This is a genomic window from Actinoplanes nipponensis (assembly GCF_016862275.1).
In the GTDB taxonomy this organism is placed as follows: Bacteria; Actinomycetota; Actinomycetes; order Mycobacteriales; family Micromonosporaceae; genus Actinoplanes; species Actinoplanes nipponensis.
The window spans coordinates 54,819-109,875 of the sequence record NZ_BOMQ01000018.1; the positions used below are offsets into that span (position 1 = coordinate 54,819).

53 protein-coding genes and 1 tRNA gene (2 of these 54 only partly in view) are annotated in these 55,057 nt (G+C 73.2%); 26 read left to right on the forward strand and 28 right to left on the reverse strand.

The annotated features are described in order from the left end of the window. Window positions 1-862: the 3' portion of an FAD/NAD(P)-binding protein gene (locus tag Ani05nite_RS07450; RefSeq protein WP_203766280.1), read on the forward strand. Its footprint begins 395 nt before the window's first position; the window shows 862 of its 1,257 coding nt (coding positions 396-1,257); the start codon falls outside the window, past its left edge; its stop codon occupies window positions 860-862. Between the two features lie 440 nt (window positions 863-1,302). On the opposite strand, the gene Ani05nite_RS41780 is transcribed toward Ani05nite_RS07450, so the two are convergent. Then, window positions 1,303-1,428, reverse strand: a complete 126-nt coding sequence (locus tag Ani05nite_RS41780; protein WP_275410518.1) for a hypothetical protein — start codon at window positions 1,426-1,428, stop codon at window positions 1,303-1,305. Between the two features lie 285 nt (window positions 1,429-1,713). On the opposite strand from Ani05nite_RS41780, the gene Ani05nite_RS07460 reads away from it, so the two are divergent. The 4 genes from Ani05nite_RS07460 to Ani05nite_RS07475 all read left to right on the forward strand — a co-directional run bounded on the left by Ani05nite_RS07460 (window position 1,714) and on the right by Ani05nite_RS07475 (window position 5,708). After that, window positions 1,714-2,760, forward strand: coding sequence for a S1 family peptidase (locus Ani05nite_RS07460; RefSeq protein ID WP_203766282.1), 1,047 nt, complete (start codon window positions 1,714-1,716; stop codon window positions 2,758-2,760). Between the two features lie 94 nt (window positions 2,761-2,854). After that, window positions 2,855-4,039: a cytochrome P450 gene (locus Ani05nite_RS07465; protein WP_203766284.1), complete on the forward strand. Its 1,185-nt coding sequence runs from the start codon at window positions 2,855-2,857 to the stop codon at window positions 4,037-4,039. 78 nt (window positions 4,040-4,117) lie between these two features. Then, entirely contained in the window at window positions 4,118-5,284 is a 1,167-nt protein-coding gene (locus Ani05nite_RS07470; RefSeq protein ID WP_203766286.1) for an outer membrane protein assembly factor BamB family protein, read from the forward strand. Window positions 5,285-5,333: 49 nt separating this feature from the next. Then, window positions 5,334-5,708, forward strand: a complete 375-nt coding sequence (locus Ani05nite_RS07475; RefSeq protein ID WP_203766288.1) for a hypothetical protein — start codon at window positions 5,334-5,336, stop codon at window positions 5,706-5,708. Here Ani05nite_RS07475 and Ani05nite_RS07480 read toward each other — a convergent pair. From Ani05nite_RS07480 to Ani05nite_RS07490, 3 genes are read right to left on the reverse strand one after another with little or no spacing between them, the layout of a single operon-like run. Next, a complete protein-coding gene (locus tag Ani05nite_RS07480; protein ID WP_203766290.1) occupies window positions 5,705-6,277 on the reverse strand; it encodes a TIGR03086 family metal-binding protein in 573 nt (190 codons plus the stop codon). The genes Ani05nite_RS07475 and Ani05nite_RS07480 overlap by 4 nt on opposite strands. After that, window positions 6,264-6,746 (reverse strand): SRPBCC family protein, encoded by a 483-nt coding sequence (locus tag Ani05nite_RS07485; RefSeq protein WP_239129449.1) that lies wholly within the window; start codon window positions 6,744-6,746, stop codon window positions 6,264-6,266. Before Ani05nite_RS07485 ends, Ani05nite_RS07480 begins: the two co-directional genes overlap by 14 nt. Beyond that, window positions 6,679-7,074: an ArsR/SmtB family transcription factor gene (locus tag Ani05nite_RS07490; protein WP_203766292.1), complete on the reverse strand. Its 396-nt coding sequence runs from the start codon at window positions 7,072-7,074 to the stop codon at window positions 6,679-6,681. The genes Ani05nite_RS07485 and Ani05nite_RS07490 overlap by 68 nt, the downstream gene beginning before the upstream one ends. Window positions 7,075-7,180: 106 nt before the next feature. Here Ani05nite_RS07490 and Ani05nite_RS07495 point away from each other — a divergent pair, with 106 nt between their 5' ends. Both Ani05nite_RS07495 and Ani05nite_RS07500 read left to right on the forward strand, forming a co-directional pair. After that, window positions 7,181-7,909, forward strand: a complete 729-nt coding sequence (locus Ani05nite_RS07495) for a hypothetical protein (RefSeq protein WP_203766294.1) — start codon at window positions 7,181-7,183, stop codon at window positions 7,907-7,909. Continuing rightward, on the forward strand, window positions 7,906-8,235 hold the full coding sequence (locus Ani05nite_RS07500) for a winged helix-turn-helix domain-containing protein (RefSeq protein ID WP_239129452.1): 330 nt from the start codon (window positions 7,906-7,908) through the stop codon (window positions 8,233-8,235). The genes Ani05nite_RS07495 and Ani05nite_RS07500 overlap by 4 nt, the downstream gene beginning before the upstream one ends. Here Ani05nite_RS07500 and Ani05nite_RS07505 read toward each other — a convergent pair. Then, window positions 8,232-8,990: a hypothetical protein gene (locus Ani05nite_RS07505; RefSeq protein ID WP_203766295.1), complete on the reverse strand. Its 759-nt coding sequence runs from the start codon at window positions 8,988-8,990 to the stop codon at window positions 8,232-8,234. The two genes, Ani05nite_RS07500 and Ani05nite_RS07505, sit on opposite strands and share 4 nt — an antisense overlap. Before the next feature lie 101 nt (window positions 8,991-9,091). On the opposite strand from Ani05nite_RS07505, the gene Ani05nite_RS07510 reads away from it, so the two are divergent. Both Ani05nite_RS07510 and Ani05nite_RS07515 read left to right on the forward strand, forming a co-directional pair. Then, window positions 9,092-10,021, forward strand: coding sequence for a serine hydrolase (locus Ani05nite_RS07510; RefSeq protein ID WP_239129454.1), 930 nt, complete (start codon window positions 9,092-9,094; stop codon window positions 10,019-10,021). A 62-nt stretch (window positions 10,022-10,083) separates the two neighbouring features. Next, the gene (locus Ani05nite_RS07515) at window positions 10,084-11,241 is read left to right on the forward strand and encodes a hypothetical protein (RefSeq protein ID WP_203766296.1); all 1,158 of its coding nucleotides are present in this window, start codon (window positions 10,084-10,086) and stop codon (window positions 11,239-11,241) included. A gap of 5 nt (window positions 11,242-11,246) precedes the next feature. Here the strand turns inward: Ani05nite_RS07515 and Ani05nite_RS07520 are convergent, their stop codons facing one another. From Ani05nite_RS07520 to Ani05nite_RS07535, 4 genes are read right to left on the reverse strand one after another with little or no spacing between them, the layout of a single operon-like run. After that, entirely contained in the window at window positions 11,247-11,831 is a 585-nt protein-coding gene (locus Ani05nite_RS07520; RefSeq protein ID WP_203766297.1) for a DedA family protein, read from the reverse strand. Further along, on the reverse strand, window positions 11,831-12,607 hold the full coding sequence (locus Ani05nite_RS07525) for an MBL fold metallo-hydrolase (RefSeq protein WP_203766298.1): 777 nt from the start codon (window positions 12,605-12,607) through the stop codon (window positions 11,831-11,833). Before Ani05nite_RS07525 ends, Ani05nite_RS07520 begins: the two co-directional genes overlap by 1 nt. Beyond that, on the reverse strand, window positions 12,604-13,110 hold the full coding sequence (locus Ani05nite_RS07530; protein WP_203766299.1) for a DUF1990 domain-containing protein: 507 nt from the start codon (window positions 13,108-13,110) through the stop codon (window positions 12,604-12,606). Before Ani05nite_RS07530 ends, Ani05nite_RS07525 begins: the two co-directional genes overlap by 4 nt. 17 nt (window positions 13,111-13,127) lie before the next feature. Further along, window positions 13,128-13,955, reverse strand: coding sequence for a YndJ family protein (locus Ani05nite_RS07535; RefSeq protein WP_203766301.1), 828 nt, complete (start codon window positions 13,953-13,955; stop codon window positions 13,128-13,130). An 82-nt stretch (window positions 13,956-14,037) separates the two neighbouring features. On the opposite strand from Ani05nite_RS07535, the gene Ani05nite_RS07540 reads away from it, so the two are divergent. From Ani05nite_RS07540 to Ani05nite_RS07555, 4 genes are read left to right on the forward strand one after another with little or no spacing between them, the layout of a single operon-like run. Continuing rightward, entirely contained in the window at window positions 14,038-15,033 is a 996-nt protein-coding gene (locus Ani05nite_RS07540) for a diacylglycerol/lipid kinase family protein (protein ID WP_203766302.1), read from the forward strand. Beyond that, on the forward strand, window positions 15,030-16,091 hold the full coding sequence (locus Ani05nite_RS07545; protein ID WP_203766303.1) for a YihY/virulence factor BrkB family protein: 1,062 nt from the start codon (window positions 15,030-15,032) through the stop codon (window positions 16,089-16,091). The genes Ani05nite_RS07540 and Ani05nite_RS07545 overlap by 4 nt, the downstream gene beginning before the upstream one ends. 46 nt (window positions 16,092-16,137) lie before the next feature. Next, complete coding sequence (locus Ani05nite_RS07550) at window positions 16,138-17,694, forward strand: phosphatase PAP2 family protein (protein WP_203766304.1); 1,557 nt, start codon at window positions 16,138-16,140, stop codon at window positions 17,692-17,694. Then, window positions 17,691-18,470 (forward strand): endonuclease/exonuclease/phosphatase family protein, encoded by a 780-nt coding sequence (locus tag Ani05nite_RS07555; RefSeq protein ID WP_203766305.1) that lies wholly within the window; start codon window positions 17,691-17,693, stop codon window positions 18,468-18,470. Before Ani05nite_RS07550 ends, Ani05nite_RS07555 begins: the two co-directional genes overlap by 4 nt. On the opposite strand, the gene Ani05nite_RS07560 is transcribed toward Ani05nite_RS07555, so the two are convergent. Together Ani05nite_RS07560 and Ani05nite_RS07565 are read right to left on the reverse strand one after the other, a co-directional pair. Further along, entirely contained in the window at window positions 18,465-20,051 is a 1,587-nt protein-coding gene (locus Ani05nite_RS07560) for a GGDEF domain-containing protein (RefSeq protein ID WP_203766306.1), read from the reverse strand. The two genes, Ani05nite_RS07555 and Ani05nite_RS07560, sit on opposite strands and share 6 nt — an antisense overlap. 104 nt (window positions 20,052-20,155) lie before the next feature. Next, window positions 20,156-22,054 carry a fibronectin type III domain-containing protein gene (locus Ani05nite_RS07565; protein WP_203766307.1) on the reverse strand — a complete coding sequence of 633 codons (1,899 nt, stop codon included), beginning with the start codon at window positions 22,052-22,054 and terminating at the stop codon, window positions 20,156-20,158. A 98-nt stretch (window positions 22,055-22,152) separates the two neighbouring features. On the opposite strand from Ani05nite_RS07565, the gene Ani05nite_RS07570 reads away from it, so the two are divergent. Then, window positions 22,153-23,073 carry a hypothetical protein gene (locus Ani05nite_RS07570; protein WP_203766308.1) on the forward strand — a complete coding sequence of 307 codons (921 nt, stop codon included), beginning with the start codon at window positions 22,153-22,155 and terminating at the stop codon, window positions 23,071-23,073. A 1-nt stretch (window position 23,074) separates the two neighbouring features. Here the strand turns inward: Ani05nite_RS07570 and Ani05nite_RS07575 are convergent, their stop codons facing one another. The 4 genes from Ani05nite_RS07575 to Ani05nite_RS07590 all read right to left on the reverse strand — a co-directional run bounded on the left by Ani05nite_RS07575 (window position 23,075) and on the right by Ani05nite_RS07590 (window position 25,448). Further along, window positions 23,075-23,248, reverse strand: coding sequence for a DUF4236 domain-containing protein (locus Ani05nite_RS07575; protein WP_203766309.1), 174 nt, complete (start codon window positions 23,246-23,248; stop codon window positions 23,075-23,077). A 67-nt stretch (window positions 23,249-23,315) separates the two neighbouring features. After that, window positions 23,316-23,771 (reverse strand): RrF2 family transcriptional regulator, encoded by a 456-nt coding sequence (locus Ani05nite_RS07580; protein ID WP_203766310.1) that lies wholly within the window; start codon window positions 23,769-23,771, stop codon window positions 23,316-23,318. Between the two features lie 72 nt (window positions 23,772-23,843). Beyond that, complete coding sequence (locus Ani05nite_RS07585; RefSeq protein ID WP_203766311.1) at window positions 23,844-24,776, reverse strand: AraC family transcriptional regulator; 933 nt, start codon at window positions 24,774-24,776, stop codon at window positions 23,844-23,846. 240 nt (window positions 24,777-25,016) lie between these two features. After that, window positions 25,017-25,448: an SsgA family sporulation/cell division regulator gene (locus Ani05nite_RS07590; protein ID WP_020514863.1), complete on the reverse strand. Its 432-nt coding sequence runs from the start codon at window positions 25,446-25,448 to the stop codon at window positions 25,017-25,019. A 317-nt stretch (window positions 25,449-25,765) separates the two neighbouring features. Here Ani05nite_RS07590 and Ani05nite_RS07595 point away from each other — a divergent pair, with 317 nt between their 5' ends. Further along, window positions 25,766-26,179, forward strand: coding sequence for a TIGR02611 family protein (locus Ani05nite_RS07595; protein WP_203766312.1), 414 nt, complete (start codon window positions 25,766-25,768; stop codon window positions 26,177-26,179). A 60-nt stretch (window positions 26,180-26,239) separates the two neighbouring features. Then, window positions 26,240-26,311: transfer RNA gene (locus Ani05nite_RS07600), tRNA-Val, on the forward strand. Window positions 26,312-26,579: 268 nt separating this feature from the next. Here Ani05nite_RS07600 and Ani05nite_RS07605 read toward each other — a convergent pair. The 3 genes from Ani05nite_RS07605 to Ani05nite_RS07615 all read right to left on the reverse strand — a co-directional run bounded on the left by Ani05nite_RS07605 (window position 26,580) and on the right by Ani05nite_RS07615 (window position 29,463). Further along, a complete protein-coding gene (locus Ani05nite_RS07605) occupies window positions 26,580-27,677 on the reverse strand; it encodes a tyrosine-type recombinase/integrase (protein ID WP_203766313.1) in 1,098 nt (365 codons plus the stop codon). A 518-nt stretch (window positions 27,678-28,195) separates the two neighbouring features. Continuing rightward, on the reverse strand, window positions 28,196-28,960 hold the full coding sequence (locus tag Ani05nite_RS07610; RefSeq protein ID WP_203766314.1) for a hypothetical protein: 765 nt from the start codon (window positions 28,958-28,960) through the stop codon (window positions 28,196-28,198). Then, on the reverse strand, window positions 28,957-29,463 hold the full coding sequence (locus tag Ani05nite_RS07615; protein ID WP_203766315.1) for a SigE family RNA polymerase sigma factor: 507 nt from the start codon (window positions 29,461-29,463) through the stop codon (window positions 28,957-28,959). Before Ani05nite_RS07615 ends, Ani05nite_RS07610 begins: the two co-directional genes overlap by 4 nt. A gap of 336 nt (window positions 29,464-29,799) precedes the next feature. Between Ani05nite_RS07615 and Ani05nite_RS07620 the strand changes: the two genes are divergently transcribed. After that, on the forward strand, window positions 29,800-30,345 hold the full coding sequence (locus Ani05nite_RS07620) for a hypothetical protein (protein ID WP_203766316.1): 546 nt from the start codon (window positions 29,800-29,802) through the stop codon (window positions 30,343-30,345). 638 nt (window positions 30,346-30,983) lie between these two features. Here the strand turns inward: Ani05nite_RS07620 and Ani05nite_RS07625 are convergent. Beyond that, window positions 30,984-33,581: a glycoside hydrolase family 32 protein gene (locus Ani05nite_RS07625; RefSeq protein WP_203766317.1), complete on the reverse strand. Its 2,598-nt coding sequence runs from the start codon at window positions 33,579-33,581 to the stop codon at window positions 30,984-30,986. 433 nt (window positions 33,582-34,014) lie between these two features. On the opposite strand from Ani05nite_RS07625, the gene Ani05nite_RS07630 reads away from it, so the two are divergent. Beyond that, entirely contained in the window at window positions 34,015-35,019 is a 1,005-nt protein-coding gene (locus Ani05nite_RS07630) for a cellulose binding domain-containing protein (RefSeq protein ID WP_203766319.1), read from the forward strand. 59 nt (window positions 35,020-35,078) lie between these two features. Here the strand turns inward: Ani05nite_RS07630 and Ani05nite_RS07635 are convergent, their stop codons facing one another. Both Ani05nite_RS07635 and Ani05nite_RS07640 read right to left on the reverse strand, forming a co-directional pair. Continuing rightward, entirely contained in the window at window positions 35,079-36,014 is a 936-nt protein-coding gene (locus Ani05nite_RS07635) for a hypothetical protein (protein ID WP_203766321.1), read from the reverse strand. Window positions 36,015-36,041: 27 nt separating this feature from the next. Then, window positions 36,042-39,092, reverse strand: coding sequence for an AfsR/SARP family transcriptional regulator (locus tag Ani05nite_RS07640; protein ID WP_203766323.1), 3,051 nt, complete (start codon window positions 39,090-39,092; stop codon window positions 36,042-36,044). Window positions 39,093-39,331: 239 nt separating this feature from the next. Between Ani05nite_RS07640 and Ani05nite_RS07645 the strand changes: the two genes are divergently transcribed. After that, window positions 39,332-40,522 carry a pectate lyase gene (locus Ani05nite_RS07645; RefSeq protein WP_239129457.1) on the forward strand — a complete coding sequence of 397 codons (1,191 nt, stop codon included), beginning with the start codon at window positions 39,332-39,334 and terminating at the stop codon, window positions 40,520-40,522. A gap of 48 nt (window positions 40,523-40,570) precedes the next feature. Here Ani05nite_RS07645 and Ani05nite_RS07650 read toward each other — a convergent pair whose 3' ends face one another. Then, window positions 40,571-43,162, reverse strand: coding sequence for a tetratricopeptide repeat protein (locus tag Ani05nite_RS07650; RefSeq protein WP_203766327.1), 2,592 nt, complete (start codon window positions 43,160-43,162; stop codon window positions 40,571-40,573). 117 nt (window positions 43,163-43,279) lie between these two features. On the opposite strand from Ani05nite_RS07650, the gene Ani05nite_RS07655 reads away from it, so the two are divergent. Beyond that, window positions 43,280-43,435: a hypothetical protein gene (locus Ani05nite_RS07655; RefSeq protein ID WP_203766329.1), complete on the forward strand. Its 156-nt coding sequence runs from the start codon at window positions 43,280-43,282 to the stop codon at window positions 43,433-43,435. A 15-nt stretch (window positions 43,436-43,450) separates the two neighbouring features. On the opposite strand, the gene Ani05nite_RS07660 is transcribed toward Ani05nite_RS07655, so the two are convergent. Beyond that, window positions 43,451-44,389: a CE1 family esterase gene (locus Ani05nite_RS07660; RefSeq protein WP_203766330.1), complete on the reverse strand. Its 939-nt coding sequence runs from the start codon at window positions 44,387-44,389 to the stop codon at window positions 43,451-43,453. A 93-nt stretch (window positions 44,390-44,482) separates the two neighbouring features. On the opposite strand from Ani05nite_RS07660, the gene Ani05nite_RS07665 reads away from it, so the two are divergent. Further along, entirely contained in the window at window positions 44,483-45,709 is a 1,227-nt protein-coding gene (locus tag Ani05nite_RS07665; RefSeq protein ID WP_203766331.1) for an amidohydrolase, read from the forward strand. On the opposite strand, the gene Ani05nite_RS07670 is transcribed toward Ani05nite_RS07665, so the two are convergent. From Ani05nite_RS07670 to Ani05nite_RS07680, 3 genes are all read right to left on the reverse strand, one after another. After that, on the reverse strand, window positions 45,696-46,937 hold the full coding sequence (locus Ani05nite_RS07670) for a glycosyltransferase (protein WP_203766332.1): 1,242 nt from the start codon (window positions 46,935-46,937) through the stop codon (window positions 45,696-45,698). The two genes, Ani05nite_RS07665 and Ani05nite_RS07670, sit on opposite strands and share 14 nt — an antisense overlap. Before the next feature lie 92 nt (window positions 46,938-47,029). After that, window positions 47,030-47,314, reverse strand: a complete 285-nt coding sequence (locus Ani05nite_RS07675) for a hypothetical protein (protein WP_203766333.1) — start codon at window positions 47,312-47,314, stop codon at window positions 47,030-47,032. A 101-nt stretch (window positions 47,315-47,415) separates the two neighbouring features. Beyond that, the gene (locus Ani05nite_RS07680) at window positions 47,416-47,892 is read right to left on the reverse strand and encodes a Crp/Fnr family transcriptional regulator (protein ID WP_203766334.1); all 477 of its coding nucleotides are present in this window, start codon (window positions 47,890-47,892) and stop codon (window positions 47,416-47,418) included. Window positions 47,893-48,098: 206 nt separating this feature from the next. Here Ani05nite_RS07680 and Ani05nite_RS07685 point away from each other — a divergent pair, with 206 nt between their 5' ends. Further along, window positions 48,099-48,773, forward strand: coding sequence for a hypothetical protein (locus Ani05nite_RS07685; protein WP_203766336.1), 675 nt, complete (start codon window positions 48,099-48,101; stop codon window positions 48,771-48,773). Window positions 48,774-48,789: 16 nt separating this feature from the next. Here the strand turns inward: Ani05nite_RS07685 and Ani05nite_RS41785 are convergent, their stop codons facing one another. Further along, window positions 48,790-50,754 carry an ABC1 kinase family protein gene (locus tag Ani05nite_RS41785; RefSeq protein ID WP_275410519.1) on the reverse strand — a complete coding sequence of 655 codons (1,965 nt, stop codon included), beginning with the start codon at window positions 50,752-50,754 and terminating at the stop codon, window positions 48,790-48,792. 80 nt (window positions 50,755-50,834) lie between these two features. Then, window positions 50,835-51,797 carry a DMT family transporter gene (locus Ani05nite_RS07695; protein WP_203766338.1) on the reverse strand — a complete coding sequence of 321 codons (963 nt, stop codon included), beginning with the start codon at window positions 51,795-51,797 and terminating at the stop codon, window positions 50,835-50,837. 151 nt (window positions 51,798-51,948) lie between these two features. On the opposite strand from Ani05nite_RS07695, the gene Ani05nite_RS07700 reads away from it, so the two are divergent. From Ani05nite_RS07700 to Ani05nite_RS07715, 4 genes are all read left to right on the forward strand, one after another. Then, entirely contained in the window at window positions 51,949-52,956 is a 1,008-nt protein-coding gene (locus tag Ani05nite_RS07700) for a magnesium transporter CorA family protein (protein WP_203766340.1), read from the forward strand. Window positions 52,957-53,048: 92 nt separating this feature from the next. Further along, entirely contained in the window at window positions 53,049-53,987 is a 939-nt protein-coding gene (locus Ani05nite_RS07705; protein ID WP_203766342.1) for a ribose-phosphate diphosphokinase, read from the forward strand. Continuing rightward, on the forward strand, window positions 53,984-54,904 hold the full coding sequence (locus Ani05nite_RS07710) for a glycoside hydrolase family 88 protein (protein WP_203766344.1): 921 nt from the start codon (window positions 53,984-53,986) through the stop codon (window positions 54,902-54,904). Before Ani05nite_RS07705 ends, Ani05nite_RS07710 begins: the two co-directional genes overlap by 4 nt. After that, on the forward strand, window positions 54,905-55,057 hold the 5' portion of the coding sequence (locus tag Ani05nite_RS07715; RefSeq protein WP_203766346.1) for a hypothetical protein. Its footprint extends 48 nt past the window's final position; the window shows 153 of its 201 coding nt (coding positions 1-153); its start codon is at window positions 54,905-54,907; its stop codon lies beyond the right edge, outside the window.

Consider the following 55,057-nt stretch of genomic DNA (forward strand, 5'->3'; position numbering starts at 1 on the left):
CCACGTGGTGCTGGCCACCGGCGGACCGGCCGCCGCGCACCAGCCGATCGAGCATCCCCGCTACGTCGCCGACCCGTGGCGTCCGGGGGTGCTGGAGGAGCTGCCGGCCGACCGCCCGGTGCTGCTGATCGGCACCGGCCTCACGGCGGTCGACGTGGCGCTGACCCTGACCGCCGGCGGGCGCCGCAGCGCTCCCGTGGTCGCGGTGAGCCGGCGCGGGCTGCTGCCGCTGACCCACACCGCGGACGCGACCCCGCCGGCCGTGCCGTCGCTCGACGACTGCGCCACCCTGCGCGACGTGGTGCGGGCCGTACGCGCCGCCGCCGGCGAGGCGGGGGACTGGCGACCCGTGGTGGACGGGCTGCGACCGCTGCTGGACCAGCTCTGGACCGCCCTCACGCCGGGCGAGCAGGAGTCCTTCCTGCGCCACCTGGCCCGGCCGTGGGAGTGCCACCGGCACCGGATGGCCCCCGTGGTCGCCGCCCGGGTGGCACAGCTGCGCAGGGCCGGGCGGCTGGAGATCCGCGCCGGTGGTGTCGCGGCCTGGCCCGGGCTGGCGGACTTCGCCGCGGTGGTCAACTGCGCCGGCCCCGGGCGGCTGCCCGGCGCGGCCGGCCCGCTGGCCGGCGGGCTGCTGGCGGCGGGGCTGGCCCGGGTCGGCCCGCACGGGCTCGGCCTCGACGTGGATGACGCCGGACGGCTGGTCGGGGCCGGCGGCCGCGCGCACGACCGGCTCTGGGTGATCGGGGCGCTGCGCCGGGGCGCGCAGTGGGAGACCACCGCCGTGCCCGAGCTGCGCGCCCAGGCCCGGCGGCTGGTCACCGATCTGCGCGCCGGTACGCGCCTCGCGGCCGTCGCCTAGCGAGGGAAGGGTCTCGATGCTCATGCGGGCGTTGGAGCCGCAGGAGTTGACGTACTGCTCCACCTGGGGCCGCCACGAGCTCGCGGTCAGGCAGTGCCCGGAGTGCACGGCCCGGAAGACGTACATGCCGTTGGCGGGGGTCGACGTAGTCGATGGAGAAGCGCTGACGTCGAGGCACGAGCCCGGGGCGTTACGGGGTTCGAGCCGGTAGGACACCTGCGGGGTGGGATAGCCGGAACGGAAGCGGAACTGCTGGTCCCACGACGTCGGGTCGCGGACGGCGATGACGATGTGGGTGCGGTAGTGCGCCGCGGCGCCGGTGTTGAGCAGGACGCCGCCCACCGGCGTCAGGGCGTGCGCGGCCCCGTCCCGGCCCCGGCGCGTGGTGACCAGCCCGGCGCGCCGGAGGGCGCCCAGGTGCTCGGAGACCGTCGCGGCGCTCATGCCGAGATGGCGGGCGAGTGCCGGGGTCCCCGCCCGGTCGGTGCCGACAGCGGGGTGGTGAAGTCGAACGCGTAGCCCTCCGGCGGGCTGAGCATCAGGGCGAGGGCGGACTCCGGCGTCAACCGCGGCAGCACCGTGCGGCGCCAGGGGGGCGGCGCTGTCGGGACATGGGCGCAACCGGCCGGGCGTCCGGCCCGTGTGCCGGGGCCGTCCCGGCATCCCGAAACGGGCATAGCCCCGTGATATGACGAAGATGTTTCCGCAGCTCAGGAACGTTTTCGGGGTCAGTTGCTTCATGATTTGGAAACATTGCCCGGGCTTGAGTCGACATCGAAAGAACTCAATACTCAGGAAGGCACCGGTACGCCGGAGATCCGGCGTACCCCCCGTCCCCCTGGGAGGAACCTGTGCGTAACCCCGGCTCGAAGCTCGGCCGACCGATCGTCGGTCTGGCCGCCGTGTTGCTGGTGGGCAGTGCGTTCGCGTCACCCGCGTCCGCCGCCCCGACCGGCCCCGCCGCCGACCCGTCCTTCGCCCCCTCCGCCCTCGCCAGCAAGCTGGACACCCAGTTCGGCACCGCTGCCGCCGGCTCCTTCGTGGACGCCGCGGGCAAGCTCGTGGTCAACGTGACCGACGCCGCCACCGCCAAGTCGGTGACCGCCGCCGGCGCGACTCCCCGCTACGTCGCCCACAGCGGCGCCGCCCTGGCCGCCGCCGACTCGACGCTGAAGTCCCAGCTCAAGACGCCCGGCACCTCGTTCGGCGTGGACCCGGTCAGCAACAAGATCGTGGTGACCGCGGACGAGACGGTCACTGGCGCCAAGCTCGCCGCGGTCAAGGCCATCGTGGCCAAGCTGGGCGACAAGGCCACCTTCGAGTCGGTGCCCGGCACGCTGCGCACCACCATCTCCGGCGGTGACGCGATCTACGCCGGTGGCGGCCGCTGCTCGCTGGGCTTCAACGTCCGCAACAGCGCCGGCACCAGCTACTTCCTGACCGCCGGCCACTGCACCAACATCGGCTCGACCTGGACGAACGGGTCCACCACGCTGGGCACCCGGGCCGGCACCAGCTTCCCGGGCAACGACTACGGCATCGTGCGCTACACCAACACGACGATCGCCAAGCCCGGCGCGGTCGGCTCGCAGGACATCACCTCCGCCGGCACCCCGGCCGTCGGCGCCACGGTCTACCGCCGCGGCAGCACCACCGGCATCCACTCCGGCCGGGTCACCGCGCTGAACAGCACGGTCAACTACGCCGAGGGTTCCGTCTCCGGCCTGATCCGGACCTCCGTCTGCGCCGAGCCGGGCGACAGCGGCGGCTCGCTCTACTCGGGCACCACCGCGCTGGGCCTGACCTCCGGTGGCAGCGGCAACTGCTCCTCCGGCGGCGTCACCTACTTCCAGCCGGTCACCGAGCCGCTGAGCGTGTACGGCGTCTCGGTCTACTGATCCGTCGCTCGCTCGCGAACGGCCCCACCCGGCCCGGGTGGGGCCGTTCGCCGTCCGGATGACAGCGGGCGGCGAAAAGACGAGAATCGATGTCATGTCAGCTGAGACCCCGGTCGAGTCCGAACGCAAGATCGCACGAGGGGACCTGGCCCCCGGCTGCCCCGTCCACGCCGGCGCGGACGGGGTCTGGCACGTCCAGGACTTCGCCGGCGCCCGCTCGCTGCTGCGCGGCACCGAGACCCGGCAGGCCGGCTTCGGGGTGGAGAACGCGGCCAAGCTCGAGGGCAAGATGCGCATGCCCGTGCTGTACCGCGACGGCCCGGAGCACCGCGAGCACCGCCGGCAGACCGCCAAGTACTTCACCCCGAGACGCGTCGAGACGGCGTACGCGTCCCTGATGGACCGCCTCGCCGACGAGCAGTGCGCGACGCTGCGCCGGCGGGGCACGGCCGACCTCTCGCAGCTGTCCTTCCGCCTGGCCGTGGCCGTGGCCGCCGAGGTGATCGGCCTGACCGAGAGCGGCCCCGGGATGGCCCGCCGGCTGGACCGCTTCTTCGAGGAGAAGGGCAGCCCGCACCGCCTGGTCCGGGCCTGGAAGGAGGTCCGCTCCAACGCGAACATGGCCCTGTTCTTCTGGCGCGACGTCCGCCCGGCGATCCGGGCCCGGCGGGCCGGCGGCCGGGACGACCTGATCAGCCACCTGCTCGGCGAGGGCTGCAGCAGCAGCGAGATCCTCGGCGAGTGCGTGACGTTCGCGGCGGCGGGCATGGTCACCACCCGGGAGTTCATCACCCTGGTCGCCTGGCACCTGTTCACCGACGACAGTCTGCGGGCGGCGTACACGGAAGGTGACGAGAAGCAGCGGGTGGCCATCCTGCACGAGATCCTGCGGCTGGAGCCGGTGGTGGCCAACCTGGCCCGCTGGACGACGGCGGAGATCCGCACCGGGGACGTGACCATCCCGGCCGGGGCGCGCGTCGACATCGGGGTGGCGGCGGCGAACCTGGACCCCGCGGCGGTGGGCGCCGACCCGGGCGCCGTCTGTCCCGGCCGGCCGCTGGCCGACGGCGTGGGCGATGCCGGGCTGTCGTTCGGCGACGGGCCGCACCGGTGCCCGGGCGCCTACATCGCCATCCAGGAGACCGACATCTTCCTGCGCAAGCTGTTCGCGATGCCGGGGCTGCGCATGGTACGGCCGCCGCGGGTGGGCATCCGCAAGGAGATCGCGTCCTATGAGCTCACCGGCCTGACGGTGGCGATCGCACCGGAGGTGGCGTGACAGTCGGCTGATTCGAGGCTTTTGCCGGGTTGACCGGGTTTACGGTACGGGCGTTCACCGCCTACCTCGGGAGGACCCGTGTCCCCTGCACGTCTGCTGGCCGGGACGGCCCTGCTGGCTGCCGCCCTGCTCGCCGCCCCCGCGCCCGCCCGGGCCGCCCCGGCGCCCGGGTGGGCGCAGCCCGGCTACGGCCCCGGCGACACCTACTACAACCCGGCCGAGTCGGTGATCAACGCCGGCACTGTCGACGCCGTGCGGCGGCGGTGGACCGTCGCCCTGCCCGAGGCGCCGCAGCGGTGCGCCCGGGCCGCCGAGCCCGTCGTCGCCGGCGGCCGGGTCTTCGCGCCCACCGAGACCGGCATCGTGGCGTACCAGGCCGGGACCGGCCGACCGTCGTGGCGGTTCGACTGGCCGTACCCCGAGGACGAGACCACCCCGCACCTGGCGGTGGCCGGGGACCTGCTGATCGTGGCCAACTCCGGCTGCCAGTCGCAGAGCGACCCGGACGGCACGGTCCGCGCCCTCAGCGCCGTCTCGGGCCGGCTGGTGTGGACGGTGTCGCTGCCGGCCCCGGTCGAGTCGCTGGTCGTCGACCGGGGGATCGCGGTGGTCTCCGGCGAGTCGGCCTCCGACAGCCCGGCGGTGGTCGGCCTGAGCGTCGCCGACGGCACGCGGCGCTGGCAGCTGGCCGGCCACTCGTCCGCCGGGGTGTCGGCCGGCGGCCGGGTGCTGGTCGGCCGGGTGGGCGCCGCGGGCACGTCCGCGCTGTCCGTGACCAGCGGCCGGATGCTGTGGACCAGGGCGGCCGCCTGGACCGGCCGGGCCGCGGACCCGGCCGGGGACCGCTTCTACGCCTCCGACGCCCGCAACGCGATGCTCTGCCTCGACGCCGCCACCGGCGCGGTGGTGTGGTCGGCCGCCCGCAAGGGCAGCGCGCTGATCGCCGCCGACGGCCGGCGGGTCTACCGGGCCATGGGCCCGGCCGTCGAGGCCCTGGACGCGCGGACCGGCGCGCGCCGGTGGACGGCGTCCCTGCCGGGCCACGCCGGCCAGCCGGTACGCGCCGGCGGCCTGCTCTACACCACCGTGGACGGCGGCCGGCCGCTCGGCATCCTCAACGCCGCGACCGGGACCCGGGCCTCGGCGGGCACCCGGATCGGCGCCGTCCCGGGCGGGAACGTGGTCGTGACCGGCGGCTGGGTCTACGCCCTGAAGCGGGGCGCCCTCTCCGGCTACGCGCGCTGAGCGGTGCTTCCCGGTTGACCGGCTCCCGCCGTACCCGAAGGATCGCGGGGTGGCAGCAGCGCGGCAGGACGCCCGCCCCGACCGGCACCGGGTGGTCGCGGCCGACCTGGCCGCGCTCGGCGACGACGAGCTGGCCGCCCGGCTGGCCGCCGCCACCCTGCTGGGCGTGGGGATCGGCGGCCGCACCGCCCGGCTCGAGGTGGGCGGGGCGCCGGTGTTCGTCAAGCGGATGCGGCTGACCGACCGGGAGCGGCGCCCCGGGTCCGTGGTCCACTTCGACGCGCACCCCGGCAACGTCCTCGCCGACGGTCCCGTACCCGGCCCGGGAGCTGCGCTCGGCCGGCCGGGTCGCCGCCGCGGTCCACCCGGCCGTGCCATCGGTGAACGCAGGGTGAGTCAGCCGGGTGGATCCGGGGGCGGCTAGCGCGGCGACCAGAAGGGGTCGCGGCCGATGAAGCCCAGCAGCCCGGTCTGGGCGTCCGCGCCGGCGGGCACGTCGACCCGGGGACCGTACTGGCCGGACGAGCGGAGAACCTCCTCCATCTGTTCCATCCCGGCCAGGAGCAGGGCGCAGAACTCGGGGTCCAGCCGGTCGTCCTGGCCGGAGGCCCGGGCCAGGTCCCAGGTGTGCAGGAAGACGTCGGTGACGTAGAACTGGTCGATCGCCGTCGCGAGCGGCAGGCGGCCGATGTGCTCGTGGGTGAATTCCCGGGTCGCGGTCCGGGGATCGTCCAGCACGGCCTGCACGCCGTCGCAGTGCACCGTCCAGGCCAGCACCGGATCCCGGTCCGCGGACGGTCCGCGGGGCAGGTCGAGGCCGGCGCCCTCGGCGAGGAAGTCGTGGCACCAGTCGGTCAGGTGCCCGACGACGTCCCGGGCGGCCCAGCCGGCGACCGGGGACGGCGCGTCCCAGGACCGGGTGCCGCGGACCCGGTCGGTGAACACTGCGGCGATCTGGCGGTGACGGTCGGCCGGGAGCTCAGGCAGCGTCATCGGTGGCCATCCTTTCCAGCTTCGCGTAACCCTGGTCGAGGCCGACCTCCATGCCGGAGCGCAGCCACGCGTCGCGGGCCTCGAAGCTGTCCACCAGCGACTGCGTCCGCAGCCGGCTCCGCCCGCCGCCGAGATCGTCGAACCACGTGGTCACCAGCAGAACCGCGTCGGGATTGCCGGCGTAGGAGAACGTCTGCACGATCCGCTCCTCACGCACCTCGTGGAAGCAGCCGCGGAACGCGTACTCCCGGCCCTCGCCCGACGAGACGTACCGCCAGCTGCCCCCGGTGGTCGCGTCCCAGTGCTCGATCCGGGTGGACAGGGCGTCGGGGCCGATCCACCGGGCGAACCAGGCCGGATCGGTGTGGGCGCGGAAGAGTCGCCCGGGCGGCGCGGCGAAGTCACGCGTCGTCCGGATGACCGGTAGTCGCGGATCGGCCTCGATGGTCGTCCCGGTGATCCTGTCCATGCTCGTCTCCCTCCATCTGCGCCAGCACCGCGTCCAGCCGGCGGTGGCGCTGCTCGGCCCGGCGGCGGTAGCGCTCTGTCCAGGCGTCCATCAGGTCGAAGGTCGCGACCTCGAGGCGCACGGACCGCGGCTGCGGGCCGGGCGGCCGGCTGACCAGCCCGGCGTCCTCGAGCACCCGCAGATGCTTGTAGACGGCCTGCAGGGTCATCCGGTACGGCTCGGCGAGCTGACTCACGGTGGCGTCGCCGTCCGCCAGCCGGGCCACCATGTCGCGCCGGGTCGGATCCGCCAGCGCGGAGAACACCGGGGTGAGCCCGTCGGCCGCCATGGTCTGCCCCGCCTTTCAACTAGCTGGTTTAAAGAACCGTAGGCGGGTCCGGCCGGGCCGTCAACCCACTCTTGCCAAGACTGGTCTGTAATGCAAAGCTATCGGCATGACACACGAATCTGCCTCGCAGGGGGAGTCGCCCCGCGAACTGTTGGCGGCCGTGCACGACCTGACCCGCCAGGTCCGTCTCGCCCAGCGGGCCACCTGGTTCCCGCTGCTGGTCTTCGCGGCGATCACCCTGGCCGCGGTCCCCGTCTACCGGTACGCGCCCTACGTCGACCTGTTCGACACCTGCAGAACCCGCGGCGACCAGCACGTCTGCTCGGGCGAGAACCCGGTCGTGCTGGGCTACTGGACGGTCGCGCTGGTGCTCGCGTACGCGGTGATCGCGGTCTTCTCCGTCAGCCGGTCCCGTCGGCGCGGCGTGGGCACCCCCGTCCGGCCGTACGTCGTCGCCGGTGTCGTGCTGGCCGTGCTCATGGCGGCCCTGTCGATCTGGCTGGTGTTCCACCCGCTCCTGCCCGCGCCCGCCGATCCCTTCGGCGACCCGGCCGAGGTCCGGGTCGGGCCGCTCGTCCAGCTGGTGCACGGGCTCGCCAGCCCCCTGACAGTCATCGGCCTGGCCCTGCTGGTGCTCGCCTGGGTGGAACGGCACTGGGCGCTGCTGGCCTACAGCCTGGGCTTCCTGGCGACGGTGGCGGTGCTGGGCAGCCGGTGGATCGACTCGCCCTCCCTGTGGTGGTTCCTGCCCGACCTGCTCGTCCCGGCGGCGGTGCTGCTGCTGGGCGCCGCGGCCTTCGCGCCGGCCCGCCCGGCCGGCGAGGTACGGCGGTGACGGCCGAGCACCCGGCCAACGGCCTCGACGACGTCGTGCACCAGCGCGTCCGGCTCGGCATCATGGCCATCGCGCACCAGGCCCGCCAGGTCGAGTTCGGCTTCCTGCGGACCACCCTGCAGCTGACCGCCGGCAACCTCGGGCAGCACCTGGCCGTGCTGGAGAAGGCCGGGCTGATCCGGATCGACAAGGGCTACGAGGGCCGGCGCCCGCGCACCTGGGTGGTCCTGACCGCCGCCGGCCAGGACGCCCTGCGCGCCGAGGTGGCCCACCTCAAGCAGCTCATCCAGCAGGTCGAACAGGCGGACGCCGCGCCGGCCACCTAGCGGCCGTTGGTGGCGTCGTCCTCGGCGACCCGCTCCTCGCCGCGGCGGCGCAGCATCTTCAGGCCGGGCAGCCCGATGATGGCCAGGTGCAGGTCGTTGGTGACCTCCAGCAGCGAGTGCAGGTCCGGCCCGACCTGGTCGAGCTTGCCCAGCAACGGCATCACGTCCTCGGTCAGGTGCCGGCGCAGCCGGGGCAGCTCGTCGATCATCCGGATGGCCGCGGTGACCTCCTCCGGCGTCAGCTCCTCGATGAAGCGGACGGCGAGCGGCGCCGCGCGGCGCAGGGCGGGCGCGTACCCGTCGAGCAGCTCGCGGGCCTCGGCCGAGGTCGCCGACGCCTGCCGGACCACCCCGGACGCCGCGCCGGTGATCTGCCCGGCGTCCGCGACGATCGCCGACGCGCCGGTCACGGCGGCGGCGGCGCCCTTCACGGTCGCCGAGGCGCCGTCCACGACCAGCGCGGCCCGGGCCGCCGTGGCGGTGACCTCGTCCACGGCCAGGGCGGCCGCCGCCATGATCACCTTTGTCTCCCGGAGCGTGCTCTCGATGCCGTCGACCACGCCGTCCACGCGGCCGACCAGGGCCTCGGCGCTCTCGGCGAGCATCGTCATGCGGCTGACGAGCAGCTCCGTCTGGCCCAGCAGGCCGAGCACGCGGAAGGGGACGGTCGCGAGCGTGGCCGCCGTCTCCACCACCTGACCGACCGCGTAACGGGTGATCTCGACGAACGCGGCGGGTGACGGGAGCAGCGGCATGCGCCCATTGTGCCCGCCGTGACCAGTGACAAACCGTGAGGGACGGCGAGCGCCCGGTAGTACGTTTTGGCATCCCGCGCCGGGCACGGCACTATGCATGGGTGCGACGAACCCGGCTCTTGATCTTCGCGATCGCGACAGTGGTGATCCTCGGCGGCGCGTCCCTGATCGGCCTGGGCATGCAGGCCGACAGCGGCGGCGCCGGCGGCGGTGTGCTGCCGCGGGCGCTGACGTTCGGCGTCGACCCGGCGCCGTCGGCCGCGCCCACGCCCACCGGCCCCAGCCCCGAGGAGCTCGCCGCCCGGGAGCGGGCCAAGCGCGTCAAGGCGCTCGACGCGGCCCTGAAGAAGCTCGACGCCACCTCCCCGGAGTTCTCCGTCGCCGTGCTCGACAAGAAGACCGGCCAGCGCTACTCGTACCGGGGCACGGAGAAGTACGACACCGCCAGCATCGTCAAGGTCCAGGTGCTCGCCTGCGCGCTCCTGCGCGCGCAGGACGCCGGGCGGGACCTGACGGCGACCGAGCTGTCGCTGGCCAAGCCGATGATCCGGCTCAGCGACAACAACGCCACCACGGCCCTGTTCACCCGGATCGGCAAGGTCGCCGCGGTCACCAAGTGCAACAAGCGGCTGGGCCTCACCCAGACCAAGGTCAGCAACTCCTGGGGCCTGACCAGGACCACGGTCGACGACCAGGTCAAGCTGCTGGCCGAGCTGGTCGACACCAGGGGTCCGCTGGACGCGGGCTCGCGCAAGCTGGCGTTCACGCTGATGAACACGGTCGACGACGCCCAGGACTGGGGCGTGCCGGCGATCGCCAAGGCGGGCGAGACCACGACGGTGAAGAACGGCTGGGACACCCGCTCGGCCGACGGCGGCCTGTGGGCCGTCAACACGGTCGGCCGAGTCACCGCCGGCGACGACGTGAACGTGTCGGTGGCCGTGCTGTCGCACAACAACAAGAGCATGGACGGCGGCATCACGCTGGTGCAGAAGGTCGCCAAGCTGACCCGCCAGCACCTCAGGTACTGACCGGCCGCCCGGCGACGGTCGTCACCGACGCCCGGGCGCGGGCCGCGTCCTACGATGGGCGCATGCGCGGAGCGCAACCGATGAGGCGGCTCGCCGGCATCGCGGCGGCGGCCCTGCTCACCGTGGGGTCGGCCGCCTGCCGGTCCGGCCCGGAGGTCGACTGGGCGCGCGTCCACCCGGTGCCCACGGCCGAGATCAACGGCAGCGCGCCGCTGGATCCCGCGGCGCTGGTGGCCGGTACGCCGGGTTTCGTCCTGGCCGGCGTCACGCACGCGGCCTCCGTCGGTCCCGAGGAGCCGTTCCCCGGCGAGCCCTACTCGGCCGCGGTGGCGTTCTCGCCGGACGGGCACACGTGGCGGCGTCCGACCCGCGAGGCCTTCGAGACGGCGCCCGGGTCGTACGCCACCGCGGTGACCGCGCTCGTCTGGTTCCGCAAGGCCTACTGGGCCTTCGGCACCGAACGGGGCAGCGAGGACGCGACCGTCACGGTGTGGAGGTCGGTGGACGGGGAACGCTGGGCCCGCGCCGCCCGGGTGCCGGACGTGCAGCATCCCGGCAGCCTCACCGTCGGCGAGGTCCAGGGTCGGCTGCTCCTGCTCTCGTACCGGTATCGGGCGCCGACCCAGTGGTGGCAGTCCAGCGACGGGGCCCGCTGGCAGCCGGGGCCGAGCCCCCTCGGCACGGGCTCGGCCGGAGCGCCGACGAAACTCGGTGTCCTGGTCTTCGGTTCCGAGCCGGACGCGCGCGGCGTGGTCTACAAGGTCCGGCCGGACGGCGTGACCGACATCTCGGCCCGGCTGCGGGGCGTGCGGCACGCGCGCGGCGCGGTCACCGTGGACGGGCGCACGGTCGTGGTCGGCGAGGCGCGTTCCGCCTCGGGCCGGACCGGGGTCCCCGGGGCCTGGCGCACCGGGGACGGCGAGCACTGGCAGGCGTCCACCGGCTTCGAGCTCGGCAACGGTCTGGTCGATCCGCGGGTGGAGGCGGTCGGTCCGGCCGGCCACGGCTTCCTGGCCGTCGGCCGCGCCGGCCCGGCGGGCGGCCTCGTCGGCATGGCGTGGACGTCGCCGGACGGCGAGCGGTGGAAAGTGCTGGGCCGGCCGCCGAGCGCCGAGCTGATCGCGCCCGCCTACCGCGCCGGCCGGGTGGTGGTCGCGGGCAAGGTCCTCGTGCGGCGGCCGGCCGAGCTGCCCGGCGCCGCGGTCGTCACCTACGGCTGAGGGCTCTAGGCGGTCTCGGCCTCCGGGTCGGCCTGGCGGGCCGCCCGGCGCTTGCTGACCAGGCTGACCACCTGGCTGATGACCAGCACCAGCAGGACCGCCGCGACCACGCCCTCCCAGGGCCGCGGGAAGATCGAACCGCCCACCACCCCGATGCCGGCGTAGACCACCGACCACAGCACGCAGGCCGGCAGGTTGGCCACCACGAAGGTGCGCCAGCTCAGCCCCACGAACGCCGCGGCGAGCAGCACCGGCACCCGGCCGCCGGGCAGCAGCCGGGAGACCAGCAGCACCGGCACCTGGCTGCGCTGCAGGCGGTCCTTCACCGCGCCCAGGTGCTCGCCGTCGCGCAGCCAGCGCAGCCGGCGGGCCAGCTGCTCGCCGCCGGCCCGGCACATCGCGTACATGACCAGGTCGCCCCCGTAGGCCCCGGCCGCGCCGGCGGCGATCGTCAGCACGATGAGCAGGGGATGGGTGTGGAAGGCCAGCGCCGCCGCGCCGCTGACCGCCGCGCCGGTGGGCACGACCGGCACGATGGCGCCGAAGGCGACCACCAGCGCCAGCCAGCCCACGGCTCCCAGCTCGGACATCACGTGGCCGGCTCGAAACTGAGCGTCTCGCCCTGGGCCAGCACCCGGACCAGGGTGTCCGGGGCGGCGACGGCGGCCCGCCGGGCGAACTCGGTGCCCGGGTCGTGGAACATGTGCGCCCGGTACCGGCCCAGCCCGGTCGGCCAGAACGTGCCGTAGTGCACCGGCACCGCCCATGCCGCCTTCACCCGGCGCAGGGCCTCGGCGCCGTCGGCCGGGTCCAGGTGGCCGTGCGGCGCGAGGGTGGGGCCCCAGCCGCCGACCGGCACCAGCGCCAGGTCCAGCGGGCCCAGCGACGACATGCCGTCGAAGAGGCCGGTGTCGCCGCTGTACCAGGTGCGGGCCGCGCCCTCGACCACGAAGCCCATCGCCACCGAGCGCAGCCGGGACCAGGGCCCGCGGCCGCCGTCGTGGGCCGCCGGCACGGCGCGCACGCTGACCGGGCCGACCGTGGTCTCGTCGCCCGGCTCCAGCTCGACACAGCGCCGGCCCCACCCGCGGCCCAGGCTCTTGACCACGAAGTCGGCCGCGCCGCGCGGCAGGATCAGCAGCGGCTCGCCGGGCACGGCGCGCAGCGACGGCAGGTGGAAATGGTCGGCGTGCAGGTGCGACAGCAGCACCGCGTCCGGCGGCCCGGGCAGCTCGGGGCGGCGCCCGGCCATCCGGCGCAGGTGGATGAGCCGGTCGGTGAGCAGCGGGTCGGTGAGCAGCGAGACGCCCGAGTCGGTCAGCCACATGGTGCTGTGCCCCCACCAGGTGACGCTCGTGTCGCTCACGAGCCAACCGTACGGGACCGGGCACAGGCCCGGCGGAGGGCACGACCGCACAGCCGGGCGTACGCGTGCTGGGCCAGCACCGCGACCGGGCCGCCCAGCCGCATCGGCAGCCGGGCCGGGACGCTGAACGCGGTCACCGCGAACCAGACCCGCCCCCGCTCGTCGCGTTCGACGGTGAAGGCCTCCTCGCCGCGCGCCTGGTGGCCGGGCAGTGTGCCGTAGCCGAAGCCGGCCCGGTCGTCGTCCTCCGCGGTCCACACCACCTCGCAGGGCACGGTCAGCGGGCCCAGCCCGACGGTGACGCGGACGCCGGGCGCGGCCCGGTCGGCCGTCGCACGGATCCGGGCCCCGGTCCCGCGGTGCATGCCGAAGGTGAGGATGGCGTCCGCCGCGGCGGCGAAGTCGTCCCGGCCCAGCTCCGTGCGGTAGTGCAGGTGCCGGTAGCCCGGGGGCAGCGGCTCGTGCCGGGTCGCGCCGACCTCGGCGTAGCTGAAGTCACTCATGACGTCCCTTCCCTCGATCACAGATATGCCCCGGCGCGGCGCCAGCCCACCATGGCGCAGACCGCGAATCCGAGCGCGTTGGCCACCCCGTGCGTCGCGGCCATCCAGGCCAGCGACGGGTGCGGCAGCCCGGTGGCCTCGCCCAGCGCCCAGCTCACCGCCAGCACCATGGACGCCGCGAGCACGGCCGCCGAGCAGCCCAGCAGCAGCGCGGTGAGGCGGTCCGGGGCGGTGCGGGCGTACCGCCAGGTGAGCCAGCCCACGGTCCACATGCCCGCGGTGAGCACCAGGGCCCCGGCCAGCTCGACCGCCTCGGCGGTGAAGTAGCCGAGCAGCACCAGCAGCGTGCCGGCGGGCACGGTGAGCGCGGCGGCGTCGGCCGCGACCCGGCCGGCGGGCAGGTGGCCGGCGAGGCGCCCCTGCAGGCCGGCGATGAGCGCGGCGGCGAACCCGGCGAAGTGGAAGTGGGCCACGGTCAGGGCCAGGATGCCCAGCTCGAAGCCGAACAGCTGGTAGCCGGCGCGCTCGGCGACCAGCGCGCTCGCCGCGACGGCCGGGCTGATCAGGGCGGTCAGCACGGCGGCCTCGACGGGCCACTCGCGGCGGGGACGGACGGGACGGCTGACCGCGTACGCGCACAGCACGGCCGCCGCGCACGCATAGACCGTGGCCAGTCCGGTGGCCGCCGTCCCCCGGGGCAGCCACAGGCTCACCGCGCCGGCGACCGCGCCGACCGGCCAGCAGCGCCGGGCGAGCGCCACCGCCGGGTCGCCGATCAGCCGCAGCCCGGCCGGCACGACCACCAGCATGCCGACGGTGACGAGCAGATTGACGAGCACCCGCACGATCCTCACCCCGATCCCGGTAATTGAACGTGTTCAAGTAACGATTTCACTCTAACGCACCCGCACCCGGGTCGCCGTTGTGATGTGTCTCCTGCACACTGGCGCCGTGACTGGACCCCGCTCCGCCGTGATCTACAACCCCGTCAAGGTCGACGACCTCGACCTGCTGCGCCGCATCGTCGGCGAAGGTGTCGCGAGTGTCGGCTGGCCCGAGCCCACCTGGCTGGAGACCACCGAGGAGGACGCCGGCCGCGGCCAGGCCGCCCGGGCCGTCCGGGACGGCGCCGAGCTGGTGTTCGTCTGCGGCGGCGACGGCACGGTGATGGCCGTGGTGACCGCCCTCGCCGGCACGGACGTCGCCCTGGCAGTGCTGCCCGCCGGCACCGGCAACCTGCTCGCCGCGAACCTCGGCCTCGGCACGGACGCCGCCACCGGCGTGCAGGTCGCCATCGAGGGCGGCCGCAAGCGCATCGACGTCGGTGCGGTCGGCGACCAGTGCTTCGCGGTGATGGCCGGCATGGGCTTCGACGCGCAGATGCTCGAGGGCACCTCGGAGAAGGCGAAGAAGCACATCGGCTGGCTGGCGTACGTCGGCGGCGCCGCCAAGCACCTGCGGGACCGCCCGATGCGGGTGCGCATCGTCATCGACGGCGGCGCGCCCATGCCCCGGCGCCCCCGCTCGGTCATCGTCGGCAACGTGGGCCGGCTGCAGGGCGGTGTCCGGCTGCTCACCGAGGCCCAGCCGGACGACGGCAAGCTCGACGTCGCCGTGCTCAGCCCGCGGAGCCTGCGGCACTGGGCCGAGCTGGGCTGGGCCGTGGTGCGGCGGCGCAAGAGCGTGCCGCTGATGGAGACCTACGCCGCCGAGCGGGTGGAGATCTACAGCAGCCGCGCGCAGCCGCGGCAGCTCGACGGCGACCTGATCGACCCGGGCAAGACCATGAAGATCCAGATCCGGCGCAAGGCGCTGCTGCTGTGCGTGCCGCAGCCCGCCGGCGACCCCGACCTGGCGTACGACAGCAGCGCGGCGCGGCGGGCCGCGGAGGAGGTGCGCGCCGCGGCCGAGAAGAAGGCATGAGCAGCACGGAACCGGTCCCCGAGACCAGGATGATGTCCGGCGACGAGCTGTCGGCCGACGACGCCTTCCTGGCCCTGCGCCACTACGGACGGTGGCCGCTGGTGCGGGACGCGTTCGTCCGATTCCGCTACGGCGACGGCTTCAGTCACTCGCGGGCCCTGGCGCTGCAGCTCTGCCTGGCCATCGTGCCGTTCCTGATCGCGCTGTCCGGCCTGGCCACCGACCTCGGGGTCGAGGAGGGCGGGCAGGTCGTAGCCGACACCGTCATCGCCCTGACCCCGGGGGCCAGCGAGCCGCTGGTCACGGAGCTGCTCGAGGACGACGAGCGCACCGAGGACGCCGGTGAGCTGGCCCTGGCGCTGGGCCTGATCACCGGCTTGTTCGCGCTCACCACCGGCATGGCGCAGATCGAGCGCGGCGCCAACCGCATCTACGGCGTCGAGCGCGACCGCCCGGCCCTGGCCAAGTACCTGCGCGCGGTGGTGCTGGCGGTGATCGCCGGCCTGCCCGCCCTGTTCGGCTTCCTGCTGCTGGTCGCCGGGGACAAGGCGGGCAAGTCGCTGGGCCGCCAGTTCGACTGGGGTGAGGGCGCGATGACGACGTGGAACCTGGTCCGCTGGCCGCTGAGCCTGCTGCTGATCGTCTTCGCGGTGGGCCTGCTGTTCCGGCACTCGCCGCGGCGCAACCAGCCCGCCCTGAGCTGGCTGCTGGTCGGCGCGGCGCTGTCCACGGTCCTGTGGTGGGCCGCCAGCCTGCTGCTGGCCGGCTACGTCCGGGTCAGCGACGGCTTCGGCGCCACCTACGGCCCGCTCACCGCGATCATGGCGCTGCTGCTGTGGGCCAACCTCACCGGCATCTCGCTGTTCTTCGGGCTGTCCTTCGCGGCGCAGTTGGAGGCGCAGCGCGTGGGGGTGGTCCGTCCCGCCCAGCACGATCACTGGGAACCGGGCCCGGGCGCGGACCTGAAGGACTTCGATCCGCCGGCGGAGGCCGGGACCGCCGACGGCGAGCTGCCCCACCCGCGCGACGCCGGTGTGAGCGCCGAGACGAACGGGTAAGTCCCGCGCACCACCGCGCTGAACCCCGATCGAGCAGGAGCCGACGATGTCCACCGACGAAGGCAGGATCCACAAGAGGGTCGGCTGGGCGCCGTTGCGGCACTTCACCGAGCGCAGCGTCCTCGGCCTGCTGGCGGTCATCGCGGTCGGGCTCGGCTTCGGCCTGCTCCTGCTGCTGGTCCGGCTGCGCTGGGGCCCGCTGCAGAGCCTCGACCGGGGCGTCGCCGAGTGGCTGAACGGGCTGGTCGCGCCGCACCCGCCGGTCGTCAAGGTGCTGGAGGCGGTGACCGACGCCGGCGGCCGGCCGGTGCTGATGTGGCTCATCTCCGTCGCCGTCCTGCTGCTGCTGATCCGCCGGCGCACCCGCCTGGCCGTCTACCTGGTCGTCACCGGCGTCGGCGCGCTGCTGCTCGACCCGTCGCTCAAGACGCTGGTCGGCCGGCTGCGCCCGGTGGTCGACGTGCCGGTGGCGGCCGCGCCGGGCAACAGCTTCCCGAGCGGGCACGCGCTGGGGTCGTTCGTCGCGTACGGGGCGCTGCTGCTGGTGTTCCTGCCGGCCGTGGCGCCGCGCTGGCGCAAGCCGGTGATCGCCCTGGTCGCCGCGATCGTCGCGGTCGTCGGCGTCACCCGGATGGCGCTGGGCGTGCACTTCCTCTCCGACGTGCTGGCCGGCTGGCTGCTCGGCGCCGCCTGGCTCGGCGTGACCGCGTACGCGTTCCGGGTCTGGCGCCGCGAGGTGGGCCAGCCCGTGCCCGCGCTGGAGGAGGGCCTCGAGCCGGAGGCGGCGCGCGACGTCACCCCGGCCCCGGACGAGGAGAAGCTGCTGCCGCACCCGTGGGCCGGCGCGGCCGAGCTGATCGTCGGCTGGGTCTTCATCTTCGGCGTGCTGTACGTGCTGGGCTGGGCCGTCACCAACCACACCGAGGGCACCTGGATCCACTCCGCCGACGTGGGTTTCGACCGGTGGCTGCAGACCTTCCGCACCCCGGCGCTGGACGACCTCAGCTACGGCTGGAGCAAGGCCGGCGACACCCACATGATCCTGCTGGTCTCGCTGATCTTCTGCCCGCTGGTGCTGGCCCTGTGGCGGCGCTGGCGCCCGGTGCTGTTCGTGGTGCTGGCCATGTTCGGCGAGCTGAGCCTGTTCCTCACCGCCGCCGCGGCGGTGGGCCGGCCCCGCCCGCCGGTCGAGCAGCTCGACGGCCAGATGCCCACCTCGTCCTTCCCGTCCGGGCACATCGCCGCGACCATGTGCCTCTACGCCGCCATCGCGATCCTGCTCGTGCCGCGGATCCGGGCCTGGTGGCGGTGGGTCTTCGTGGCCCTCGCGGTGATCATGCCGGCCGGCGTGGCCCTGTCCCGGATGTACCGCGGCATGCACCACCCGACCGACTTCCTCGGCTCGGCCGTGCTGGCCGCCTGCTGGCTGACCCTGCTCTGGTACGTGCTGCGGCCCAACGCCGACGTGGGCGAGGGCAACCGGGCCGACGCCGGCGAGCTCGGCGAGAGCGACGCCCACCGCGACCTGACCGAGACGACGCGGCCCCGCGAGACCGCGCCCGTGGCCGCCGGACCCGCGGGCCCGGCCGAGGCGGTGCGGTGACGGTCCGGTTCCTGACCTGGAACATCCGCACCGGGGGCAGCGGGGGTCGGCTGGACGCCGCAGTCACGCTGCTGCGCCGCGAGCAGCCGGACCTGCTCGCGCTGCAGGAGCTACGCGGGTTCCCCGGCCGGCGGATGGCCCAGGTGGCCGGGGCGCTGGGCATGACGCCGTTCCTGGCCCGCTCGGTGTTCGGGCAGAGCGTCGCGGTGCTGGTGCGCCCGCCGCTGCGCATCGTCGGCTGGTCCGGGGTGCGGTGGCGGCTGCACCACGCCGCCGCGGCCGTCCGGGTGCCCACCACCGCCGGGCAGCTCACCGTGGTCAGCACCCACCTCAACGCGCTGTCGCCGTACCGGCGGCTGCGGGAGGCGCGCTTCCTCGCCGCGCGCCACCGGCCCGCCAAGGGGCCCGTGCTGCTCGCCGGCGATCTCAACTCGCTGGACCCGGGCACCGACCACACCGCACGGCTGGCCGCGCTCGGCGGGCCGTACCGGCGGCGGCACCTGGCCGCGGACGGCACGGTCGACACCCGCGCGATCGCGGCGTTCACCGCGGCCGGTTTCGTGGACGTGTGGCCGGCGGCCGGCACGGGCGACAGCCACACGGTGCCGACCACCCGCGGCGGCGGCCCCGAGTTCTCGCCGGCCGGGATGCGGCTCGACTACCTGCTGGCCAGCCCGCCGGTGGCCGCCCGGGCCAGCCGCGCCCGGGTGGTGCGGGGCGCCGAGGCCGAGTACGCCTCCGACCACTACCCGCTCGCGGTGGAGCTCGACCTATAGGTCGGCCACCACGCGGTCGCGGCCCTCGCGCTTGGCCACGTACAGGTTGCGGTCGGCCAGCGACATCAGCGACGACGGGGTGGCCCGGCCCTGCGCCGCGGTCGTCACGCCGATGCTGGTGGTGACCGGCAGCGTGCCGGTCAGCGGCTCCCAGGTGTGCGCCCGGATCCGCAGCCGCAGCCGCTCGCAGCGCTCGGCCGCCTCCTCGGCGGCCAGGCCGGGCATCACCAGCAGGAACTCCTCGCCGCCGATCCGCGCGGCGATCATCGGCCCGCTCACCGCGTCGGTCAGCAGCCGGGAGACCTCCTGCAGCACGGTGTCGCCGGTGCTGTGCGACAGCGTGTCGTTGATCCGCTTGAAGTGGTCCAGGTCCAGGATCGCCAGCGACAGCGGGGTGCGCTGGGCGACCGCCTCGCTGAGCAGGGCGGGCAGGCGCTCGTTGACGTAACGCCGGTTCCACAGGCCGGTCAGCGCGTCGCGGTGGGCCATCTCCCGGAAGTGCTCGCTGGCCCGGCGCGCCTCGGTCGCCTCGAAGACGGCCTGCAGCGCCCGCGCCTGCGCCTCGCGTTGCATCGAGTGCAGGGCGTTCGCCGCGGCGTAGAAGGCCCGGTGCTCCTGGTACGCCTCCTGGTAGCGACCCGTGGCGGCGAACAGGGCCGCCTGCTCCTCGCGGGCCTGTGCCCGTACCCGGTCCAGCCCGCGCTCCTCGGCCAGCGCCGCCGCGGCGTCCAGGGCCTCCTGCGCGGCCGCGTAGCGACGATCGAGCCGGCGCGCCTCCGCGAGCGTGAGCAGGCAGACGGCCGGGGCGTCGCCCTCGTGGTTGAGCACGGCCGAGGCCGAGTCGTCGAGGATGACGTGCAGCGTCTCCTCGACGGCGGCGTAGTTGCCGCTCATCATCTCGATCCGGGCGATCGTGTCCAGCTCCAGCGAGCCGAACGGGCGCCCGCAGCGGGCCTGGACCACGCGCAGGTGCCGCACCAGCTCCCGGGCGCCGTCCTCGTCGTCGCGCTCGAAGGCCGTGTAGGCCATGTTGTTCAGGATGTTCATGGCCAGCTCGTGGTCGCCGATGGCGGCCGCGATGGTGAGCGCCTCCCGGAAGCGGCGGTCGCCCTCCTCGGTCGAGCCGCTCTCGTCCAGCGCCACGGCCAGCGTCATCAGGTGCCGGGCCCGGATGGTCTGCGGCTCGTCGTCGCTCAGGTTGGCGAAGCCCTGCACGGCGTGGCTGAGCCCCTCGGAGAGGTCGCCGATCTGCCGGTAGAAGATGGACAGCATCCGGTGCGCGCGGGCCAGCAGGAACGGGTGGTCGTGCTCCTGGGCCCAGGCCAGCACCTGGTGCACCCGCTGGCCGCCCTGCTCGGAGCGGCCCTCGCGAACCAGCGCGGTGGCCCGCAGCAGCCGCGCCCGCATGACGAGGTCTTCCGCGCCCAGCCGCTCGGCGCGCTCCTCGATCGTCGCCGCGCGCGTCGCCACGAACCGGAACTGGGTCTGTGGGCGACTGTCGAGCTCCACCAGGGCCGCCTCGAGCGCCGTCCGCTCGTCGACGACCACGGCGCCGGCCGTCTCTGCCGCCTCCGTCGTCACTCGCGCTCCCGTTTTCCCGGTGGGGCCCCGGTGGGTCCTCGGCAACCGTTGCGATCGGGCGCGCGCGGTGATTGCTGAGGTATCACCGGGTTGCGAATGGGTTGCTACCGCTTGGTGCACACGGCGTCGGAGGCCGCGACCCGGTCGACGGTGTAGACGACCGCCACCGAGAAGCAGTAGTTGTTCTGCCGGTTGAGCCCGTAGACCACGTAGTCGGTGGTGCCGGCGGGCAGCTGCTGGAACGCCCGCTGCTCCTGTCCGGCCCGACCGCCGGAGATCAGCACCGGGCCCTCCGAGCCCTTCGGATACTTCCAGGTCAGCAACACGCTGTCCCGGTTGTCCCGCAGGGTGACGCCGGCCGGGGCGACGGCGGTGCTGGTGGGCCGGGCGGACGGGGAGGCGGCGGGCGGCGCGGCGGAGGCCGCCGCGGAGGGCGCGGCGGTGGCGTCGGCCGCCGGGGACGCTGCCGGATCGTCGCGCGGCCACGTCACGACCACCACCGCGGCGGCCGCGGCGATCCCGGCCACGAGCACGGCGGCCAGCGCGAGCGGGTGCCGGGTGGAGTGCCGCTCCGGCTGGTCCACCGGTACGGGCAGACGACGGTCGGCGGCGGGCGCGGCGAGCTCGTCCACCGGCAGCCGCGGGCCGGGCGGATAGGTGCCCGGCGGGTGCGCGACCGGCGGGAACGACTCGGGGGGCCAGGGTCCGGGCGGCGACTCCCCGGCCCGTTCCCGGGGTGGCTCCACGGCCGGCTGGTAGGCCGGCCGGGCCGGGGCCGCCATCGCCGGGAGCGGGGCGGGCTCCGGCCAGGGCTGCTGGACCGGCACCGGCGGGGGCGGGCCGGACCAGGCGCCCGGGGCCGGTTCGGCCGGCGCCTCGGGGTACGCGACGGGGGACTGCGGCTGGTTCTCGTGGTAGTCCACCGGCTGGCCGGAGGGGGACGCTGTCCAGGCGTGGGGAGCCGGGGTATCGCGCGTCGCGACCGCGGCGGCCGGTGGCGCCTCGGCCGCCGGGGGGAGGGGCATGTCGACCGGCCCGGGCGGCGGCTGCGCGGGCTCGGGGGAGTCCAGCGGCAGGGCAACGAAGGGCTCGGGGCGGGCGTGCCGGCCGGTCGGTTCGTCCGGGGCCGGGGACCCGGGCCGTACCGGATAGACCCCGGGCGCCGTTTCCGGCACCCGGACGGCGGCCACCGCCGGCCCGCCTGCCGCCGGGTCGTTCGGTGCCGGGGCGCTTCCCGCCGGGACGTCCGCTGCCGGGGTGTCCGCTGCCGGGGTGTCCGGGGCGGGGCCCGTCGAGCGCTGCACCCGCCCGCACACGTGCCGGCCCGACGCCTCCGCCCCGGCCAGCCGGGCGACCTGCCGGCCCAGGGGGTGGTCGGGCGGCAGGTGGCGGGCGCACAGCTCCTGGACCTGGCGGAAGTGGCGCAGCGCGTCGCCGGTGTGGCCGCACTCGCGTTCCATCGCGGCCAGCCGGGCCAGCATCTTGATGCCCGCCGGAGAGTCCTCACCGTGCGCGTGCCGGTGTCGCGTCCAGGCGTCGGCCAGCCGGTTCCGGGCGGCCGTGCACTGCCCGGCTGCGTGCTCGGCCGTGGCCAGGTCGGCCTCGGCGGCCAGCACCCGCGCGGACAGCGGACCGTCCTGAGCGGCCAGCTCGCCGACCAGGTCGTGGTAGAGCTGGGCCGCCCGGCCGTGGTTGCCGACCCGCTGCAGCACGGCGGCGTGGGTCGCGGCCGCCGCGATGGTGCGCTCGTCGTGCGGGCCGTGCAGGCGTTCCTCCGCGGCGTGGGCGAAGCCGGCCCAGGTGCGGGCGCCGTGCGGGTCGCCGAGCGCGATCAGGATGCGGGCCTGCAGCGCCGCGGCCAGGGCGAGGTCGGCCGAGGCGCGCTGCGGATCGGCGTCGGCCGGGTCCAGCGCGTCGGCGAGCACGTCCCGGGCCCCGGCGAGGTCGCCCGCGGAGGTGAGCGTCTGGGCGTGGGCGGTGAGTTCGGCGAGCGGAGGGGCCACGTGCCTCATAGTGTCTGCTCGGACACCCTCGGTACAAGACCCGGCTTGCGGTGACCCGCTCCCCGCGGCGCGGCCGGGACGCCGTATAACTCGAGGGTATGACCGCCGACAGCGTCGCCGACGTCAAGCGCGAGATCCTCGTCCGCCACCTGGAGGCGTGGGCGCCCGCCGCGCTGCACCGGGCCCGCCGCGCCACCTATGTGCACGGCTACGCCGATGCCGGGCCCGAGCTCGCGCAGGCCGCGCTGCGGGTGTTCGTCGAGCAGTCCGACCTGGTCCGGGGGCGGGAGTTGACCATGGTCGCGCTGGGCGAGGACGTCGCCGCGGTGGCGGCCCGGCTGGACGACGTGCAGCGGGAGGCCGGCGCCGGGGCGGGGCTGACCGTCCACGCCGTACCGGGGGGCACCGACGCGCGGGTCGCGGTGGCGCTCAAGGCGGTCGGGGCGGGGCGCGTACCGCTGCTGGCTTTTCTGGACGCGACCGCTGCCGGCGTCGCGCCGCGGCCCGAGACCGTCGCGGCGCTGACCGCGGGCAAGCCCGCGGAGGCGGTGATCGTGGTCCCGGCCGTGGGCTTCGCGGCCGACGACTATCGCGCCGAGCTCCGGGTGGCCGGCTTTCCGCTGGTCGCCGCGGTGGAGCTGGCCGTCGGCGAGGAGCCGGGGGAGGTGCTGCTCTTCGCCACGCAGTCGGGCCGGAACCTGGAGGGCTTCAAGGACGCGCTGTGGGCGGTCGACGAGTACGCGGGGGTGCGTTATCGCGATCCGGGCGACCCGGAGCGGCACCTCATCGACATCTCGCTGAGCCCGCACCCCGGACCGTTGCGCCGGGAACTGCTGGCGCACCTCGCCGAGGTGGGCGAGGCGACGGTGACCGAGCTGCGGACCTTCGCGCTGACCGAGACGGTCTACCGGGCCGCCGACGCGACCCGGGTGTTGCAGGCCCTGCTGACCGCCGGATCGGTGACCCGGCGGCCGGAGCACGGGCGGCTCGGCGGCGACGTGGTGATCGCCGCGGCCTGAGTCAGGACTTGTCCTGCTTCCACGACAGCGGGCCGGGCAGGTCCACGCGGTGGGCCTTGGCCTTGGAGTTCCAGGACCAGCGCCCGATCTTGATGGACCAGGACGAGAATCCGCGCTGCGTGAAGTTCAGGATCAGCGGTCCGAACTTCTTGCGACTGCGGTACTGAATGCCCATCGGGGGAGTCCTTCCATTGCGGAGCCAGGTGGCCGCAAGATTCCCGATGGTGGATTTCCGCAAACTTCTACCGCGGCTGCCAGGCGTCCGGCCGGGTGGTGAGCTTGCGGACGTGGGCCGGCATGCGGCCGCTGATCAGCTCGGCCAGGCTGACCTCGTCGACCACCTCGCGCACCGCCGAGCGCACGGCGACCCAGAGATTGGGCAGGTTCTCCGCCGCGCCGGAATACTGGGTCTCCTCCGGGCGCAGGCCGCGGACCCCGGCCAGCGGACCGTCGACGGCCCGCAGGACCTGGCCGATCGTCACGTCCCGGGGACTCTGTGACAGCGTGTAGCCGCCTTCGGCACCGCGTTGGGCTCGGACCACCCCGGCGCGGCGCAGGTCGGCCAGCACGGCCTCGAGGAACTTCCGAGGCATGTTCTGGTCCTGGGCAATGGCCTGGGCGGACATCAGGGCCGGGTAGGCGTTGGCCAAGCTCAGCGCCGCCCGTACCGCGTAGTCGCCGCGCGCGGAGATCTGCACTCCTCCATCATGCCGCGTCCGCGCCCGAGACCCTCGCGCACCCCGGGAATTATGGGTATTCGGGCATCACAATCAGTCAGCGGCCAGTCGCTGAACCGGCACCCGGGCGCCGATGTCGGCCACGTCGTCGGCGACCTGGGCGGGCATCGCGGTTGCCGTGCCGGCCCGGAACGCGCCCGGGCTCATCCCGGCCTCGCGGTGGAAGAAGCGCCCGAAGTTCGTCGGCTCGCCGAAGCCGAGCCGGCGGCCGATCTCCGCCACTGACAGGTTGGTGCAGGCCAGCAGCCGGCGCGCCTCCAGGGCCACCCGGTCGTCCACGACCTGTTTGGCGGTGCGGCCGGTGACCGCGAGGCAGGCCCGGGTCAGGGTGCGCACCGAGCAGCCGAGCCGGGCGGCGTAGTCCTCGACCCGCCGGCTGTGCGGGTGGCCGGCCTCCAGGTCGCGGCGGAACCGGGCGAAGGTGCGGCTCTCGGCGCTGGTAGTGGCGGTGCGCCGGTCGCCGCCGGCGCCGAGCAGGGCGATCCGCAGCAGCAGGACGGCGAGCTGGTGGCGCAGCAGCGCGGCGGCCACCGCGCCCGAGGTGTGCCGGGAGCAGTCGACCCCGAGCTGGGCCACCTCGGTGATCACCGCGTCCTCGTCCTCGCCGGCCAGCTGCCAGCGGTGCGGCCCGGGCAGGTCGTCGACCGGTACGCCGGAGACGTCGGCGGCCGAGAGCAGCTCCCGGTCCCAGAAGACCAGGGTGGCGTCCAGCCCCGGCTCGATACCGAAGCGCACCGCCTGCCCGGGCCGGATCCACAGCAGGGTGCCGGGGCGGCACCGGTGCAGGCTGAAGTCGATCTCGACGGTGCCGTGCCCGGCCGTGGTGAGCGCCAGCAGGTGGTACGGCAGCCGGCGCGGCGCCGGCTGCGGCGTCGCCAGGTCGGTCTCGGGCAGCGTGCAGGTGCCCACGCCCGCCCAGTTCGGGGCGGGTGCGGAGCGGCTTAGGCGCGCGGCGGAGGTGACCATCGAGCCGACCGTAGCGGGCCGTGACCAGCGATGCACGCGAGGGACGCGGCGCCGGTCGATATCGCCGTGACGACTGCGAAAACATGGGTCAAATCAGACATAAAGGTGTCGGTCGGCGCCATTCGCTTTACGCCCGAGATTCGGCTTTAAGTGATCGTCTGTCCGTTTCCTCGGGGCAGGGAAAAGGCGACCCGCGCGGACCGGCAGTGTCCGCGCGGGTCGCCCCGGTATTTCCTGTCGCTATCGACCGGCCAGCAGCCGGTTGACCGCAGCATCCACGTCCAGATGCTCGGACTCCCGGCCGCGCGGCACCACCACGTAGGTGCGCCGCAGGAACCGGACCAGGACACTGCGCGGTACTTCGAACAGTGCGTTGCCGTCTGGCGACGACAGCGCGAGGGCCACGAAGTCGCCCCGCGGTGTGGCCCACGGCCACACCCGGACGTCCCCGATTCCCGCCGGCTCATCGAGCCCGGTGACGAGCAGTTCCCGCGCGAAGGACCAGCTAACGGCTTCCCCACCGGCTGATTCCGCGTGGAACAACACGTGCACCGCGTACGGGTCGGCTGGGTCGTACCGCAGACTGGCGCGCACGGGCAGAGCCGTGGCATCTGGCGCTACGAGCCGCAGCGAGGTTTCGACCTCGACGGTCGTTGGACGAATGGTACTCATGGACGAACTCCCCCCGGCACCGCTGCGAGGCTGGTGAACCCCGCGTTTCCCATACTCAGGTGATCCCTGTCATTACGCTCCGCCATACGCTGATCTCACCCAGTAGTGGGAAGACGGTTCCGATAAGCACTCCGAACGAGGCGTTAAACGGTATCTTGTCCTGTTCTGCCCATGTACTCGGTACCGCCCGGCGACGGGTGGTCCAGCAGTTGACTCACTCCGGTAACGTCCATTCCTCCCGGGTAGTGACGGGGGCGGGGAACACTGGGGGATGAAATGACCGGGAGCCCGCGATCTTTGCCGCGAAAGTGAACCAGATGTCCCAATCCGAGCCCCTGGCCGAGGAACACTCACGTCGGGGGGTGCTGGACCGCATCCGCGCCAACCCGTCCGGCCGGCTCGCGCTCAAGATCGGCGTCGGCGCGCTGGGCGCCGTCGTGGTGGCGGTGGGCATCGTGCTGATCCCGTTCCCCGGCCCCGGCTGGGCGATCGTGATTCTCGGCCTGGCCATCTGGGCGGTCGAGTTCCACTGGGCCCGGCGGCTGCTGCACTTCACCAAGAAGCACGTCCAGAGCTGGACCCACTGGGTGCTGCGGCAGTCGCTGCCGATGCGCGCGCTGATCGGCCTGGTCGGCTTCGCGTTCATCTCCGCGGTGGTCTGGCTGTCGGTCCGGCTCTCCACCGGGGTCGACCTGGCCGCGGTGATCGGCAAGTTCGTCACCGGAGGCTGACGCGCCGGGACCCCAGTTCGCGCCGCGGGGCGGAGGTCCGGTACAGTCTGACTCCGTTGAGGGCGATTAGCTCAGCGGGAGAGCGCTCCGTTCACACCGGAGAGGTCACTGGTTCGATCCCAGTATCGCCCACATGTTTCCGCAGGTCAGGCGACTGTTCGCCGACCAGGCCGTAGAAGGCTCCCGATATTTGGGAGCTTTTCTGCTCCCACGGTAAGGATCGTGGGGCGCGTACGTCGTTACGTCGGGGGTTTCGGGCAGGTCATCTGAGTGGATCGCGGGCAGAGTTTTGTCTGTTCGCAGGCCCTGCGACCTGCGCTGACAGGCCTCGGTCTCCTTCCGGTGGGGCCGGCGCGGCGCCGGACCGGTTGACCGACCGCCGTTTTGGCGCCTGGAGAGGTCACCAGTGGCCGCCGTGGTCGAGCCATCGGGTGTGCAGATGTGCGACCAGTCGGGCGGTCATGGTTGGTGTGGTGTGGGCGTAGACGCCGCGGATGCCGGGGATGGCGTGGCCGAGCCGGTTGGCTTTGGCTGCTTCAGCGATGTTGTCCTCGTCGAGCCAGGTGCGGTGGGTGTGGCGTAGGTCGTGGAAGTGCATACCGGCCACGATGGGCTGCCAGTTCCTTTCGGGGTGGCCGTCGCAGGCTGGGCGCCAGTGGCGGTTGTTGAAATCGGTGCGCCAGAGCCATCGGCCGGTGGGCGCGCAGAAGACGGTGTCGTACGGGTGAGTACGCAGAAGTCGCTCAAGGCCGTCGACCAGGAACGATGGCAGCGCGACGTCACGGACCGCGGCCGGCGTCTTCGGCGCTCCCAGCGTGCGATGGCCGGCAACCTCATGCAGCGCCCCGACCGTCGCCGACACGTGCAACGTGGCCTTGGGGAGGTGGACGTTAGCCCGGGTGAGGGCAAGCAGTTCGCTGATGCGCATGCCGGTGTAGGCGGCGGTGGTCACGAGCGTGCGGGTGACGGTGTCAGGCATGCGGGCCACGATCTGCTGGACTTGGCCAGCGGTGGCGAAGAGCCGCGGCTCCCGTGGGCGGGTGCGCAGGCGGAGCCGGGCGGTCGGGTCGAAGAACATGAGGTGCTCGTCGATGGCCTCGCGCAGCAGCTGGCCGAGCAGGGTGACGATGTGGCGCACGGTGGTGTCGGACAGGCGGGCGGACAACTCACGGGCGAAGGCTTTGACGTCCTGCCTGCTGATGGCATCGACCCTGTGCTCGCCGAAAACGGGCAGGATGTGGCTACGCAGCATGCTGCGGTACCGGGCCATCGTCGAGTCGGCGGCCAGATGCGAGGACAACCACACCTCGGCCCATCCGCTAAGTAGGGGTGCCGGCAGCGGCATGTACCGCTGCCGGGCGGCGCGGGTGGCGTTGTTCAAAAGCGTCGCCTGCGCAGACGCGTCGTCTCGATCGGCATGAGTGCTGTCGGTGACGATGTGACCGGAACGGCGATATCGGACCCGGTAGCAGCCTCCGCGATCTTCCACCCAGGCCATGATTGCCTCCCGACGGCGAACTCTGAGCCTGACCGGGGGACTGGCCGAGGATGATTGTGCGCTGCGGTGTCGCTGGAAGGGGAGCGTTCTGCTCTCGGCGAAGGAGCCTGGGGGATGTCGAACCGCAACAGGTTCCGGCGTCCTCCGGCGCTCGAGTTGGTCCTGGCCCACGTTGGGCCTTCCTGGCGGAGGAGGAGGCGGATTGCCTGTCGAGGTCGAGGCAGGCGTTCCCGAGAACCCGATGGGCTGTCAGAATTACTGGGCGTCCTCGCCCTCGACGTCCGACACAGCGTCCGCGCTGCTGCCCGACCCTCAGCAAGCACCGGTCAGGTGTCATAGCCGAACACAGGCCACGATCTTGTGTCTGGCTGACTCAAACGTCCGGATCTGCCGAGATCCGGTAAACGCGCATCCTCGTCATGCCGGTGATCGACCATGCCGGCACCGGGCGGCGGAGTGAGATCCTTACGCTCGGCGTCTCCCTCGCGAGCCATAGACGCTGTTGCCGGGAGTGGCCTTCAACGCGACAACGCGTTGCTACGAGTCGGCCTGGACGTAGGTTCCGAGGACTTCTCCGTCGTAGCGGCCCGCCGCCAGGACCCAGCCGTTTGTTGGTCGTAGTAGCGGGTGAAGCCGCAACCCCAGGCGATGGGGGCATCGAGAGGGGATCCTCCCCAACGAGGCTCACCACTGACAAGCAACCGCGATCCAATTGCATACGAATGGAAGACCTCTGCAGTGACGTCTTGCGTCCCGGCCGTGGGCGAACCCATGTCTACCGTGATGTTTGGTCCCGTACCGCCGGAGAACCACTCGCGAACCGCGAATGTGACTCCCACCAGGTCCAGGTAGCCCTTGCCGGAACGGTTGGAGTGAGCGGGGCCGATGTCGACCACGACACCATCGAACGCGAACGCGCGATTGGCAATGGCCTCTGGCGTGTAGCCCTCCACGCAGCTTGCTCGACCACCATCCGGCAGTGGCCCGGACAGTTCACTTGTCGGGTTGTCCAGGTCCGTCTCGGGGGCTGGCGATGAAGGTGTCACGAACGGCCCTTTAGCAGAGTCGTTCACAGAAGGGGTGCCCTCGCCTATGAACGCTTGGGCAACAACGCTCCCACTAAGCACCAGGGTCATCGCTGCGGCAGCACCGAAGACGCGCATGTGGCGCTTCCTGCGCTGTGCGGACTTGCCCGCGCGGACCAGATCGTCTACAGGCGCGGGACCGACGGGTACACGGTCTGCGAGCCGTTCGAGCATCCGGCCGGTTTCCTCGTCATTCATGCGTGGCTCCCCCCGCGTAGGTCGGAAAGGTTGGCGTCGGTGGATAATTGCGTCAGGGCGCGGGACAACCGGCTCTTCACGGTGCCGGGGGCGATGTTGAGCGCTTCGGCGATCTGCTGATCGTTGAGATGTGCGTAGTACCGGAGGACGACAACCTCACGGTTGGCTTGGCTCAGGCACGCGAGCGCACGACCCACCGCGTCCGCTGCGTCCACCTTGGTGGTGGCATCTGCCTCGACCTGTTCGGGCAAGACAGCGGCGGGCTTCTCCCCCCACCACCTTCTTCGACGACTGTCGTGATAGGCGTTCACCAGGATTCGGTACACATAAGCGTCCCGATCATCCGCCCTCGTGACCTTGGCCCACGCCACGTAGCAGCGCATGAGTACCGTCTGGGCCAGATCTTCGGCGTCCTGCACGGTGCATCCCAGGAGCACAGCGGAACGAACGAGAGCAGGCCACCGCGCGCTCGCATACGTGGAAAATTCCTCGTCTCGCTTCACCCGTCCCCCAGTCGAATCCGGCCGTCACTACTTAGACGTGTTACCGGAGCCCTTTGGGTCCCACCAGGTTCCGTGGCTGTACCGGCAGTTCGGGAACCGACTCACACGGACCTCCCCTGAAAGCACGCGGGTCCTGCCCCGCGAGCGCATCCCCGGGCGGAAAACGTCCGGACATGCCGCGAGTCGCTCGCTACCGATTGTGACCGCCAGCCCGGTAGTTCGCGCTCGCTCCTGCCGAAGGGCACTGCAGAAGCGCGGAGGGCCGGGCCGCGAGCACGTCAGCGACGCGGCTTCAATTGGCGCGACAGAATCCGATGTGCTGGTCACACTTGCCGGGTGCTGGAAGTGGAGCCGAGTGACCAGGACTATCTGCGACAGATCGAGCTGGTTGCCCGCGAGGTCGTCCATGCGGCCCAGAACGAAGGATCGCTGACGTACGGGTCCGGTCCCCGCAATGCCACGACCTTGCAGCGTGCGGTGAACCAACTTGCTTGCCACCTGCGGCGGGAGCATTTCGCGGGGGACGGATGCATCGAGGACGACCGGCCGCTTCAGCACCTTGGCGGCGCTGCGGTGATCTCGCCGAGTGACGATCCGGCAGCGCAGGCAAGCTATGCCGCCGGCTGCTCTCGTCTCGGCGTCGAGGCCAGAGCAGAGGGATGGGCGCTCTGGTACACCTGGGACGACAAGGCTCGCGCCCACACGATGGTCACGACCGCCCTGGACACCACCCGTGGCCTGCTGAAGAGCTGGTCGCGCGGTCACGACCTGCACCCCGCCCAGCCGCTTCGCGCTCAGATCGCGGCAATCGTGCGGGGTTGGCCTGGACCTGTCATCCTGTCGCCAAGCCACGCGACCACGATCGGCTTGACGGGACGTTAGCCCTGGCCCGACTGCGCGGGCCGGCGGAACCCGGCAGGCAGGAGGCCAGGTGAAGCCGATCGGACAGATCTGACGCACGGATCTGCCGCGGAGAAGGCGCGCACCCCTCCATCGCCGGTGGGTGTACCCGCCCCGGGCGCCATCGAGCCGAACGTCGGTGTATCGGGGGGAGCAAATTGGGAGCAGCGCCCCGATCCCAACGGCACAGAACGGCGCTAAACGGGCGTGAACTGCCTGAACGGCGATCGCAGTCATGCAGGTCAACCGCGAAGTGGCAGGTCAAGAGCTCGCCGAGCGTCCGTTCACACCGGAGAGGTCACTGGTTCGATCCCAGTATCGCCCACATAATTGGCAGTGCGCGAAGGCGCGAACCGAGGCTCGTTGTGGATCGACACAACGGGCCTCTGCTGTTGCGGTGGTGTCTTGGCAAAGGTCGAACCTGACGCGGTCGAGGGCACGCCCGCGGCTCCCGGAGTTCCGCGAGCATGCAGGTGAAGAAGCGGTCATCAGGTACAGCCACCGTCCACCTGCCTGTCGTCTCCAGACGACAAGGGGGCGGGGTCACCCCACCCATTCGAGTGGGCTGAAGTGGAGCCGGCCACCAGGTTGGTGGCCCAGCTCCACTGCCTGGCCTGCCGTTACTGCCAGATCGACCTCAGCTTCCAGATGGTGATCTTCTGCAGCTGGGCGTGTCCGCCTTCGGTGAACGCCTGGACGGCTTGGCTGTTGCGGTGAGGGAATATCTGGTCGGTGATGGTCACCCGGCCGTTGTCGGCGAAGACCTCTACCGAGGACCGGTCGACGAGTACGCGCAGGGTCACGGTGCCTGCTTGTAGTTTCAGCGGGGCGAACTCCACGCTCGGGAACTGCGGGCTGAACGCGACGTTGCCGGACTGGGTTCGGTCGACGTAGACGCCACCGCGGTGCACGTCGTAGCCGATGCTGGTGTGCTGCCCGTTGCCCACCCGGACGTTGAGCCCGAACTTGTCGGCGTCGCGGGCCTTGAATGTGGCCACGATGTCAAGGGTGTCACCCGAGGCGCCGCGTCCGTGCAGTGTGACGGTGCCGGATAGGTGATTTCGTGTTGCGGTGAACGGGTGCGGCTTGCGCAGAGACTTCAGCGAGTTGACGGGCGAGAACGTCAGCCGGGGTGTGCCGGCTACGGTCTGCAGGTGCAGGACACGCGGGATGCTCATCGCGCTGCGCCACGGGTCGGTGGGGATGTTGCCGCCGTACTGCCAGTTGTTCATCCAGGCGATCATGATCCGCCGGCCGTCGGGGACGTTGTTGAACGTGACCCCGGCGTAGAAGTCGCGGCCGTGGTCCAGCCAGTGGGCGCGCTCCGTGGACGATAGAGCGGGGGCGTCGGCGAAGGTGAACTGGTCGGCCAGGATGTGGCCCCAGCCGCCGGTGTTGTTGTCGATGACCTCGATGGTGGCTGTCCTGCCCACGAGGTCACGCAGGTCCCAGTTGGCCCAGTCCAGCTGTTCGCTGTTGTTACCGGTCGTGGTCCTGACCACGGTGCCGCCGACCCGCAGGTTGACCGCGGTTTCTGTCGATACGGGGATGGCGGCCTGGGGCGAGAAGACGATGTTGTCGACGTTGATGTGGCCCCAGCCGCCGGTGTTGTTGTCGACGATTTGGATCTGCGCCTGCTGGCCCTGCCAGCTGGTGGTGTTCCACGCGATCCAGTTCAATGCCTCGTTGTCCTGGCCGGTGGCGGTGGCCACGACCTGACCGTTGACCAGAAGGTTGACCGCGGTGGCCGCGGCGGGGTCGGCGCTCCACGGATGGCTTCCGCCACCGACCAGCAGGTCGATGTAGCTGCTGGTGATGGTGAAGGTGGGCGAAGTGATCGTCCCGGTGGACAGGTCATGATCCAGGAAGGTGTTCACCAGCCGCTGCCCGAGGTAGCCGCTGACGGCCTGTTGGTCGCCGATCGCTCCGGGCACCGGGCCGGCGTTGACGAAGTCGCCGGTGGCGGTCCACCCGGCGCCCCACGTCGTTCCCTCGAAGTCGGCGAAGACCGGTCCGGGCGGTGGGGCGCCGTTCAGCACGGTGCCCGGGACGTGGGGATGGTTGCCCCCGCCGACGAGGAAGTTCAGGTAGTTCTGCCTGATGGTGAACTCAGGTGAGGTGAGGACGCCGGTGCTGGCGTCGCCGCCGTGGAAGCTGTTGGCGAGCCGCTCACCCAGGTAGCCGCTCACCCCGGCTTGGCCGGGGAGGTCACCAGCGGTGGGGCCATCGCCGAAGGCCGTGCCGGTGGTCGTCCACGGTGTGAAGGTGGTCGATTCGAAGTCCTCGAGAACGGTGCCCGATGGCGGGGTGTAGGTCGGGGGATCGTCGGAGGTGAACGTGGTGCCGTCGAAGCTGCCGACGAAATACTGGCCGCCGGAGCCGCCGGCGATACCGCCGGGGTTGAGGTTGACGACCATCACCCACTTGATGGTGCGGGGGTTGCCGTTCACGGCCATCGGGAACAGGTCGGGGCATTCCCAGACGCCACCGACCGCGCCGGCCGGTCCGAAGTCACTGAGATGCGTCCAGTCTTTGAGGTTCGGTGAGCCGTAGATGCTGACCTTGTGCTCGGTTGCCTTGACGACCACCATCCGCCATTGCTTGGCGGGGGCGTACCAGAACACCTTCGGGTCGCGGAACTCGCCGGACCCGATGTCCAGCACCGGGTTTCCGGCGTACTTGGTGAAGGTGGTGCCGCCGTCGGTGCTGTAGGCGAGCGACTGCGCCTGGATCGGCTTGTTCTTGAAGGCGCTGGTGTAGATCGCGACGATGGCGGGGTTGTTCCTCGTGCCGAACCCGCTGGTGTTGTTCGTGTCGACCACGGCGCTGCCGGAGAAGACGAGTTCGTTGTCATCGGCCGGAATCGCGACCGGTAGCTCGTCCCAGTGCACCAGATCGGTGCTCACCGCGTGTCCCCACGACATGTTGCCCCACTGGTTACCAAAGGGGTTGTACTGGTAGAACAGGTGGTACCTGCCCTGGTAATACAGCAGCCCGTTCGGGTCGTTCATCCAGTTCTTGGCCGGACTGAAGTGGAACTGCGGTCGATACGTCTGGTCGTACGCGGCCGGAATCGAAGCGGCGGCGGCCGGGGAGGCGACGAACGGGAACGCCGTCGCCACCATCACCGCCATCGCCACCAGGGCCGGCATCAGCGTCCGGGTCCGCCTCCGGGACCGGCGGTCGATTTCGACTTCTTTGGCGTTCGGGGTGGTCACGGAACATCGCCTCCGTCATCGGCTCGGCGTTATGTGCGTCCCCCGTTGAACGTTGTCTTCTCATCTCGGATGCTCGTCCGCCACGGTGTGAACGACAGCCTTGTACGGCTGTCGCCGACCGGTGTCGCGGCCACCACAAGATCTCGTCGCATCGAGCCGCACCTCCTGTGAACCCGGCGCTGCTGAAAGCAGCTTATCGAAAGGCCGGCAGACCATAGCCGTGGCCCGATGTGTCAGGTAGGCGACAGGCCGGTGCGTCGTCGCCCGAACAACCAGACCACGCGGACGTCCGAGCTCATGGAGGACGCGAGAGCCGTCATGGTCTCTTGGCCCGCCCGAGGCGATATGGCTGACAGGTTCGTTGCGTTCGGGCCGTCGAGCACCGCGCCTCAACGAGTTGACAGTCGTCTATGGAATGCCGGACGGTCTCAGGATGCGCACACACCGCTTCCGCGTCTTCCTGACGGTTCTGCTCTCCACCGGAGTGCTGTTCCTGGTCGCCGGCCCGGCCGCCGCGGCGGCGCCGCCCTCCGCGCCCGCGAACCTGCACGTCACCTCCGTCAGCCCGACCTCGGTGACCGTCGCCTGGACCGCTTCCACCGGCGATCCCGTCGACTACTCGCTCACCTACTGGCCCGCCTTCGGCGACGTCGGCTACGGCCAGCACGTCGGCAACGTCACCACCGCCACCGTCACGTCCGGCATCAGCCCGAACGGTCAGATCCAATTCACCGTCCAGGCCATCGACGCCGACGGCAACTCCTCACCGGCGAGCAATCCGCTCGTCGTGGTCACTCCGGCGAACACCTCGGGCGACATGACCGCGCCGACCGCCCCCGGCAACCTGACCCTGACCGGTGTCGACCCGGCCGGCGCCCACCTGACCTGGGCGGCGTCCACCGACGACGTGGAGCTGACCGGCTACTACGTCTACCTCTTCGACGGCTGGTACGTGTCCCGGTATCTCGGCACCTCGACCGGTACCTCCTTCACCGCGCCGATCCTGAACACCCAGACCGGTATGGTCCGCTACTACGTGCGCGCACATGACGCGGCCGGCAACCTGTCGATCGCGTCCAACCAGGTGTCCACGACCACGCCACCGACCACACCGGCTACCCGGTGCAAGGTCGCCTACAAGACGACCAGTGACTGGCCGGGCGGTTTCGTCGCCGAGGTGACGCTGACGAACACCGCGGCCACCGTGGTCGACGGCTGGTCCCTCGCCGTGTCGCTGGGCGGCGACCAGCGGGTCACGTCGTCGTGGGCGGCGAAATGGGTCCAGTCCGGCTCGACGGTGACGGTGACCAACGAGACCTGGAACGCGACGATCCAGCCCGGGGCCGCCATCACCGTCGGCCTGGTCGGCACGTATACGAAGAGCAACACGCCGGCCACCACTGCCGCGCTGAACGGTGCGGCCTGCACCCTCGCCTGATCTGTCGGGTCGTCCCCCGGCCCCGGCGCGTGCACCGGGGCCGGGGTCGACACGGAATCTCACGCCCAGCAGATCGCCATCGCGAACCCGCCCCAGTTCCCGGCGAGCTGTTCGTGCTTGCGGTCGATGACCTGGACCCGGGTCCGGTTGGCGTCGATGTTGACCGAGTTGACCACGGCCGGCAGGTCCGCCCAGCCGGTGCCGCCGGTCACGTGCTTACCGGCCGGGCAGGGCGCCGCGATGATCTTCGGATTGGTCTCGTCGCCGGCCGGCTGCACCCGGACCACCTCGACGTCCGTCGACAGCACCTTCGGGGCGCAGACGGCGAACGCGATGACGCTCCAGTTCCCCTTGAAGCCGGGGAAGCGGCCGTTGGCGTCGGGGGTGCCGAGTTCCTCGATGCCGCCGGCGTTGACGCCGTTCGGGAACGTGGCCGAGCCGTTGACCTGGGTGACCAGGCCGACGTGCCCCTGCCCGTCGAGGATCCGGCCGCCCGCGCCGAGCACGAACGTGTTGGCCGGGCAACTCGCGGACACCCCTTGGAAGCCCTGCGAATCGGTCGGCCCCACCTTGGCCACCAGCACCATGCCGGCGACCGGGGGACTGCAGACGGCGTACGCCTGCAGGGCCCAGGTGTTGGTCGTGCCCACCGAGTCCTCGACGGCGGTCACCACGAAACTGTCCAGTCCGGTGTCCAGGGCGTGCACCGGTTCCTGCCGGGTGATGATGATGTGGTCGTTGCCCTGGTTGACGCGTACCCCGCCGCCCAGGACCCGCTGGCCGGCCGGGCACGGCGCGATGGTGGTCTTCTCCGGTGTGGAATCGAACGCCGAATTCGGCCCGACGACCGTGGCGACCGGCACGGTCGAGGCCAGGGCCGGGGTGGCCGAGCCGACCGAGGCTCCGGTCAGCGCGGCGAACAGGGCGGCGGTCATCGCCGCGGCCATGGTGACTCGGCGCCGCCGGGCGCCGGTCGGGGGTGAGTGAAGCTCCACTGCGACTCCTTGGCTAAGTAGGTGGAGTCAGCACAGCCCCGGGCGCGTGCAGCTGGCGTGCATCCGGCCTGAGCCGGACCGTTGCACGAGGTCGAGCGTGGTGCGCGCGCGTGCCTCGGCGGGGCGGTATCCGCACCGCGCGGCGTGGTCGGCGGCGGCCCGGGCGTATCGGTCGGCCTCGGCCAGGTCGCCGAGTTCCCAGGCCGAGCGGGCCAGCCCGGTCAGGGCCTCGATCTCGTGCCGGGGCGACGAGTGCGGGGCCAGCGCGTAGGCCTGCTGGTACCGCTCCGAGGCGGCCCGGTGCCGGCCCTCCCGGCCGAGCACGGCGCCCAGCGCGGCGAGCGAGTCGGCCTCGGTCCGCGGGTCACCGGCCGCCCGGGCCAGGTCCAGCGCCCGCACCGCGTGGGCCCGGGCGGCCCGGACGCGCCCGCGATCGCCCTCCACCACGGACATCCGATGGTGGATGACCGCCTGCCCGTCGCGGTCGCCGACTTTCGTGTAGCCGGCCAGCGCATCGGCGAACCAGCCGAAGGCCTCGGCCGGACGGCCGGACGCGAGACTGATCTGTCTCAGGCCGGTCCGGGCCAGCGCCTGACCGTGCACGTTGCCGGCGACCCGGTTCAGCTCCAGCGCCTCGCCGTACGCCGCCCGGGCCTCGGCGAACCGGCCCTGGTCGAGGTGGACGTCGCCCAGCAGGCCCAGATTGTTGGCCACCCCGGCCCGCCGGCCGGTGGACCGGTCGATCGCGATGGCCCGGGTGAGCCGGGCCACGGCGGCGTCGAGCCGGCCCTGGGCGTGGTGGATCATCCCGAGGTTGCCCAGGGTGGTGGCCTCGGCGTCGCGCCAGCCGCAGCGCCGGGCCAGCCACAACGCCCGCGCGTACTGGTGCAGGGCGCCGGACCGATCGCCGATGCTGCGGTAGGCCGTGCCCAGGCTGTGCCGGGCCGCTTCCTGCGCCAACCGGTCCCCGATGCCCTCGGCCGCGGTCAGGGCGGCCTCGGCCACGGCGATCCACTCGGCGGTGTGCCGCCCGAGGTGGAAGTAGCCGCGCATACCGTCGGCCAGGCGACAGCGGTGGGCGCCCGGCCCGGCGTGCCGGACCAGCGCGACCAGGTTGCGGCGCTCGGCGTCCAGCCAGGCCAGCGCGGCGGCGTGGGTGCCGGCGCCGGCGTCGGAGATCGGGTTCCGCGCGGGGCGAGGCAGTCGCAGCATGTGCGGGTACAGCAGGTCGGCGGCGGCGTCGACGCCGGATTCGTACCACTCGTACAGCCGGGTGGTCGCGGCCTCCCGGTCGGCCGGCGGGTCGATCCTCCGGCAGCTCTCGTGCGCGTACGCGCGCAGCAGGTCGTGACAGCTGTACCGCCCGTGCGCCGGGCGGTCCAGCAGGTGGGCCGCGGCGAGCCGGTCCAGGAGCCGCTCGGCCTCGGGCCCGGGCAGCCCGGCCAGGGCGGCCGCCGCGGCGACGCTGATGTCCGGGCCGGGCACGAGGCCGAGGAGGCGGAACAGCCGCTGCGCCGCGACCGGCAGCGCCCGGTACGACGCGTCGAAGGCCACGCCGACGGTCGACTCCGGGTCGCCCTCGACGACGAGCGTGTTCAGCCGGTCGTCGTGCAGCCGCTTCACGTAGTCGTGCACCGGCCAGTCCGGCTCGGCGGTCAGCGCGGCCGCCGCGACGCGCAGCGCGAGCGGCAGGTACGCGCAGGTGGCGGCCAGGTCCACGGTCGACTCCCGGTCCTCGGCCACCCGTGACTCGCCGAGCAGCCGGCTGAGCAGTTCGCCGGCCTCGTCCGGGCTCAGGGGATGCAGCCGGAACGGCTGCGCGCCGTCCCGGGCGATCAGGCCACCGAGCCGGTCCCGGCTGGTGATCAGCACGAAACAGCCGGGCTCGCCGGGCAGCAGCGGACGGACCTGCTCGACACCGGCGGCGTTGTCGAGGACCACCAGCAGCCGGCGCCCGGCCAGCAGCGACCGGTAGAGCGCCCGGGCCTGGTCGAGCTCGACCGGGCAGCGCTCCGGGGCGACCCCGAGCCCGGCCAGGAAGCCGGTCAGCGCGTCGATCGGCCGCACCGGCTCACCGGTCGCGAAGCCCCGCAGATCGACGAACAGCTGCCCGTCCGGGAAACGGTCGCGGACCCGGTGGGCCCACCGTACGGCGACGGCGGTCTTGCCCACGCCGGCCGAGCCGGCCACCGCGGCGATGGCCAGGGCCGGCCCCGGGCCACGGGCCAACAGGTCGTCCAGGCTCCGCAGCTGCTCGTGCCGGCCGACGAAGGCCGCGGCCGGCGCCGGCAGTTGCGCCGGCACGCCCACGGCCGGCCGGTCGGCTGCCGTCGTCGGGGCCGGTCCGGTCCGGACCGAGCCGGGAGCGGCCAGGATCGCGGTACGCAGGTCACGGATCGGCCCCTGGGGTTCCAGCCCCTGCTCGGCGAGGAACTCGTCGTAGCGCCGGAACGCGGCCAGCGCGTCGGCCTGCTGGCCGTTGCGGTGCAACGCGGACATCAACTGGTGCCAGGGCTGCTCGCGCAGCGGGTACTGAACCGTGAGCTCGTACAGCGACGCGATCGCCTCGGGGAGTTGTCCCGCCGCGAGCATCGCGCCGGACCGCAGCTCGCGGCCGGTCAGGTACACCTCGGTCAGCCGCGCGGCCTGGGCCAGGGCCGGCTCGTAGTGCGCCAGTTCCGGGTAGGGACGGTCGTTCCACAGCGCCAGCGCCGCGTCCAGCAGGCCGAGCGCGGCCCGCGGATCGGCGGCCGAGCGGGCTTGATCGACGAGCGCCTCGAACCGGTACGCGTCGACCGCTGCCGGGTCGACGCCCAGTTCGTAGCCGCTCCCGGTCCACGCCAGCACGGCCGGCCCGAGCAGCCCGCGCAGCCTCGACACGTACGACTGGGCACTGTTGACCGCCGAGCGGGGCGGCCGCTCGCCCCACACGGCGTCGACCAGCGCGTCCATCGAGACCGGGCGACCGACCCGCAGGACCAACGCGGCCAGCAGGCGGCGCTGACGGACACTCGCCGGCGTCACCTCCCGGTCGTCGATCGTCACGGACAACGGGCCGAGCACCCGAACGGCGAGCATCGGGTCAGTGTCGGCGACGTACGGCCGGTTGACCCCGTTCTGTTCATTGACCGACACCCTCGCGCGGGGCCGGCGGCGGGGGACGGGCATTCGACGTCGACCCGTACCACGTCTTGCCATCTCATAGACCTGTGTCTATTGTCACCAGGAAAGCGCTTACCTGCAGGGGTGGCGGCGGCGCGACGACCTGTTCCCTACGAAGGTGAGACACGATGAGACGACCAGTCGTACTACGGTGGATGGCCGCCGGGGCCACCGCGGCCGCGAGCGCGGCGATCATGCTGACGATGCCGCTGCCCCAGGCCCTGGCCGCCGACAACCTGAGCCTCGGCGGCGGCGCCGACGGCTCCAGCAAGGCCAGCGGCACCAGCTACGGCAACGTCAAGGACGGCAACACCGGCACCTACTGGTCGCCGGTCGGCTCGACCGGCTACGTCTCGGTCAAGTGGGGCAGCGCCATGACGGTGTCCTCGGCCGTCATCCGGCAGGCCTCGGGCGGCGGCTCGATCGGCGCCTGGCGACTGCTCAACGCCGATCAGGGCGCCGTGCTGGCCAGCGGCAGCGGGAGCCCGAGCACCATCTCCTTCTCCGCGACCTCGCTGAAGAAGCTCACCTTCGAGATCACCAGCGCCTCCGCCGCGCCCCGGATCGCCGAGTTCGAGACGTACGCCACCGGCGGCAGCACCCCGACCACCGGTCCCACCCCGACGACCAGTCCCACCGCCGGGCCGACCCCGACCGGCGCCCCCGGCGCCCCGACCGGCGCGTGGCCGTCCTCGGCCGGCTCGGTGAAGATCACCGGCACCATCTCCGTCTCCGGCACCTTCGACGGCGGGATGAAGACCTACTGCTGCATCGGCGACGGCTCGCAGAGCGAGTCCCAGGACCCGATGTTCTCCATCGCCAACGGTGGCACCCTGCAGAACGTCATCATCGGCTCCCCGGCCGGCGACGGCGTGCACTGCGAGGGCACCTGCACCATCAGGAACGTCTGGTGGAACGACATCGGCGAGGACGCCGCGACCTTCAAGGGCACCGGCAACGGCACCAGCTACGTCATCGGTGGCGGTGCGAGGTCCGGCAGCGACAAGACGTTCCAGCACAACGGCAACGGCACCGTCAGCATCTCCGGCTTCTACCTCAGCGGCGCGGGCAAGCTGTACCGGGCCTGCGGCAACTGCTCCAGCTCGTACCAGCGGCACGTCAAGATCGACAACGTGCTGCTGAACGACATCGACATGGTCGCCGGCATCAACAGCAACTGGGGCGACACCGCGACGATCACCCGGGTCACCCTCAGCAACAGCTCCAGCGCCGTGGTCTGCGGCAAGTACAAGGGCGTGGCCAAGGGCAGCGAGCCGACCTACCTCGGCGAGGGCTGGAACGACAGCAACTGCAAGGTCAACAAGAGCGACATCACCTACAAGTAGGGCCCCGGCCCGTCCGGAAGAGGCGCTCACCGCGAGGTGGGCGCCTCTTCACTGCTGCTCGCCGGCCGCGGCGGCGCCGGCCTTGCGTCGCAGGTAGGCGAGGTTGTGGCCGGTGGTGACGGTGTCGGCGTGCCCTGCGCCGAGAACCTCCGTCATCCGGGGGAGCAGCTCCGCCAGCGCGGTGATGGCGCCGGTGAGGTCGCCGGCGTCGGCCCGGGACGTCGCGACGTTGGCCAGGATGGTGAAGATCCTCGGACGGTCCGGCCCGAGGACCCGGAGTTGCTCGGCCAGCACCGTCCCGGCGTCCGCGGGATCCGCGGCCGCCCCCAGCCAGTGGGCGAGGTTGTACCGGGTGGTCGCGACGTCCGGGTGGTCGGGTCCGAGGACCCGGAGCCGGTCGGCGAGCAGCTCGCGCAGGGCGGCCGCCGCGGCGCCGGGGTTCCCGGCCCGGCCCGTCCAGTGGGCCAGGCTCTGGCGGCTGCTGAGCGTGTCCGGATGGTCGGGTCCGCAGACGCGGACCCGGTCGGCGAGAACCCGCTCCGCGATGACGGCGGCGCCGGCCGGGTCCCCGGCCGTGCCCGTCCAGTGCGCGAGGGCGCCCCGGGTGGCGAGCGTGACGGGATCGTCGGCTCCGAGGATGCGCAGCTGGTCGCCGAGCAGGTCCCGGGCGGCGGAGGCGGCGCCCGCGGCGTCCCCGGTCTGCCCGGTCCAGTCGATGAGGTTGTGGCAACTGGTGAGGGTGTCGGCATGGCCGGGCCCGAGGATGCGTGTCTGGTCGGCGAGCACCGCCCTGGTGGCCGCCGCGGCGGCGGCCGGGTCCCCGGCCAGCCCCAGCCAGCGGGCGACGTTGCTGCGGGCGATCAGGGTGTCCCGGTGGCCGGGTCCGCGGACCCGCAGCTGCTCGGCGAGCACCTGTTCGGTGGCGGCGGCGGCGCCGGCCGGGTCGCCGGCCTCGCCCCGCCAGTGCGCGAGGTTGTTGCGGGTACGCAGGACGCAGGGGCTGTCGGCGTCGAGCACCCGCAGCATCGCGGTCAGCAGATCCTCGAGGCCGGCCACCGCGGCGGCCGGGGCGCCGGACTCGCCCAGGCTGTTGACGGCCCGGGTGAGCACCGGATGGCTCGCCGGCAGCAGCAGGGCGTCGCGGTCGTGTTCGTGGACTGCCGCGGCGTTGTCGCGCAGCATCTGGCCGAGGGCCGGGTCCCGGTCGACGGGGGGCCAGGCCTCGCTGAGGGCGTCGGCCGCGGCCCAGGCCAGGTCGGCCAGGTGGTCGTCGGGGGCGGCGCCGGCCGCGAGCTCGTCGCGGGTGACGCGTTGGACCATGCCGTGCGCCGTGACCGTGGCGCCGGCGACGGTGATCAGGTTGAACCGGTGCAGACAGCGCAGGCCGGAGCGGATGGTGGCAGCGTCCAGGGCCGGGGCGTCGGCGGCGTGGGCGAGCCAGTTACGGGCGGCCGTGGTGGAGAACACCGGCAGCGGGATCCCGGCCGGACTCAGCACGCTGGCCAGGCGCAGCAGCGGGATGGCCAGGCCGGCGGGGCGGGCCCGGCCGGCGGCCCGGACGGACAGGGACACCGTCGCGGCGACGGTACGGGTGTGGTCGTCGGGCAGCTCATCGGCGCACGGGGCGAGCTCGTCGAGCCGGCGGCCCCGTTCGGCGAGCCGCAGTCGGTACTCCGAGCACGGGATGTCCTCGTCGAGCAGGTACGCGGTGGCGTGAGCCAGAGCCAGGGGGAGGTGGTGCAGCGCGCCGGCGAGCCCGCGGACGTCGTCGGCCAGCTCCGGATGTCCTTCGAGCCGGGACCGCAGGTAGGCCACGGTCTCGTCCGGGCTGAACCCGTCGACCGGCACCAGGTGACGGCCGGGTCCCCGCAGTGCCGAACCGCGCAGCCGGGTGGTGACGACCGTGCGACCCGTGGGCCGGATCGGGGGCCAGAACCCCTTCAGGTCCGCGGCGGTGCCCAGGTCGTCGAGGACGATCAACCACCGCCGGTCGGTGGTGGACAGCCAGGCGTGGAAGCGCGCGGCGTCGCGGTCGCTGTCGGAGCCGTCGGCGCCGGGCAGGGCCAGGTCGGCCGCGGCCTGGGCGTAGCCGGCGGTGATGGCCGGCCGGGAGGTGCCGGAGATCCACACCAGGAGGTCCAGGTCGCCGGCACGGCGCCGGCGGCCGGCGAGATCGGCCGCCAGCTGGGTCTTGCCGACCCCGCCCAGGCCGGACAGCAGCCAGGTGGAGGCCGGCGGGCCCGGCGTCGCGCCGCCGGCGTCGGTGGCCCGGGCGAGGTCGTCGGCCAGGGCGCGGAGCTGAAAGCAGTCCGCCAACGCGGGCACCACCCCGACCACCACGGCCCGCGGGGCCCCGGACTCGCGCTGCCCCGAGGATGTTGCCTGGTCGTGACGGATCCGCCAGACCGCCAGGTCGACCTCGGCGTCCGGAAGGGGGCGTCGCCGCTTCTCGGCATGACGAGCACACGCATCGACGAACGCCGCCACCGTGGCCCACCGGGGCATGCCGGCGCCCTCGGCGGTCACCGCCGCGAGCGCGGATCGCCCGACGCTGTGCCCGGCGATGTCGGCGTACCTCTTGAGCTCGGTCTTGGTCGGCGAACCGGCCGACTGGTGGAGGTGACGTAACTGGTCCCGCATCAGGGACGTGAGCCTACCGAGGGGCGTCCGGCGTCCGGCGTCCGGTTCCGGACGGGGCCGGACGCGCGCGGCCGCATCGTTTCCCCATCGCTGTTCCGTCTCCCCTGGAGGTCACCGATGTGGATCACGTTCATCACCGCCGTCGTCCGGGACTGGCTGCCTGAGCTCACCATCGTGGTGCGGTTCGGCACCGCGGTGGCCGGGTTCGTCGTCACCGCTTCGTTGCTGGCCCGCCGCATCCGCCGGTGGCGGCGCCGGCGCGCGCGCCGATAGGCCGTTGCCGGCCGGCTACCGGGCCGGCTTGACCCGGGAGAGCAGGAAGTCGGTCACCGCCGGGGCGAAGGCGGGCCCCAGCGTGGGCACGTGCGCGCCGCCGTTGATCGTCCACGCCTGCACGGTCGACCCGCCCGCGCAACCCTGCTCGTAGGCGCGTACCGACGTCTCGGCGGCCGGCAGGTCGGTGACCAGGTCGAGCGCGGGCGCGTCGCGGCCGGCCCCGGCGCACCGGTCGTAGCCCAGCCACTGGGTGACGGTGGTGGCGGCCGACGGGTAGGCGGCGTTGCCGTTGAGGCCGCCGGTGAACGCGATCGTCTCGTCGGTGCTGCTGTGGACGGCCAGCACGCTCACCGGTTCGGAGGGCCGGCACCGGGCGGCGTCGTTCCAGCTCGCCCCGTTGAGGGAGACGATCGCGGTGACCTGGGCGGCGTGGTCGCAGGCCATCCGGAACGCCATGAAGCCGCCGTTCGAGTGGCCGATCAGGTACACCCGGGCGGGGTCGATCCGGTACGAGCCCTGGATCGTGGCGATGAGCTCGCTGAGGTACCGCGAGTCGTCGGGTGGCGTACCGGAGAAGGCGCAGCACGCGTCGGTGGCGTTCCAGAAGCGGTTGCCGCGGTCGTCGGTCGTTCCGTCCGGGTAGGCGTAGACGAATCCGCGCCGCTCCGACTCGGGGGTCAGCCGCAGGTACGACTCCAGTTCGGCCCCGTGGGACGTGTAGCCGTGCAGCGCGAGGACCAGCGGCGCGGGCCGGGCCGGATCGTACGAGCGCGGGACGTGCACGGTGACCGGCCGGCCGCCGACCTCCACCGTGCCGGTGCCGCTCGCCGGCAGCGAAGGCGGGGCACTGGGCGAGGGGCCCGGGCTGTCCGCCGACCCGCAGGCCAGCGTCACCAGGACGGCCGCCGTGGCGGTCAGGGCCCGTACCACCCGCCATCCGTGTCGCGCCATCGCACCTCCCCAGCCGGAATGCCGACCAGGGTACGCCGGGGGGCTGTCGGCGCTACCGTGCGAGCGACGCCACCTCGACGGCAGGAGCAGAAGATGAGCGCGGTGACCGGGATCGACGACACCCGAGCGTGGCGGGAGGAGCTCTACCGCCACCTCCACGCCCATCCGGAGCTGAGCTCGCACGAGGTGGGGACCGCGGCCGAGATCGCCCGGCGCCTCGAGGAGTTCGGCTACGACGTGCAGCACATCGGCGGCGGCGTCGTGGGGGTCCTCACCAACGGCGGCGGCCGGACCGTGCTGGTGCGCGCCGACATCGACGCCCTTCCGGTGACCGAGCTGACCGCGCTGCCGTACGCGTCGAAGGTCACGGCGGTGGACGAGTCCGGCGCGACGGTCGGCGTCTCGCACGCCTGCGGGCACGACGTCCACATCACCTGCCTGCTCGGCGCGGCCGCGCTGCTCAGCGGCGACCGGGCGGCCTGGCGCGGGACGTTCATCGCGCTCTTCCAGCCCGCGGAGGAGACCGCCGCCGGTGCGCAGGCCATGCTGGACGACGGGCTCACGAGCCGGATACCCCGCCCGGACGTCGCCTTCGCCCAGCACGTGCTCACCCATGAGGCGGGGGTCCTCGGCTGCCGGCCGGGCCCGGTCCTGTCGGCCGGGGACAGCATCAGGATCACCGTGTTCGGCCAGGGCTCGCACGGCGCGATGCCGCACCTGGGGGTCGACCCCGTGGTGCTCGCCGCGGCCGTCGTGCTGCGACTGCAGACCATCGTGGCCCGGGAGACCGCGCCCGGTGAGTTCGCCGTGGTCACGGTGGGCAGCAGCGTCGCCGGCACGAAGAGCAACATCATTCCCGACCGCGCGGTGCTGCTGGTCAATGTGCGCACCTACGACACGGAGGTCCGCCGGCGGGTCCTCGACAGCATCGAGCGGATCGTGCGCGCCGAGTGCGCTGCCTCCGGCTCGCCCGAGCCGCCGACGTTCGACTACTACGACCAGTTCCCCCTGACGGACAACGACCCCGAGGTCACCGCCGAGGTCACGGCGGCCTTCCGGGCGCACTTCGGCGACGCCCGGGTCGTCCCGCTCGACCGGATCACCGCCAGCGAGGACTTCAGCCGGATCCCGGCCGCCTTCGGGACGCCCTACTGCTACTGGGGGGTCGGCGGCTCCGCGCCCGGGCAGCCGACGTACCCGAATCACTCGCCCCACTTCGCGCCGGCCCTCCGCCCGACGCTGGACGCCGGCACCGAGGCCATCGTCGTGGCGACCCGGGCCTATCTCGGTCCGGACGCGCGGGAGGTCAGCCGCGGGTGAGTTCCGCCAGGACCGGGAGCACGCCGGCCGCGCCGTCCTCGTGGGCGAGCCGGGCGGCGACGCCCGCGGCCCGCTCGCGGTACCCGGGGTTGGCCGTGGCCTCGGTGAGGGCCGCGGCCAGACGGTCGGCGCTCAGCCGCCGGAACGGGATCGCTCCCGGGGTGACGCCCAGCCGTTCGAGCCGCCGGGCCCAGAACGGCTGGTCCACCATGCACGGCACGGGGACGGCCGGTACCCCGGCGCGGAGGCCGGCCGCCGTGGTGCCCGCCCCGGCGTGGTGGACCACCGCGGCCGTCCGGGGGAAGAGCCAGTCGTGGGGCACCTCAGACACGGTCAGGATGTCGTCGCCCATCGGGTGCAGCCCGGCCCAGCCGGTGTTCACGACGGCCCGGTGGCCGCTCGTGCGCAGCGCGGCCCGGATCAGGGCGGACAGCGCGTCCCGGTCGGCCATCGGCAGGCTGCCGAACCCGAGGTAGACCGGGGGCGGGCCGGCGGCCAGGAAGTCGGCCAGCTCCGGCGCCGGGGTGTAGGCCGGGTCGGGCGCCGGCCACCAGTAGCCGACGGTGCGGTGCCAGCGCGGCCAGTCCGCGGGTGGCGGCACCACGGCCGGGCTGTAGCCGTAGCAGATCGGCCAGCGGCCGGCGTCGAGCCGGGCGAGCCAGGCGCCCGGCCGGACCGGCGGCAGGCCCAGGTCGTGGCGGAGTCCGTCGACGGCCTGGCGGAACGGTTGCTGTCCCAGGGTGCGCAGCGCCACGGCCGCCCGGCGATTGGCCCATCCGCCCAGCGACCGGGTGGTCACCGTGGCCGGCGGGAACGCCCGGGTCGGGGTCATCGGTTGCAGGTAGACGCCCATGCTGGGCCGGCCCAGGCCCTCCGCCACGTGGCCGCCGATCCAGCCGGCCGGGGTCAGCAGCAGCGCGTCGGCCTCGCGCGCCGCCGCCAGCATGGCGTCCGCCAGCGGGCGGGCGTGGTCGGCGACCACCTGGTTGACCGCGAGCGTCACCCGGAGCGGGCTGCGCGGGCCGCGCGCGGCCAGCCGTGCCGTCAACTCCTCCCGGGTGTCCAGGGGCAGCCGGTGGAAGTCCAGGCCCCGGCTGCGCACCAGGGGCTCGAAGAGGGCGTGCGTGGCCAGGGTGACCTGATGCCCCTCCTGGAGCAGCCGGACGCCCAGCCCGGTGTACGGGGCCACGTCACCGCGACTGCCGACCGCCATGATGACTATGCGCATGAGGGTTCCTCCGTAGCCCGGTGAGCCGTCCGGTTGCCCGTCCATGCTGGACGGCGCTCCCTGTGCCCGGGCTGAGAACCGCCGCGCCGCCGCTACGCCCCGGGACCGCGGTCGCGGGCGGCGATGGCGTCGGCGATGAAGGCGCGGAACCCGGCGAACTGGTCCGCGGTCATCTTCCAGCGGCGCCCGCCGGTGATGTCGTTCTCGCCGTACGCCCGCCCGAGCCGGACCTTGAAGCCGTCCCCGTGCGGCGTCGCGCTGATCCGCAGGTACGACACGTGGTACCGCAGGCTCTCCTCGACGCCGCTGTGGAAGATCTCCAGCACCCGGCCGTCCAGCACCATTATCTCGTCCTCGAGCGCGAACTCCGTTGCCATGTACCCACCTCGGTGTCGGTCGCCGGCCCTGGTGGCCGGGGACACGCCGGTGACGGTAGTCGCCCGCCCGCCCGCCCACCGGCCGCCGACGGCGGCGGCGGTCACAGGTCGCTGTGGTGGCCGGCGGCGCGCTGGCACTCCTGGAGCCGCTGGCGGGCGGACTGCAGCCGCTCGCCCATGACCCGCAGGAAGCGGCTGGTCAGCTCGAAGCCCAGGGCCGGGTCGCGCTGGCAGAGGGCCCGCACGAGCGGGCCGTTGAACGTCAGGGTGTGGGTCGTGCTGGTCGCCACGGCGCCGAAATGCCAGCGGTACGGCGGGAACAGCCACGACCAGCCCAGGACCGCGCCCGGCTTGAGGGTCTCCAGCACGAAGTTGTCGTAGCCGGGCACCTCGGCGTCGAGGTACACCCGGCCGTCGGTGATCAGCCAGAACTGTTCGGCCGGCGTGCCCTGCGCGAAGATCCGGTTGCCGGCGTGGAACATCGACCGGCTGGTCAGCGGGGCCAGCAGGCCGAGCTGGTGTTCGGTCAGGCCGGCCAGGAACGGCTGTTCGGCGAGCATCTCGACGGTGGTGAACACGGTCCCTCCCGGGTGATCAGGCGAGCGGCTGTCCATGAGCAGGGACCGTACGAGCGAACCGCGACCAGGGACCCACCCGCCAGGGCCTGGGGTCGGCCCGGGACGGGACCAACGGCCCGGGGCCACCGGGCGGACGGTGCGAAAGTCCCCGCGAGGCGTTCCCTCCTGCCCTGCCGGGGGCGGGCGGGAGGGTTCACCGTGAGGGCATGACAACTGGTACGCGCGGACTGCCGGCCCTCGGCGACGCGCTCGGCCCGGAGCCGTTGCGCGGGCGGGCGCTGTTCCGTGCGTGGTTCCCGGTGGTGACGGCGGCCGAGATGCTGGGCTTCGCCGTGCCGGCCCTGGTCGGTGCGCTGACCGCCGCGTCCCGGGCGTGGGTGTCCGTACCGGCGCTGTTGCTGGCCGGCGCGGTGGAGGGCGCGGTGCTGGGTGCCGGGCAGGCGGCCGTGCTGAGCCGGGCCGTGCCCGGATTGAGCCGCCGCCGCTGGGTGCTGGCCACCGCCGGCGGGGCCGTGGTGGCGTACGCGATCGGCCTGACCCCGTCGACGGCGGCGGACGCGATCTCCGGCTGGCCGCCGCTGCTGCTCGCGACGCTCGGCGCCGGGCTTGGGCTGGCGCTGCTGGCCACCATCGGGGTGGCCCAGTGGTGGGTGTTGCGCCGGCACGTGCCGCACGCGTACCGGTGGATCGTGGCCACCGGGCTGGCCTGGCTGGCCGGACTGGCCGTGTTCCTCGGCTTCGCGATGCCGCTGTGGCAACCGGGTCAGCCGCTGGCCCTGGTGCTCGCGATCGGCGTCGCGGGGGGACTGCTCATGGCCGCCGCGATGGCCGCGGTCACCGGGGCGGCCCTGCGGCGGCTACTCGCCGGCGCCGGCCGGTGAGCGGTGGGCGCGGCGGTCATCCGGCGCGGTCGTGGCGGAAGATGACCACCAGGACCCGCAGCACCAGGATCACCGCCACGATGAGCAGCGCGTAGCCCAGCACCGCGTACAACTCGATCGACGGTGTCAGGCGCGGGCCGCCGGGCAGGCCCAGCAGCAGCACCGCCATCAGGCCCGACGCCGAGCCGATCACCGCGAGCAGCACCTGGTGCAGCAGGCCGGTGACGTAGCGGCGGTCGCCGTGGTCGGCCAGCAGCCGCACGTTGACCGACAGCCGCCCGTGCTCGGCCGCGGCCAGGGCGCGGTCCACCCGGCGGGGGAGCCGGCGCAGCAGCGGGAGCAGGCTGATCAGCTCGTGTTCGGCGGTCCGGCGCAGCCGCTCGGGGGTCGCCGCCTCGGCCAGCCGCCGGCCGCCGGCCGCCCGGGCCTCGGCGATCAGGTCGAAGTCGGGGGCGATCAGGGTGAGCGTGCCCTCCAGCGTCGCGAACGCCCGGAACGCCGCGGCGACCTGGGGCGGGATCGCCAGCCGGTGGGCGATGACCAGCTTCAGCACGGCCGGGAAGGCGGCCAGCCCGGCCGTCGGGCCCGGCGCGGTGTAGCGCACCATCAGCGCGCCCAGGCCGCGTTCCAGCTCGCGCTCGTCGACCTCGGCCGGGCGGTCGACCAGCTCCAGCAGCGCGTCGGTGGCGGTCACCGAGTCGGAGCCGCCGAGCGCGGCCAGCAGCCGGCCGAGCGCGAGCCGGGTGGTGGCGTCCAGCCGGCCCACCGAGCCGAAGTCCAGCAGGCCCAGGTCGCCGGACGCGGTGAGCAGGATGTTGCCGGGGTGCAGGTCGACGTGGAACAGCCCGTACTGCAGCACCTGGCTCATCATGGCCTCGAGCAGCGTCGCGGCGATCTCCCGGCGCCGGCCGTCCGGCAGCGCGCCCAGCGCCGGCCCGGCGGCGCTGAGCGGCGTGCCGGTCAGCTTCTCCATCACCAGCAGCCGGGGGCCGCACAGCGGCGCGTGGGCGGCCGGCACCCGGATGCCGGCGGGCTGGGTCGTCGCCACCGCGGCGAGGTTCTCCAGCTCGATGCGGAAGTCGAGCTCCTCGCGCAGGGCGTCGGCGAAACCCTGGGCCAGGTCGCGCAGGCCCAGGGCGGCGCCCCACCGGGTCCGGGCCTCGAGGGTACGGGCCAGCCGGTGCAGGATGTCCAGGTCGCGGTCGACCACCTCGGCGATCCCGGGCCGCTGCACCTTGACCACCACCTCGGCGCCGTCGAGCAGGCGGGCCGCGTGCACCTGGGCGACCGAGGCGGCGGCCAGCGGCGCGGCCTCGACGTGCGCGAACACCTCCTCGACCGGGCGGCCCAGCTCGGCGCGCAGCACGGCCGTGATCTGCGCCCACGACACGGGCGCCGCCTGGTCCTGCAGCCGGGCCAGCTCCTCGGCGAACTCGCCGGGCAGCACGTCGCGGCGGGTGGACAGCTGCTGGCCCAGCTTGACGAAGGTCACCCCGCCGTCGTCCAGCGCCTGCCGCACCGACACCGCGAGCCGGCGCCGGGCCGCGACGGACTCCAGCCCGTCGTGGCGCTGCCCGCGCAGGAAGCGGCCGAGGCCGTGGCGTACGGCGATCCGGACGATCTGCCAGTAGCGCCGGGTCCGGGAGCGCTGGGCCCGCCAGCCCCGCCACAGCTCCAGCGGCCCGGGCAGCGAGCCGTCCGGGACGATGGCCTCCGCGACCACCAGCACGATCATCGAGAGCAGGCTGGCGCAGCACACCGCCAGCAGCATCAGCAGCAGGGCCGTGCCGGTGTCGGCCGGCTCGGGCCCGGCCAGCGCCAGCATGATCCGCCCGGCCACCCAGATCGCCAGCACCGCGGCCAGGCCGGTCCGGACCAGGCCGACGCGGACGCCGAGCAGCCGGCGGATGACGGCGCCGAAGGCGAGCACCGTCACGATCATGATGGGCACCACCAGGACGTGGGCGACCGCGGTCGGCACGGGCGGCTCCCTTCTACAGTTGAGGTCAGCGAGCTTGCCAGAGATCGGCCGCCGTCGGTGTCCCCCCGGGCGCCGCCCGCTCAGGCCCGGCCGGGGGCCAGCGCGGCCGGCCGGGCGTCGTCCGGCGCGTCCAGCGGCGCCGTGCTCGCCGTCCGGACCGCCGCGATGCCGCCGAGGATCAGCCCGCCGCCGACGAACTGCAGCGGGGTGAGCCGCTCGTCCAGCAGCAGCCAGGCGAGCAGGGCCGCGGAGACCACCTCGAGCAGGCCGAGGAACGACGCCAGCCGCGAGCCCAGGACGGCCGAGGCGGCGATGCCGGTCGCGTAGGCCGCGGCCGTGCCGACGACCGCGACGATGAGCAGCGGCAACCACCAGGGCACGGCCCGGCCGAACAGGGACAGGTCGCCGAACGCCGCGGAGACCGGCAGCAGCCCGGTCGCGCCGGCCAGCGCCAGGACCCCGCCGGCCAGCAGCAGGCCGGCGCCGGCCAGGGCGACCGGGGGCAGGCCGTCGGCCGGGCGGGCGGCGATCACGAAGTACGCCGCGCAGCCGACCGCGGCGCAGAAGGCGATCACCAGTCCCAGCGGGTCCACGGCGCGTACCGCGCCGGGCCCGATGACCAGCACCAGGCCGCCGACCGCGAGCACCGAGCCGAGCAGCACGGCCGGTCGCGGTACGCGGCGGGTGACCGCCCAGGCGTACGCGACCAGCAGCAGCGGCGCGAGGTACTCGATCAGCAGCGCGGTGGCCACCGGGATGCGCTGGATGGCGGCGAAGTAGGCGACCTGGGTGAACGCCACGCCGACCAGGCCCATGCCGAGCACCCGCCGCCGGGCCCGCCACAGGGCCGCCCAGCGTCCCCGCAACGACAGGAGCACGAACGGCAGCAGGACCAGGCCCGCGGTCAGCGCGCGGGCGGTGACGGCGGTGACCGGTGACCAGCCCGCCTCCAGCAGCGGCTTGATGAAGGCGCCGGAGGTGCTGAAGGCGACGGCGGAGATCAGCGCCGCGAGCAGGCCCGCGGACATCGACGACGACTTCATGCTGCTCCTCGGGCGGCCCGGTCATGAGCCAAAGAGTTCGACGAGCCTGACGCTAGGATCGGGTCGGTCAGGAGTCAAATCGCTTTCACCCCTGACAGGGCGGGGACGTCGCCGGTTACGCCGGGGGCGGTCCCGGGCATAGTGATCCGTTGTGACGGACACCCCAGCGCCGAACTGCTCCACCATCACCCGGCTGTACGAGGCCGGCAAGGTCGTGGCCGAGGGCTTCGACCCGCACGAGATCGGCGACCAGCTCGCCGAGCACCCCGACGCGGTGCTGTGGCTGGACCTCTTCGACCCCGACGAGAACGACCTGCGGATCGTCGCCGACGAGTTCGGGCTGCACCCGCTGGCCGTCGAGGACGCGGTGCACGACCTCCAGCGGCCCAAGCTCGACCGCTACCCCGGACACCTGTTCATGAACGTCTACGAGGTGCACGTCGAGGCCGGCGCCCCGCAGCCGGCGATGCGCCAGACCGAGATCAGCGCGTTCATCACCGAGCGGGCGCTGATCACCGTGCGCAAGTCGCCCAGCGACGTGAGCCGCCTCATCCGGCGCTGGGACGCCGACGCCGAGCTGGCGCCGGCCGGCGGCGTGGGGTTCCTCGTCTACGGGCTGCTCGACGTCGTCGTGGACGGCCAGTTCGCCGCCGCCCGCCGGCTCGACGAGGCCATGGACCGGACCGAGGACGACATGCTGGAGGAGGGCGGCGCGCCGCGCAGCGTCCGGCTGTACGGCTTCGGCCTGCGCAAGACGCTGGCGGCGCTGCGCCGGCCGGTCGCGCCGATGGCCGGGCTCATCGCCGATGTCATGCACTCCGACAGCCGGCTGGTCGACGAGCGCCTGGCGCCGTACTACCGCGATGTCGACGACCACGCCCGGCGGGCCACCGAGACCATCGACAGCGCCCGCGACCGGATCAACCACCTGCTCGAGGCCGATCTCAACGAGCAGAGCACCGCGCTCAACGACGTCACCCGCAAGCTCGCCGCCTGGGCCGCGATCATCGCCGTGCCGACCGCGCTCACCGGCTTCTTCGGACAGAACGTGCCGTACTGGGGATACGGCAAGTTCTGGGGCTTCCTGGTCAGCCTGGCCCTGATCGTCGGCACGGCCACCGGGCTCTACCTCTACCTCAAGCGCCGCGGGTGGCTGTGACGTCCGCGGAGATCCGCTCGTCCGAGGTACCTCCGCGCGCGGCGCGCAGGTCGGCCGAGGGGCGCCGCCGCGCAGCGCCTAGGGTGGTGCCCGTGCGTGACATCGCGGTGTTCACCGGGAGTGCCCACCCGGAGCTGGCAGCCGAGATCTGTGATCACCTGGGCGTGCCGTTGCTTCCCACCCGGACCTCCCGCTTCGCCAACGACTGCATAGAGGTGCAGCTGCAGGGCAACTGCCGGGAACGGGACGTCTTCCTGATCCAGCCCCTGGTGCCGCCCGTGCAGGAGAACCTGGTCGAGCTGCTGTTCATGCTCGACGCCGCGCGCGGGGCCTCGGCCGGGCGCATCACGGTGGTGCTGCCGCACTACGCGTACGCCCGCAGCGACAAGAAGGACGCGCCGCGCATCTCGATCGGCGGCCGGCTGGTCGCGGACCTGTTGCAGACGGCCGGCGCGCACCGCATCCTGGCCATGACCCTGCACTCCCCGCAGGTGCACGGCTTCTTCAGCGTGCCCGTGGACCACCTGCACGCCCTGCGCGAGCTCGCCCACCACTTCCGCGGCTACGACCTGAGCAACGCCGTCGTGGTCTCCCCGGACCTGGGCAACGCCAAGGAGGCCGCGGCGTTCGCCCGGCTGCTCGGCATCGAGGTGGCGGCCGGCGCCAAGCAGCGCTTCGCCGACGACAAGGTGGTGATCAGCTCGGTGATCGGGGAGGTGGCCGACCGGGACGTGATCGTCCTGGACGACGAGATCGCCAAGGGCAGCACCGTCTTCGAGCTGCTGGCCCGGCTGCGCGAGCGGCACGTCCGCAGCGTCCGGGTGGCCTGCACGCACGGGCTGTTCTCCGCGGACGCGGTGGCCCGGCTGTCCGCCGAGAAGGACATCGAGGAGATCGTCTGCACCAACACTGTGCCGATCCCGGCGCACCAGCACACCGACAAGCTGACCGTGCTCTCCGTGGCGCCCGCGCTGGCCGAGGCGATGCGCCGGATCCACAACGGCGAGTCGGTCAGCGCGCTGTTCGCATGAGCCGCGTCCTCGACGCGCTGCTGGCGATGCAACGGCAGTCGTGGGAGCAGGGCGTCGCCGCGCAGGCCGCGCTGGACCTGGGGCGCGACGACCTGGCTCGGCTGCTGGCCGAGGCGGCGGTGGTCCGGCAGGCGGCGGACGGCCGGCTGGGGGACGTGGACGAGCCGGGCGCGGTCAACGGGGCGGCCTGCGGGGAGGCGGTGCTGGCCGCTCACCGCCGTACCGGGGACGAGGTCTTCGCCGCCGCGGCCCGGCGGCAGCTCGCCTGGCTCGAGACCGGCGCGCCCCGGGCCGCCGACGGCACGCTGTTCCACATGATCGGCGCGCGCGAGATGTGGGCCGACACGGTCTACATGGTGCTGCCGTTCCTGGCCCTGTCGGGCCGGGGCGACCTGGCCCACCGGCAGCTGGAGGGGCACCGGCGGCGGCTGTGCCGCGACGGGCTGTACGCGGCGATCTGGTCGGAGGAGACGGGCACGCTGCGCCGCGCGGACCATTGGGGCGGCGGCAACGGCTGGGTGGTGGCCGGGATCGCGCGGACGCTGCGGCTGGTGCCGGAGCTGCCGTGGCGGGCCGGGTGGGCCGCGCACGCCCGGGAGGTGCTGGACGCCTGCCTGGCCCTGCGCCGGCCCGACGGGCTGTTCCACGACGTGCTGGACGACCCGGGCACGTTCCGGGAGACCAACGCCGCGCAGATGTTCTCCTACGCGGCCGCGGTCGGCGCGGCCGACGGCTGGCTGCCCGGCACCTACGCCGAGGTGGGCCGGGACCTGCTGGCCGCGGCGACCCGGGAGGTCGACGGGCACGGCCTGGTCCGCGGCGCCTGCGGCTCGCCCACCTTCGACCGCCCGGGCACCTCCGCGGAGGCGCAGGCCTTCCACCTGCTCGCCGCCCGGGCCCAGCCCGGGGGAGGCTGAGTGCGCGCCGCGGGCCTCCTGGTGCTGGGCCTGGGCCTCGGCCTGGCCGCCGGCTACCTGGCCGGCGACCGGTGGGGCTCACCCGCCGTGGTCTGGCTCGGCGTGGGCCTGATCGTGCTGGCGTCGGTCCTGCTGGGCGTGAGCCGCGGTGGA

Excerpts from the sequence above, each read along its gene's own strand:
- Ani05nite_RS07670 (WP_203766332.1), bottom strand. The coding sequence starts at position 46,937 with ATGCGCATAGTCATCATGGCGGTCGGCAGTCGCGGTGACGTGGCCCCG.
- Ani05nite_RS07650 (WP_203766327.1), bottom strand. The coding sequence starts at position 43,162 with ATGCGGGACCAGTTACGTCACCTCCACCAGTCGGCCGGTTCGCCGACC.
- Ani05nite_RS07685 (WP_203766336.1), top strand. The coding sequence starts at position 48,099 with ATGACAACTGGTACGCGCGGACTGCCGGCCCTCGGCGACGCGCTCGGC.
- Ani05nite_RS07540 (WP_203766302.1), top strand. The coding sequence starts at position 14,038 with ATGTGTCTCCTGCACACTGGCGCCGTGACTGGACCCCGCTCCGCCGTG.
- Ani05nite_RS07665 (WP_203766331.1), top strand. The coding sequence starts at position 44,483 with ATGAGCGCGGTGACCGGGATCGACGACACCCGAGCGTGGCGGGAGGAG.
- Ani05nite_RS07480 (WP_203766290.1), bottom strand. The coding sequence starts at position 6,277 with ATGACGCTGCCTGAGCTCCCGGCCGACCGTCACCGCCAGATCGCCGCA.
- Ani05nite_RS07675 (WP_203766333.1), bottom strand. The coding sequence starts at position 47,314 with ATGGCAACGGAGTTCGCGCTCGAGGACGAGATAATGGTGCTGGACGGC.
- Ani05nite_RS07645 (WP_239129457.1), top strand. The coding sequence starts at position 39,332 with ATGGCCGCCGGGGCCACCGCGGCCGCGAGCGCGGCGATCATGCTGACG.
- Ani05nite_RS07465 (WP_203766284.1), top strand. The coding sequence starts at position 2,855 with ATGTCAGCTGAGACCCCGGTCGAGTCCGAACGCAAGATCGCACGAGGG.
- Ani05nite_RS07570 (WP_203766308.1), top strand. The coding sequence starts at position 22,153 with ATGACCGCCGACAGCGTCGCCGACGTCAAGCGCGAGATCCTCGTCCGC.
- Ani05nite_RS07520 (WP_203766297.1), bottom strand. The coding sequence starts at position 11,831 with ATGTCCGAGCTGGGAGCCGTGGGCTGGCTGGCGCTGGTGGTCGCCTTC.
- Ani05nite_RS07605 (WP_203766313.1), bottom strand. The coding sequence starts at position 27,677 with ATGGCCTGGGTGGAAGATCGCGGAGGCTGCTACCGGGTCCGATATCGC.
- Ani05nite_RS07550 (WP_203766304.1), top strand. The coding sequence starts at position 16,138 with ATGTCCACCGACGAAGGCAGGATCCACAAGAGGGTCGGCTGGGCGCCG.
- Ani05nite_RS07640 (WP_203766323.1), bottom strand. The coding sequence starts at position 39,092 with ATGCTCGCCGTTCGGGTGCTCGGCCCGTTGTCCGTGACGATCGACGAC.
- Ani05nite_RS07660 (WP_203766330.1), bottom strand. The coding sequence starts at position 44,389 with ATGGCGCGACACGGATGGCGGGTGGTACGGGCCCTGACCGCCACGGCG.
- Ani05nite_RS07575 (WP_203766309.1), bottom strand. The coding sequence starts at position 23,248 with ATGGGCATTCAGTACCGCAGTCGCAAGAAGTTCGGACCGCTGATCCTG.
- Ani05nite_RS07695 (WP_203766338.1), bottom strand. The coding sequence starts at position 51,797 with ATGAAGTCGTCGTCGATGTCCGCGGGCCTGCTCGCGGCGCTGATCTCC.
- Ani05nite_RS07610 (WP_203766314.1), bottom strand. The coding sequence starts at position 28,960 with ATGAATGACGAGGAAACCGGCCGGATGCTCGAACGGCTCGCAGACCGT.
- Ani05nite_RS07545 (WP_203766303.1), top strand. The coding sequence starts at position 15,030 with ATGAGCAGCACGGAACCGGTCCCCGAGACCAGGATGATGTCCGGCGAC.
- Ani05nite_RS07710 (WP_203766344.1), top strand. The coding sequence starts at position 53,984 with ATGAGCCGCGTCCTCGACGCGCTGCTGGCGATGCAACGGCAGTCGTGG.
- Ani05nite_RS07505 (WP_203766295.1), bottom strand. The coding sequence starts at position 8,990 with ATGCCGCTGCTCCCGTCACCCGCCGCGTTCGTCGAGATCACCCGTTAC.
- Ani05nite_RS07630 (WP_203766319.1), top strand. The coding sequence starts at position 34,015 with ATGCGCACACACCGCTTCCGCGTCTTCCTGACGGTTCTGCTCTCCACC.
- Ani05nite_RS07585 (WP_203766311.1), bottom strand. The coding sequence starts at position 24,776 with ATGGTCACCTCCGCCGCGCGCCTAAGCCGCTCCGCACCCGCCCCGAAC.
- Ani05nite_RS07495 (WP_203766294.1), top strand. The coding sequence starts at position 7,181 with ATGACACACGAATCTGCCTCGCAGGGGGAGTCGCCCCGCGAACTGTTG.
- Ani05nite_RS07655 (WP_203766329.1), top strand. The coding sequence starts at position 43,280 with ATGTGGATCACGTTCATCACCGCCGTCGTCCGGGACTGGCTGCCTGAG.
- Ani05nite_RS07530 (WP_203766299.1), bottom strand. The coding sequence starts at position 13,110 with ATGAGTGACTTCAGCTACGCCGAGGTCGGCGCGACCCGGCACGAGCCG.
- Ani05nite_RS07490 (WP_203766292.1), bottom strand. The coding sequence starts at position 7,074 with ATGGCGGCCGACGGGCTCACCCCGGTGTTCTCCGCGCTGGCGGATCCG.
- Ani05nite_RS07485 (WP_239129449.1), bottom strand. The coding sequence starts at position 6,746 with ATGGACAGGATCACCGGGACGACCATCGAGGCCGATCCGCGACTACCG.
- Ani05nite_RS07515 (WP_203766296.1), top strand. The coding sequence starts at position 10,084 with ATGCGCGGAGCGCAACCGATGAGGCGGCTCGCCGGCATCGCGGCGGCG.
- Ani05nite_RS07590 (WP_020514863.1), bottom strand. The coding sequence starts at position 25,448 with ATGAGTACCATTCGTCCAACGACCGTCGAGGTCGAAACCTCGCTGCGG.
- Ani05nite_RS07595 (WP_203766312.1), top strand. The coding sequence starts at position 25,766 with ATGTCCCAATCCGAGCCCCTGGCCGAGGAACACTCACGTCGGGGGGTG.